A 50,330-nucleotide genomic window follows, 5' to 3' on the forward strand; every position below is an offset into this window, starting at 1 on the left:
AAGCCGCCTGATCATGCCCTCAGGCCATCAGGGAAATTACACCAGCTTGACGGACGCTATCCTGCTAAAATTGACAAATACCGGTCTGGTCATATCGCAGAACTTTCTCGGGAGTCTATCGTTCAGAGCGATGCAGAGCATCTCGGTTTTGAGGGTTACTTTTTGTTTGAAACCAATGAAGCAAGCGGCTTGCGGGGCATTCGCGTTCTCGCTAAAGTTGCATCCCTTGACGCTGCGTTCTCTATGCTGGACTTTTGGGCTCAACAAACCGCCTAAGATCAGTGGGTTTGTCAAATATACAATCGCCTAAAAAATGGTCGGTCCCATGGCGCCATGATCCTGCCCCAGCGTGAAAGTTTCGGCGGTGGGTTTGCAAAAATACTTTGATATGCTAAGTATTTCGTCATCAAGAGAACACTGAACCCATCGCGCCGCCGGCATCGACCTGTTGGCGGTCATCGCTTGCACGGACTTCCGCACGCCCCACCGGGATGGGTGGCGGCGACGACTTGGCCGTGGCACCAAAAACAAATCGAAAGGCCAAACATGAACGAGAAAAACCCGGACAAGGGCTATGTCGCGATTCTCGGATGGTCGCTGAACGCGATCGACGCCATCGACCGGTTCGACCGGCGCTACGTGATCGTCGCGCCAGCATGGGCCGAGGAGTACGCCAAGGTCAACGACATCCCCTTCATCGCGTGGGATTTCGACCGGCTGAATGAACGGTCGCACGAGATCGCCCAGATCCTCAAGGACGAGGGCTGCGACGTGGCGATCCCGCTTTACGAAGAGACTGTCGAATGGGCCGGGGCGATCAACTCCGTCCTGCTCGACAATCCGCGCCTGCTGGGCCAGTCGATGCTGTTCCGCGACAAGTCGCTGATGAAACGGCGCGCCCAGCTCGCCGGTATCCGCGTCGGCATTTTCGAGGAGGCTGACAACCGCGCCGACGTGGTCCGGTTTCTGAAGCGCGTGAACCAAACGCTGCTGAAGCTCGACGGCGACCCAAACGACCCGATCCATTTCAAGGCGTTCGACAAGGCCGGCTGTCTCGGCCATCGCACAATCCGGACGGTCGAGGATGTCGATTCCATCTCGGACGACGAGTTCCCCGCGCTGCTGGAGAGCCATCTCGACGGCTGGGAATTCGCTGTCGAGGCATGGATCAAGGACGGCAAGATCCAGTTCCTCAACATCTCGGAATACGTGACGCTCGGGTATTCGGTCTTCGTGCCCGCGACGCCGGAACTGGAATCGTGGCGTCCCCATATCGAGGCCCAGATCAACAAGCTGATCGAAGCCTTCGACATCGACTTCGGGTTCATTCATCCTGAATACTTCGTGACCAATGATGGCACGATGTATTTCGGCGAAGTCGCGTACCGGCCCCCGGGCTTCAATGCGCTGGAACTGATCGAGCGGGCCTATGGGTTCAACGGCTACCAGGGGATCGTGCTTGCCTTCGACCCGAAGACCACGCAGGAAGAACTCGATGCTTTCTTTCCAACGCCCGTCAAGGATGCCAAGGGCCATGCAGGCTGTTTCGGGGCCTATCCCCGCCGCCGCGTGGTGGAGCGCATGCAGATCCCGGAACAGACGGCCAAGGACCCGTATTTCGAGTTCCATGAACTTGCCCAGCCCTTCGAACAGAAGGTCACCAAGCGCACCGCCTTCGGGACGCATTGGGGACTTGTGTACTTCTTCGGCGAGGACCCCCACCGGTTGCGGGACCTGCTCAAGTCACAGGAAGAGCTTGATTTCTATGTGTAACCGTCACGGAGGCCGCCACCCATGACCGGCGCCGCGCAAGGCGATGAGGCTGATCGTCTCGTCGCCACCCTGGAGGGTCCGCTGGCGCGGCTCGAACAGGCGCGCCCGTTCGCCAAGCCGCGCCACCAGGCGCAGGTGATCGACATTGCGGGGCGGCTCCTGGCGGTGCCCGGCGGGATCGCCCGCATCCACGCGCTGGCGCCCCGAATGGATGCGGCGGGTCTGTTCGCCGGATCGGACTGGGACGCACCGGCCAACCTCTTGCCCGGTCTGGTGTCGGGCACGCTGGAAACCGGCGCCCCCGCCACGATCACGATCGAGGCGGTTAGCCTGCTGCGTCTGCTTGCCGTGGCCAAGGGCGAGGCGGAGCACCCGACGATCCACGCCGCCGCCGCGCGGCGTTTCCTGACGCAGGTGCTGGCGCTGAACCTGCGCCGCTTTTTCGGCGCGACCGACGAAGCCGCGCGGGCCGCCGGTGCGCAGAACGATACCATCGACGCCCTGTTTCGCTACCTGGCCGAGCATGTCGGCTATCAGGACGTTCTGGGCGAACTGGTGGACGAAATCTGGCGCATCCTGCGGCAACGCCCGATCCAGATGGCCCATGTGAAGGACATGATCGCCCAGATCGCGCTGACCGTCGTTCGGCATGGGGGTGACCTTGGCGACCGGCGGCTGGGCGCCGACCGGCTTGTGACCGCGCTGTTCGGGCCGACCTCTGCCTGCATGGACGATCCGGGCCTGGAGACGTATCGGGAGCGCCTTGCGGCGATGGACGAATCCGATCTGCGCCATGAAGCGCAAGGTCTGGCACGGGCCATGCACGATACCGGGCTCGTGTCCGACTACCACGCCGATTTCCTGCTCTGGGTTCTCGACTCCGAACATGACGGTATGGCGCCGGACGCGCTCGGTCTGGGCAGCACCGGCCGCGATTGCTGGCGGCGGCATCGCGGGCTCGCCATCGACCTGATCCGCCGGGCAGTGCGCCCGGCGACGGCGCAGGCGCTTTATGGGATGTCACTTCTGCTGGACCGCGGGATCCTGCACCATGCGCCGGTGGCGCCGTCGCTGCGCCGCCTGCTTGCACTGACACCGAATGCATCCGTGGCCGAACGGCTCGCGGTGGCCGGACTGCATGCAAGCATGCCGGCGGACCTGCTGATCGCGGGCTGCATCCAGGTCCTCGGCCAGCCCCTTGGCGTCGGCCAGGGGGCGAACCCCACGTGCCAATCGGCGCGGGCCATCGCGATGTGGGCGCAGAACGATCCGGATTACCTGCTGCACCTCGTCACGCAGGCCGCGCGTTTCGATACGGTGTCGATGCATTTCGAAGGGCATCTGATCCGGTCCGCCGACCTTCCGGCAGGGCTTGCCCGCAGCATGCCGCTCGATGCCGACCCGGTGTCGGTGGTTCTCGTGCCGCATCTCGACAAGGTGTACGCCGAGATGGGGCGGCTATGTGCGGACCGCGAAGACGACCCCCATATCTGGATCAATCCCGAATTCCACGGCTGGTGGGTCAAACGCGCCTGCGCGGTGGCTGTCGATGTCCCCACCGGGGCGCTTGCGGGGATTCATGACTTCATCGCGCGGTTCCATTGCGCGTACCACCCGGCCTATAACGGCGGCGAACCCGTCACCCACCCCCAGCCCGCAGGGATCGCGGCGACGGATGCATCGGCGCGGTTCATCGGGTGGCACGCGATCACCATCCTGCGTGTCGCGCCCGATCAGGATGACGAAATGCGGGTCTATTTCTATAATCCGAACAACGATTCCGGGCAGGACTGGGGCGACGGCGTCGTGGTTTCGACCCACGGGTCGGGGGAGCGTGCCGGTGAGGCATCACTGCCTTTCGAGCTTTTCGCCTCACGGCTGTACCTGTTCCACGAAGACCTGATGGCACCCGAAGGCACCTTGCGCCCGGCCCCCGAGGTTCTTGCGCGCACGGCTGCGCTGGCCCGCCGGACATGGGCCTCGGGACGGCAGGAAATCGAAGGCGATGCGATCTCGCGTCTGGCGAGCGCGGGGCAGGACTGAACGCGTGGCCCGGACTGCGCCGGGTGTGCCGAAGGCGCTGTAGCCCCTGCAAGACAGCGCACTCCGCGCAACCGGGAACGACAGGTTTCGCGCGCTGCAGGGGCCGTACCGCTTGATCCCGACAGTATGGCTTGGCACGCGCCGCGCTGGTAGGCGGTGCCGTCGATGGTGGCGAGGATCGTCTCCGCGCCGCGGACCCGGAATGCCGGTCGAACGGAACCGCGTTCAGGAAGCGGGCGGCCACGTCCTTGCAGACGCGGCCGCCCGCCGTTTCGTCAGGCCGTCACGTCATTGCCGCGACGACGCCCGACAAGGCGAAGCGCAATGATGCCCGCCCCCATCAGCGGCAGGGCCGCGGGCAGCGGCACGGGCGCGACCGGGGCCATCGTGAACGACGCATTGTCGATATAGCCATCGTTGTTTGTGCCGCCGCCGATCCGCGTCGACGTGATGACGAAGCTCAGCGACGCCGTTTCGAACGGAACAAGGCCGGACAGGCTCTGGAAGTATTTCCCGCCTGCCTCGATATCCGAATCCCAGTACCCGTCATAGGACGTGCTCGACAGCAGCGTGGCGCTGTCGATGCGTTCGTTGTCGGCATCGTTGAAGAACACCGACAGCGTGCCGCGGTCCTCCTGGTAGCGCCACCCGAACAGGTCCGCCGAGAGCGTGAAGCTCAGGCCGGTCGTTGCAAGGCTGTCCAGTTGCGGCGACGTCAGTGCATAATCCTGAAAGATCATGTGGAACGCGCCCGGTCCGGGGAAGAAATACGGACCGGTGTCGATGGTCGGATCGCCGTCGCGGGTCGTGTAGACGCCGGTCCATCCCGTGGTGTTGGTATCGAACGTCCCGTTGACGATCAGGTTCTCGGTGGCGGCTGTGGCGGAAACGGCGGCGGTAAGCAGTGTCACCGCGGCGAGTCCGCCCGAAAGGGCCATTTTCAGCATTTTGTCGGCTCCGATGGAGGTATGTCCGGTCTTCGGACAAGGGATGTCTTGGTTCGCGCCGCGTGATCGGGCGGCGCGCTTGTGGCGATATGCGGTCCGTCCGGGCGTCAGCCCCGTGCGGCCTTGGAACGGCGCAGCATGGCCAGTGCGCCGAACGCACCTGCGAGCAGCGGCAGGGCTGCGGGAACGGGCACCGGTGCGACCGACGTGTTGATGGCCGACACGGTCCCGGCTGCCGCGATCGAATCGATCACCGCGCGTGCAAGGTCGGGATTGTCGGTGATGAGGCCATCGAGACCCCAGGCGATGTGGTCGCTCATCTGCGCGAAAGCAGCGTCGAGGTCTGCCGGGCGATAGGTCCAGGCGAAGACGCTCAGGTCAAGATCATGTGCCGCTGCGATGAACTCTTCCGTCAGGGAGCCGGTGTTCACGGCCACGGTATCGACATATTTCGAGAGATTGGTCAGCGAGACAAGGTTGCTGACGCCCCACTCGTCGCCGATCATCGTGGCGCTGCCCAACTGGGCGACGCCCATGTCGACGTCGAATTCGTCCTGAAGCAACAGGAAGTCGAACACGTTGCCGAAATCGAAACCCTGCACGACCGACTTGTCCGAGGTCGTGAAGCCCTTGTCCGCCAGTGTCGCGATCACGGCGCGGTTCGTGTCCGCGTTGAAGCCGTACTTCGCTTCGGTCAGTATGCCGACATTCGTGCCATTGGCGCTGTTGTAGTCGTTCAGCGCGTCGAGCATGTCGGCGAAGGTCGGGATGCGGTAGGCATCCGGATCGGACGGCTCGAACCCCGGATAGGTCAGTTGCCCGCTGCCGGTCGGCTTCAAGGTCAATGACTGCAGTTCGTCGTAGTCGAAGTCAGAGACGCGGTAGTTGCCATTGCGCGGTGCGTAAACCTCGGCCACGTTCGTCGTGCGGGTCAGCGTCGTGTCATGCATCGCGATCAGCACGCCGTCGCGGGTCATCATGACATCCGTTTCGATCAGTTCGGCACCCATCTCGGCCGACAGTTCGTTGCCGCCGATCGAGTTCTCCGGGAGATAGGCCGGCGCGCCGCGGTGCGCGACAACGACCGGCGCCTTGCCGTTCAGCGTGCGGAAGCCGTCGAAGACGGCCGCATCGGCCGCCATGGGGCCGGTCGCAAGGATGGCGAACGCGAGTGCGTACAGGGCATGGTGTTTTCTCATGAATTCGGTCTTCCGTCATATCAGGGATGCGGCGTGTCCAGCGCAGCGCATGCTGCCCGGCCCGCGCCGTGCGTCCCGCGTAGGCTGTCCGGATGACGTGCCGATAACATCTTGGTAACGAAAAAGTTAAACCTTGGGTTGACCCAAGATCGTGGAGCGGGCGCAGGCTGCCGCGGCAAGGTGTTCATCGACACCCGCTGCGGGCTTTCATCGCGCGCCGCCAGAATGGCACAGGCCGCGTCGCCGATCAGGCGAGTAACTGCTAATGCCTGACCTTCGGCATCCATACCCGTCGGCGGTATGGCGGCGAAAGGGTCCCTGTGCGACCGTCGCGCGACCCAAGCAATGCGTCGCCAGCATCCGGCAACGCGGTGGCCCGTGTCGTCAGGCGGCGCCTGTTGCGCCGCCGTGGTCGAGGCCCAGGCGTGCCGCCAGCATCAGCGCGGTGTCCCCGTCGATGATCAGCCCCTTGGGAACACCGCTGCGCAGGAGTGCCTCTGTCGCTTCGACCTTTTCGGTTCCCGCCGCCAGAAGGACCGTGAAGGAGCGCCGGAGATCCTCGAACCCCACCGCGAGGGTCCGGCTGTTGAGATCGTGGGATACAGGATAGCCCGACGCATCGAAGAAGATGCCGTTCGTGTCGCCGACAGCACCGGCCGCGCGCAGTTCCGCCAGTTCGGTGGACGAGATCATGCCTTGCCGCCGCAGCAGCGAAGACTCGGTCAGTTCCCCCACGCTGATGAGCGCAAGATCGGCATAGCGTGCCAGCTCCAGCGGGCGCGTCACGGCCTGCTGGGAATAGAGTACGTCCCGGTCGGCCTCGCTGTCGGCGATGAAGGGAACGGGCAGGAAGAAGCCCTCTGCGCCCGACGCCTGTGCCAGCGCGTGGATCACTTCGAACGGGTTGAACGACGAGTTGGCGGTCAGCGACCCCATGAGACTGATGAAACGTGCCCTGGGCGCGCTGACCCCGGCCATGTGCTTGCTCATCTGCGCCAGTGTCCGGCCCCAGCCCGTGCCGACCACGAGATCGGGCTTCGCCGCGAGGGCATCGCGCAGATGCGCCGCTGCCGCTGATCCGACCGCACGCAGCGGGAATTCCGCCAGGATCGGGTTGTCGGCCTTGTCCGCGGGGGTCAGCGACAATGCGGGCGTGGCGATGCAGAACTGAAGCCCGAATTCCTGACGGATCGCGTTCTCCACGGGGAGCAGGCCGACATCGCGCCCGTCGATGGTGATCGACACCAGCCCGCTGTCGCGCGCCTGGGCCAGCAGCTTGTTCACCCGCGCGCGGGTCAGCCCCATGCGCCCTGCCGTCGCCTCCTGGTTCAGCCCGCCCACGTAGTAGAGCCAGGCGGCGCGCGTCATCAACTGGCTCTCGGACATCTGCATCATGGGCGGGACCATCTCCGATTTTCCGAAGGCCATCAAGCACAAGTAAGATACAAAAGTTTTTGACATTGACAAATGTAATGCCGCGGCGCAGTCTGCGCATGTTCACGCCGCATAAAGGTGTGACGACGGAACCAGGGGAGGAGAAACCAATGAACGTCATCTTCAAGGGCACGCTCGCGGGCGCCGTGGTCGTCACCCTTTCGGGCGGCGCGATGGCCATGGACATCGCGTGGGTCCATTCCAACGCGGCGGCGCAATCCGAACAGCGGGTGAAGGCCGGTTTCGAGGCGTGGCTTGCCGACAGCGGCAAGGACTGGAATGTCAGCTTCCTCGACAGCGGCGGGTCGGGCGAGGCGACGGCCTCGAACCTTCAGGACGCGGCGTCGCGGGGCGTGGATGCGATCATCATCACGATGTCCGACCTGCGCGCCAGCCGCGCCGCGATCACCGCGGCCGCCGATGCGGGCATCCCGATCTTCTCGGTGGACAGCGGGTATATCGACGGCGTTGTCGTGGATGTCACCACGAACAACTGGGCCATGTCGGCGGACGTATCGCCCTATCTGCTCGACCAGATGGGCGGCGAGGGCAACCTAATCTTCCTGCGCATGGCCGAACACCATGGCACCCGCAAGCGCGGCGACGTGATGGAGGACGTTCTTCAGGAATACCAGGGTGTCGAGGTCCTGGTCGAACACAACATCGACTACACGGCGTTCTTCGAGGACACGACCAGCCGCATGCAGGACTATGTCGCGCGCTTCGGCACCGATATCGATGCCGTCTGGGCGCCGTGGGACGAACCGGCGCAGGCGGCGATCAACGTGATGCAGGCGGCGGGGCTGACCGACGTCAAGGTGATCGGCATCGACGGCCATCCGCAGGCCGTGGCCGAGGTGTGCAAGCCTGACAGCATGATGATCGCCACCGTCAGCCAGCCGTTCGAAGGCATGGGTGCGCAGATCGGCGACTGGATCACCGCCATCGTCGAGAACGGCACCCCCGCCGAAGACGTGATCCCCGCGACGACCATCTACATGGATGCGCCGCTGGTCACCAAGCAGAACTGCCAGGACTTCATGTAACCTCCCGGTGGCCGCGGCGCGCCCTCGGGCCGCCGCGGCGCTGGTGGTGTCCATCGAACGAATGTCCCGAAATCCGCACCGCCCAGGCGGTGCGGCAGGGAAGGAGTGCGCCATGCGCGTGCAACTCGAAAACCTTGTCATGGATTTCCCCGGAAGCCGCGCGCTCGACCATGTGAGCGCCGATTTCGGCTTCGACGAGGTGCACGGCCTCATCGGCGAAAACGGCGCGGGCAAGTCCACGCTGGTCAACATCCTCGGCGGATCGCTCGCGCCGACTGCTGGCACGGTATCCATCGGCGGCAAGCCCGTGACCTGCCGCACACCGCGCGACGCGCTGGAGCAGGGCATCGCCCATGTCAGCCAGGAAGGCAGCCTTGTGCCCGGCCTGACGGGGGCCGAGAATATCCTGCTGGGTGAGGAGCCCAGGCGCGCCGGCGTGATCTCACGCCGGGACCTGATGGCGCGGGCGCAGGCGCTGCTGACAGAATGGTTCCCGCAGGTCCGTATCGCGCTCGACCGGCCGGTCGAGGACCTGGATATCGCGGATCGCAAGGTGATCGAGATCGTGCGCGGCCTGCGCGGCGACATCCGGCTGCTGATCCTGGACGAGCCGACCGCGACCCTGCAGAGCCGGGAAAAGGCACAACTGTGGGACATCATCCGCAGCCTGCCCGGACGCGGTGTGGGTGTCGTGCTCATCAGCCATTTCCTGTCGGAAATCCGCGCATTGTCTGACCGGATCACCGTGCTTCGCGACGGGGTGCATGTGGCGACCCTGCCAGCCGACAGCGCGACCGAGGGCGCGCTTGTGGACCTGATGCTGCGTCGCACGGGCAGCGGTGCCGGTCTCGGCATGCGCAGGGACATCCCGCACCCCGGTGCGCCGGTCCTGTCCGTGCGCGACTGGCAGGCAGGTGGCGTGCAGGTGCCGGACTTCACACTCCGCGCGGGCGAGATCGTCGGCCTGATCGGTCTGACCGGCGCGGGGCATTTCGGCTTTGCCCGGTCGCTCTACACGCAGGCGGGGCTGGTCGGCGGCAGGATGCAGGTGGGTGCAACCGATGTCACGGACCGTGGCCCACGGGCCATGCAGCGCCACGGGATCGGCTTCGTGCCCGACAACCGGATGACCTATGCGCTGTCCGGCGAAGGCAGCATCGTCGAGAACCTGTCGATGGTGCATCCCGAATGCGCGAAGATCCTGCCGGGCGGCATTCTCAGCCGGCGCCGTGAGACCCAAGAGGGCGCACGGATCTTCGATCTGCTCGGTATCCGCGCCAGCGGTCAGGGCCAGCAGGTCAAGACACTGTCGGGCGGCAACAAGCAGAAGGTCAGCCTTGGCAAATGGCTCTACGGGGCTGCGGGCCGATACCGCGCGATGATCTTCGTTGAGCCGACCGAGGGTGTCGATATCGGCGCAAAGCAGGAAATCTACGGCCACATCCGCAAGCTGGCGGCCGAGGGCGCGGGGATTATCGTCGCGTCGTCGGACCTGCTGGAAATCGAGCACCTGGCACACCGGGTCGTGCCCTTCGTGGCCGGGCAGGCCGGGAACGACATCGCCGCCGCCGAATTTTCCGAAGCCCGGTTCATCGCCGCCATGGCAGGAGAGACCACACAATGAGTTCGCCGACCTTGACCGCAACGCAGGCGCCGGCGCACGGCCAGCGCCGCCAGTGGGTGCAGAAATACTCGACGCTCGTCGTGCTGGTGCTGATGTTCCTCGGGTTCTCGCTGTTCGTGGACAGGTTCATGACCGTGTTCAACCTGACCAACATCCTGCAGCAGATCGCGATCCTGACCATCGTCGGCACCGGCCTGACCTTCGGCTTCGCCGCCCGCGAGATCGACCTGTCCGTGGGCTACACGGTCGGTCTGGCGGGCATTCTCGTGCCGCTCTTGCTGGTCGGGGGCACGCCACTGCCGCTTGCGCTGCTGGCGGGGCTTGCGGCGGGGCTGGTCGTGGGGTTGGTCAACGGGCTGCTTGTCACGCGGGTCGGCATCCCGTCGCTGATCGCCACGCTGGCCATGGGGTCGATCCTGTTCGGCGTGAACTTCCTCGCGACCGGCGGGCGGGCGATCTATGGCGGGCTGCCCGACAGCTACCTGTTTCTCGGACAGGGGCGGCTCTGGGGCATTCCGGTGCTTGCCTTCTTCATGGCGGCATCCGTGATCGTCGGCTGGTTCGTGATGGAGCGCACGATCTTCGGGCGCTACGTCTATGCCGTGGGCGGCAACCAGAAGGCGGCCGAACTGTCCGGTGTGCGGGTCACGTTCTACCGCACCGCCGCGCTGGTGATCGTATCGGTCTTCGCGGTCGTCGCCGGAACGCTTCTGGCCGCGCGACTGGGGTCGGGCCAGCCGAACGTGGGCGAACGCTACCTGCTCGACGGTCTGGCGACGGTCTTCATCGGGATGACCATGTTCCGCCCGGGCACGGCAACCGTTCTCGGCACATTCTGCGGCGCGCTGTTCATCGGCGTCATCAACAACGGCCTGAACCTGATCGGGATGGATACCTACATCCAGAACATCGTGAAGGGCGTCATCATCCTGATTGCGGTGGCCATCGTGTCGCGCACCACCAAACTCAAGCTTCTGTGAGGCAAGCCATGACCCCCCCCGAAACCGCTGCCGCGTCCCGGACGGCGCCGCAGTCCAACACCGATCTGCTGGGCCTTTACACCGACATGCGCCGCGTGCGCACCTTCGAGGAACGGGTGGGCGAACTGTTCGTCCGCGGGCAGAGCGCGGGGTCCATGCTGCACCTGTCCATCGGCGAGGAATCCGCCGCCGTGGGGGTGTGTTCCGCCATGCGCGACGGCGACACCTTCACGACCCACCATCGCGGGCACGGGATCTTCCTGGCGCGCGGGGCCGATCCGAACCGGATGATGGCCGAGATCGCGGGCAAGCAGGACGGGTATTGCCACGGCAAGGGCGGGTCCATGCACATCGCGGACATGGGGCTGGGCCATCTGGGCGCCAATGCCATCGTCGGCGGCGGCATCCCGGCGGTCGTGGGTGCGGGGCTGGTGGCCAAGCGCCGGGGTACCGGGGCGGTGTCCATCGCGTTCTTCGGCGACGGGGCCATGCAGCAGGGCATCCTGTACGAGTCGATGAACATGGCCGCGCTGTGGGACCTGCCAGTGATGTTCGTGTGCATCAACAACCAGTACGGGATGGGCACGCGGGTGGACCAGGCGACGCGCGCCACGAAATTCGAGGAACGCGCCATCGCCTTCGGGCTCGCGGGCCGCGCGGTGGACGGTCTTGACGTGCTGGAGGTCCGGGAGGCCGCGGCCGAACTGGTGGACGGCGCACGGACAGGCAAGCCTGCGTTCCTGTCGGTGGATTGCTACCGCTTCTTCGGCCACGCCCGCAAGGACAAGAGCCCCTATCGCACCGAGGCGGAGGAAACCGCCGGGCGCAAGCGCGACCCGGTCGCCCATGCCCGCGCCGCCCTGCTGGATGCCGGGACGGACGAAGCGCTTCTGGACCGGATCGACGGGGATGCCGCCACCGAGATGGACGCGACGATCGATTTCGCCGTCGCCTCGGCGGAGCCGCCACTGTCGAGCATGTTCCTTGACGTCTACGGCCCGGACGAGCCGATGCCGGAACCGCTGGCAACCCGTATCGACCGCGTTCTGGCAAGGGAGTGACCGACCATGGTTGAGATGACATATCGCGACGCACTGCGTCAGGCGCTGATCGATGCGATGACCGAGAACGACGATATCTTCGTGATCGGCGAAGAGGTCGGGCGCTATGGCGGGGCCTACGGCGTCACCAAGGGGCTGATCGACCAGTTCGGGCCGGAACGGCTGCTGGACACGCCGATTTCCGAACCGGCAATCGTGGGCACCGCCGTGGGCGCTGCCATGGCCGGGATGCGCCCCGTGGCCGAACTGATGTATGTCGATTTCATCGGCATGACGATGGACCAGTTGTGCAACCAGGCCGCCAAGATCCGCTACATGTTCGGCGGCCAGATCGGTGTGCCGATGGTGCTGCGCACGCAAGGGGGCACGGGCCGGTCGGCAGGCGCGCAGCATTCCCAAAGCCTTGAGGCCTATGTGATGCACACGCCGGGCCTGCGGCTGGCGATGCCGGGCACGGTGGCCGACGCCTATCACCTGCTGCGCATGGCGTTGACCCAGCCCGACCCGGTGGTGTTCATCGAACACAAGGCCCTTTACGCCATGAAGGAGGACGTGGACCTGACCGCGCATGTCCCGGACTGGGGCAAGGCGGCCGTGCGCCGGCGCGGCACGGACGTGGTGATCGTGACCTATTCGCGCCAGGTGCACTACGCGATGCAGGCGGCCGAGGCGCTGGCCGGGCAGGGGATCGAGGCGACGGTGATCGACCTGCGCACGCTCAATCCGCTGGATTTCGACACGATCCGGGCGGAGGTCGAACACGTCGGGCGCGCCATGGTGGTGTCCGAAGGGCCGCTGACCGCGGGCGTGGCGGCAGAGCTGGCCGCACGCATCTCCGAGGAATGTTTCGACTTCCTGCACGATCCGGTCATCCGCATCGCGGGCGAGGACATCCCGATTTCGGTGTCCGTCGCGCTGGAGGCGGGGTCCGTCCCCTCGGCGGAGATCGTCGAACAGACGGCGCGGAAGCTGGTGGCATGACGACAGGCACGCTGAAGATGCCCCGGCTGGGCGAGACCATGGACCAGGGGCAGATCGCAAGCTGGCTGGTTGCCGAGGGCGACAGCTTCGCCCGTGGCGACCCGCTGATCGAGGTGGAGACCGACAAGACCGTGGTGGAGTATCCCGCTCTCGGTCCGGGCGTGCTGACCGAGCGGCTTGTGGCCGAAGGCGACACCGTGCCGGTCGGGGCGCCCATCGCGCGGGTCGATACCGGCGACGGGCCGGACTGGACGGTGGAGGGTGACGACACGCCGTCCGCGGTCGCGCCTGAACCGGATGCGCCTGAACCGGTGACGCAGGTGACCGATCTGCTGATGCCCCGGCTTGGGGAGACGATGGAAACCGGGGACATCGCCGCGTGGTTGATCCAGCCCGGCGACAGCTTCGCCCGCGGCGATGCGATCCTGGAGGTTGAAACCGACAAGACCGTGGCCGAGGTGCCCGCGCTCGTGGCCGGGACGCTGGTGGAGATCCTTGCCGAAGCGGGCCAGACCGTGACCGTCGGTGCGCCCATCGCACGGATCGAAACCGGGGAGGCTGTGGACACCCCTGCGCCCGTGCCTGCGAAGTCGGACCCGGCTGTCGCAGCGCCGGCCAAGCCGATCCCCGCGCGTCCAGCCGCCGGGGCGGATGGTACGCCGCTGCGGGCCACCCCTGTCGCCCGCCGTCTGGCCCGGCGCGCGGGGGTTGCGCTGTCCGCGCTGACGGGTACCGGGCGCCGCGGACGGATCGAGGCGCGGGACGTGACCGCTGCTGCCGCCTCGCCCGCGGGCCTGCGGGTCACGCAAGGCATCGCTTGTGCCGAAACCGGCCCTGCGGACGGCACGCCGGTCCTGCTGCTGCACGGCTTTGCCGGGGACCACACCACCTTTGCCGGACTGTCCCACGCGTTAGGCCGGGCCGGGTGCCGTGTCGTCGCCGCCGACCTGCCCGGGCATGGTGCGACCGTGGCCGGGGCGGACGATCCAGACACGCTCGCCGCCGCCATGCTGCCCTTCGCCCGCACGCTGCCGCGGGGGGTGCATGTGGTGGCCCATTCGCTGGGGGCGCTGCCCGCCGTTCGGATGGCCGAGGCGGGCCTTGCGGCATCGCTGACGCTGATCGCGCCCGCAGGACTGGGCAGCCATATCGACGCCGGCTTCATCGACGGGCTGGCCGCCGCGCAAAGCCCCGGCAGCGTGGGCCACCTGCTGCGCCGCATGACCGACGGCCCGAACGGCCTGTCGGACGACGCGGTCGCGCAGATCCACGCGACGCTCGCGCAGGGCCGCCTGCGGGGGCTTGCCGCGGCGCTGCACGGGCCGGGCGGGCAGAGCGTGAACCTTGTGCCCGCGCTCGCGCGGCTGGCTGACCGCATGCCCGTGCGCATCGTCGTGGGCCATCGTGACCGCGTGGTGGACTGGCGCGATGCACTGGCCGTGTCGCCGATGGTCGCGGTGCATCATGTCCCGCAAGCCGGGCACATGCCGCATTGGGAAGCGCCGCTCGAGGTGCGCGCCCTGATCCTGAAAGCCGTGGGAGCAACGTGATGACGACCGATCCGAAACAGGCCCTCGACGCCGCGAAGACCCGCATGGCAGCTTTCGCCAAGGCCGCACCCGGCGCGATGCGCGGCTTTTCCGGCATCGCCGCCGCGGTCGGAAAGGACGGCGCGCTGAGTGCTGCGCAGAAGGAACTTGTGGCCACGGCCCTGGCGGTGGCCAAGGGCTGCGACGACTGCATCCTGTATCACGTCGCCGCGGCAAAGCAGCTAGGCGCGACCGAGGCGGCACTGGTCGAAACGCTCGAGGTCTGTGTTGAAATGGGGGGCGGACCGGCGATCATGTATGCCGGCAAGGCGCTGGAGGCCTATCGCGCCGACTAGCCGGGAAACGACGAGGGAGGAGTCTCATGGCCTATGTCCTGACCGCCGATGGCGGCACCGAAAGCCTGCGCGCGCGGGTCTACGACCTGAACGGCACCTGCCTGGGCAGCCATGCGGTGCCCTATCGGACCGAGTTTGCGGCTGGCGCACGCGCCGAGCAGGACCCAGCCGACTGGTGGGCGAATTTCGTGACCGCTTCGCGGGCGGCGATCGCCGCGGCGGCGGTCGATCCGGGGGCGATCGAGGCCATCGCCTATGCGACCACGAGTTGCAGCGTCGTCGCGCTGGACCGGAACGGGGACGCCCTGCGCCCCGCGCTGATCTGGATGGACGTGCGCGCCAATGCGGAAGCCGACGCGGTGCTGGCCACGGGCGATCCCGCGCTGGCCTTGAACGGTGCGGGTGGCGGGCCGGTGTCGGCCGAGTGGATGATCCCCAAGGCGCTCTGGCTGAAGCGCAACGACCCGCAGGTCTATGACCAAGCCTATCGCATCTGCGAATACCAGGACTACCTGACATACAAGCTGACGGGCGAATGGGCGGCATCCCTGAACAATGTCGGGCTGCGCTGGCACTACCGCAACGACGCCGGGGGCTGGGCCGCCAGTCTGGTCGACGCGCTGGGAATGGGCGATCTTGTCGGCAAATGGCCGTCCCGCGTTGTCGCGCCCGGCGAGGTCGTCGGCACCCTGACGGCGCATGCGGCTGCGGCGCTGGGGCTGAGGCAATCCGTCCGGGTCGTGCAGGGCGGCGCGGATGCGCTGATCGGCATGATCGGGCTTGGCGTGTCGCAGCCCGGCCAGCTTGCGATGATCACCGGGTCGTCGCATCTGCAATTCGGCGTGACCGACGCGGCGTTGAACGCGCCGGGGGTGTGGGGGTCCTACGCCGATATCGTGTATCCTGGCCGCCACATCGTCGAGGGCGGGCAGACCTCCACCGGGTCGATCATCAACTGGCTCGGGCGGCTGACCGGCGGTCTGGATTACGACACGCTCAACGCGAAGGCGGCGGCGCTGGAGCCGGGCTGCGACGGGCTGATCGTGCAGGACCATTTCCAGGGCAACCGGACACCGTTCACGGACCCGCTGTCGCGCGGCGCCATCGTCGGGCTGACGCTGGCCCATGAAACGCATCACATCTTCCGCGCCATCATGGAGGGGATCGGGTTCGGCACCCGTGCCATCCTCGATGCCTTCGCGCAGGCGGGCTATACCGGGTCCGAGATCACGGTGGGCGGCGGCGCCGCGGCGTCGGACCTGTGGCTGCAGATCCATGCCGACACGTCGGGCCTGCCGATCCGGCTGCCCGCGTCGCCCGACGCGCCCTCCACGGGGTCGGCGGTATTGGCGGCCCATGGCGCGGGGCATTTCGATAGCATCGACGACGGCATCGCCGCGATGGTGCATCCGGGCCGGACCATCGACCCGATCCCGGCCAATGTCGCGAAATACGACGTGATCTACCGGCGCTACCGCGCGCTTTATCCGGCAATGAAGGGCGTGGCCGATGCCTGAGGGGATCGAACGGTTCAGCGTCGCCGGCCGCCGCGCTCTGGTCACCGGCGGGGCGCGCGGCATCGGGCATGCCATTGCCAGCGGGCTTGCCGCGGCAGGTGCGCAGGTCATCGTCGCCGACCGCGACGGGGATGCAGCCAATCAGGCGGCGCGCGATCTGGACGGCACGGCGCTCACGCTCGATGTGACCGACCCTGCGGCGGTGGACGCCGCGGCGGCGCAGGTCGCCGACGACGCACCGCTGGATATTCTCGTGAACAACGCGGGCATCGTGCACAACGCCCCCGCGCTCGACGTCGATCCGCTGGACTGGCAGCGGGTCATCGATGTGAACCTCTCCGGCGTCTTCTACACCGCGCGCGGCTTCGGGCGGGCCATGACACGGGCCGGGCGCGGGTCCGTCATCTGCATCTCGTCGATGTGCGGCAGCGTGCCGGTCCACCCGCAGCCGCAGGCCGCCTACAATGCCGCGAAGGCCGGGGTGAACCTGCTGACCAAGTCGCTTGCGGTGGAATGGGCGCCCTTGGGGGTGCGCGTCAACGCCGTGGCGCCCGGCTATACCGCGACCGAACTGACACTGGCCGGTCGCGCCAATCCCGACTGGTTCGACACGTGGCTGCGCATGACGCCGCTGGGCCGGCTTGCGGATCCCGACGAGATCGCGAGCGCGGTGATGTTCCTTGCCTCCGATGCCGCCAGCTTCGTCACCGGGACCGTCCTGACGGTGGATGGCGGCTACACCGCCCTTTGAGAGAAAGGAAACCACATGTCCGAAGCACGCACGGCTCTTGTGACCGGCGCCAGCCGGGGGATCGGCGCCGCCATCGCGCTGGGGCTGGCCGAACGTGGCTATGACCTGGCACTGAACGACATCGACCGGCAGGCCGACGCGTTGGCCGACATCGCAACGCGGATCGACGCGATGGGCCGCACGGCGCTGACCGTCACCGCCGATGTCAGCGACAAGGCGCAGGTGGATGCCATGGCCCGGACGGTCCTGAACCGGTTCGGCCACCTGGATGCGCTGGTGAACAACGCGGGTATCCTGATCGCGGGCGAGGTCGATGGCCTGCCCGAAGCGCATTGGGACGCGGTCATGGACATCAACGCCAAGGGCAGCTTCATGGTGATCCAGGCGTTCCTGCCCGCCATGAAGGCGCGCAAATACGGGCGGATCGTGAACATCGCGTCGATCGGGGGCAAGCACGGCGCGCCGGAACAGGCGCATTATTCCGCATCGAAGGCCGCCGTGATGGGCTTCACCCGCGTTCTGGCGCAGGAGGTCGGTCCCCTTGGCATCACGGCGAACTGCGTCTGCCCCGGCATCATCCTGACCGACATGGGGCGGGTCAATCTGGACGATCCGGCGATCCGGGACGCCTGGAAGGACAAGACCGCCATGCGCCGGATCGGTGCGCCCGAAGACGTGGTCGGTCCGGTCGCGTTCCTCGCCTCTGACGACGCGGGTTTCGTGACCGGGCAAAGTCTCAACGTGGATGGCGGGATCGTGCTGAACTGACTGTTTCCGCGGGCGAGGGGACGGCGCAGCCGCCGCAGGTTCGCCGGGTCAGGCGCCGTGACGGCCATCATCATGGTGCCTATGCGGGGTCAAGGCGGACAACCGCCCGCGGTGGCCCGCCTGCGCCCGGATCGAACGCGGCCGGACGTGACGGGGCAACCCGGCGCACCGTCCCCGATAGACGTCCCGCACCGCGCGGGCGCTTGGCGTCGCCTCAGCCGTTGATCCGCGCGGCCGCTGCGACCTTCGGCAGATAGCTGGTGGCCCCGACATGGGCGGCGGCGATTTCCGCGAATGTCTCGGCCTCGACCGCGGCCACGACCCCGGCGAGTGCCGCGTCACGGGCGGCGTTCCCTGTCAAAACGGTGCCGGTATCATCGGCGATGAGCGTATCGCTCCCGACCGCGACGTATCCCGACCCCGTTACCCGGTCCACGAGATCGACGAGGGCGTCCCAACCCAGACGGTCGACGATGCCGGACACGCGGATCTTCGACCAGATGTCTGCCGCGTCCCATCGCGGCAGAAACGGCACCAGGTCCTTGGCCACCTGCACGCGGTGCGTCGCTGCACCGAGGCCGGCGGCGTGATAGGCCGCAGCGAAGGCCGCGTTCCCCGTCACCGGGGGCGCGAAGGCGTAGACCTGGATCGGCAGTGCCGCGGCGGACCAGCGCGCCCGCGCAAGGGCCGCGCCGAGAAAGGTCATCGCGCCCCCCTTGCTGTGCCCGGTGACGATCAGGCCCTTCGGGGCACGATCCAGCAAGGGTTCGAGCGTTGCCTCGACCCACGGCCAGAGGGCGACAACCGCCCGGCTGAACCCGGCTTCGGATTCCTGCCTGCCGTGCCCGTCGGGCGGCCAGGGCGTCTGCACGGCATCTGCGTCGTTGAGCCAGTCAGTGATCCATCCGACAAGGTCGTCACGGACGAAGTTGGGTGCGAGCGTGCCGCGGAAGGCAAGGATCGCGTAGCCATCGCCGGTCAGTCCGATCAGCGCGGCGTCGGTCAGGTCCGGCCCGGTCGCGTCGAAGGCGGGGGCGTAGCTGTCGCCCGGTCCGACAAATCCGACCGCATCCTGGAACGCGGGCGCGACATCGTAGAAGAACGCGCCATTGCCCCCCGGCACGCTGCGCAGGATGGGGGTCTGCGTCGATGGGCGCACACCTTCGGCGCGTATCTGGTAGGCGCAGAGCGCCGCGTTCATGGCGCGCATGGCGATGGGCCATGAAAACGCACCAGCGCTCATGGCCGCACCGTGGGCATGTCGCGCACGATCCGGCGCCAGGGCAACGGCGGTGTCAGGCCGCGGCACTGTGGTAGGGGGCGCCGATCTGCGACCGACGCCGGGATGCGGCGGATGTCATGGACGACCGGCACCTGTTTCGGCGCAAGCACGTCCGCACGAATGAATGGCAGCGCCCGTATCGCGGCTCCGACGGTCAGCGGGCTGTCGCGCCGCGGAGTCGGGGCCGTCGGTCGGTTTGCCTGGCGCAAGCGTGGCATCGGCGCACTCCACCGGCATGGCGCGAGATGCACGCCCCGGTTGACGGATCATGGCCGGAATGGCCCAGTCGATCAAGGTCTACATGGCGCGGATGGGGGAGAAATACCCCCTGCGATCGCGCTCCCTTTCCGGCGCGCCACCGGTCCGGCACCTCGGCACCGGCGGCGTACCGTCGCCGCCGGACATGCACGTCGGTCGGGCCGGGCGCGCCGACCTAGGCTCCGCGCAGATCCTGGGGCAGCAGTGCATCCGGCATGTTCTGGTAGCACACCGGCCGGAGGAACCGCCGGATGGCCAGCGTGCCGACGGAGGTCGCGCCGAAATTCGTCGAGGCAGGGTAGGGGCCGCCATGGACCATGGCATCCGCGACCTCGACCCCCGTCGGAAACCCGTTCACGAGGATCCGGCCGGCCTTGCGTTCGAGGATCGGCACAAGGGTCCCGGCGGCGTCGATATCCGCGTCGTCGAGGTGCAGGGTGCAAGTCAACTGGCCGTGCAATTGCCGTGCGACATCGCGCATCTCGTCCATGTCCGACGCCACGACGATCATGCCCAGCGGGCCGAACACCTCCTCCGCAAGGGTTTCGTTGGCCAGCCAGTCCAGCGCATCGACCCTGTAGACAGCCGGGCCGGCATTGCGCCGGTCGCCTGTCGCGGTCACCAGTGCCTGCATTCCCTTGGCAGTGCCGACCTTGGCCGCGCCCTTGCGATAGGCTTCGGCGATACCGTCGGTCAGCATCGCCGCCTCGCCCGCCTCGGACAGTGCCGCTGTGGTACCCGAAACGAAGTCATCAAGCGCAGGTCCGGCGGGGGCGACGACGATTCCGGGGTTTGTGCAGAATTGCCCGACGCCCATGGTCAGCGATGCGGCCCAGGCGGCACCCAGATCGGCCCCGCGCGCCGAAAGCGCCGCGGGCATGAGGAACACCGGGTTGATCGATCCAAGCTCGCCGAAGAACGGGATCGGTTCGGGCCGCGCGGCGCACAGGTCGAACAGCGCCCGACCCGCCCCCAGCGACCCGGTGAACCCGACCGCGCGGATCAACGGGTGGCGCACCAGCGCGCCGCCAAGCGCGTGGCTGACGCCCTGGATCATCGAGAAGACACCGGCGGGCATGCCCGTGCGGGCGATGGCCGCGGCGATGGCGTCGGCGACGATCTCGCCGGTGGCGGGATGGGCCGGGTGGCCCTTGACCACGACGGGGCATCCGGCCGCAAGCGCCGAGGCCGTGTCGCCCCCGGCGGTCGAGAACGCCAGCGGGAAGTTCGACGCGCCGAACACCGCCACCGGGCCGATGGGCCGCTGCACCATCTTCAGGTCCGGGCGCGGCGCGGGCGCGCGGTCCGGCAGCGCCGGGTCGTGGCGGCGGTCAAGGTAGTCGCCCTTCCGGATATGGTCCGCGAACAGGCGAAGCTGCCCCACGGTGCGACCGCGTTCGCCCTGAAGCCGCGCCTCGGGCAGGCCGGTTTCGGCACTGCCCAGCCGCGTGATGTCGTCGCCGCGCGCATCGATTTCCGCGGCGATGGCTTCCAAGAACGCGGCCCGGTCCGCGCGGCTGGTCCATCCATAGGTGATGAACGCCTCTTCGGCGGCTCGGGCGGCGCGGTCCACCTCGGCGGCGCCACCGTCCGAGAATGTGTGCGCATCGCCGGTCAAGGGCTGGGAGGCGAAGGTGTCGTCGGACCCGATCCAGTCGCCTCCGATCAGGTGCTTTCCGTGTGGCGTATAGGTCATGGCTTTCCTTTCACTTGCCCCAGCGCAGTGCGATGACATCGCGCTCGGCGGCAAGGTGCAGCAGCCGGTCGCGCGTGCGCTCGGACATGGGTTTCAGCGGATGGCGGACATGGTCGGACCGGATCACGCCGCCCTCCTTCATCACCACCTTGGCGGCGCGCAGGCCGCACTGGCGGTTTTCGTGGTTGATCAGCGGCAGGCAATCGCGCCAGCCTGCCAGCGCCGCGTCGATGTCGCCCGCGCGATAGCTGGTGACGATCGGGCGGATCAGTTCGGGCTGGAGCGCAGATGTCATGGTGCCCGTGCAGCCCGCATCCAGATCCGCCAGAAGGGTCACCGCCTCCTCGCCATCGAAGGGACCGACGATGTGCTCGCCCCCGGCCTCGATAAGCGCGGCCAGCTTGTCGGCGGCGAAGGGGGTTTCCATCTTGAAATAGCTGACATTCGCGATCTCCTGCGCCATCCGCACGAGCAGGGGTACCGGCAGCGATACGCCCGACAGCGGCGCGTCCTGTACCATGATCGGGATGGAGATCGCGTCGGACACCGCGGCGAAATGTTCGAAGATACCCGCCTCGGCCGGCACGAGCCCGACACCGTGATAGGGTGGCATCATCATCAGCATCGCGGCCCCCATGGCTTCCGCCGCGCGGGCGCGGTCGATCACGACCTGCGTGCTGAAATGGCTCACCGTCACGATCACGGGCACACGGCCCGCGACATGCTCCAGCGACACCCGTGCCAGCGTGCTGCGTTCGTCGTCGGACAACACGAACTGTTCGGAATAATTGGCAAGGATGCAGATCGCGTCCACGCCCTGGTCGATCATGCAGTCGAGGACGCGTTTCATGCCCTCGGTATCGACGGCACCATCGTCATGGAACGGGGTCGGTGCCACGGGAAGAACACCGGTCAGCGGTTTGGTCATGTCTTGTCCTGTCGTTCAGTGGTGGCGGGCGGCCCGCCCTATTCCACGAATGCGTCCGTGCGCATCCGTTCCCCAAGCGCCAGCGCATCGGTCACCAGCGTCATCGGGCGCAGGTCCATGTCCATGCCGCCACGCGACACGAGCTGCGCCATCTTCGCGTAAAGGCGCGGGTATTCCCCGGCCAGCGGCGCGGCTTCGCCCGATGTGGTGCCGTCGATCTGCATCAGCGCGCCGCCATCCCGCAGGGTCAGCGTGCCCGCGCCGGTCACCGCCTCGATTTCCCAGGTCTGGTCGCCTTCCTGCCGCCAGTCGAAGACGGCGGACACGTCGGCGCCAGACGGATGGTGAAACCGGATGCGCGCCGCGATGGGCGTCTGGCAGTTTTCGGGCACGTCCAGCGTAGCCTGCGTGACATGGATTTCGTCCGGCAGGATCTCGGTCACGATGGACAGCGCGTTGATGCCCGGATCGAACACGCCAAGCCCGCCCGGTTCCCAGATCCACGCCTGGCCGGGATGCCAGCGGCGCACGTCTTCCTTCCAGGTGACGGTCAGCTTGCGCAGGGTCTTGTCCGCAAGCCACGCTTTCGCGGCGGCGACCATGTCGGCCTCTCGCGAATGCCAGGTCGCATAGATCGACAGACCCGCCGCGCCGGCCGCGCGTTCAAGCGCATGGCACTCCGCCAGCGTCGCGCCGGGCGGCTTTTCCAGCATGACATGCCGTCCGGCTGCCAGCGCCTGCATCGCGTAGTCAAACCGCGGGACCGGCGGCAGGCACAGCGACACCACCCGGATGTCGGGCCGCCCCGCCAGCATCGCCCCGAGATCGGAAAAAGCCTCTACCCCGTCGACGGACCCGTGGCGGCTGACCGTGGCTGCCAGGTCCCAGTCGGGGCTGCCCGCGATGGCGGGAACGTGCTGATCGACGGCGATCTTGCCGATGCCCACAAGTGCGACTTTCATCAGTGACTGTCCCTTCCGACCGGCGCCCCGCGGCACCCCTTGAGAAAATCGAGATCCGCGCCGGTATCCGCGCCCTCGACATGGCTCTGGTGCAGCCATGCGTATCCGCTGTCGGGCCGGTCATGGGTCGGTACCCAGCGGGCCAGCCGCTCGGCCAGTTCCGCATCGGAGATATCCAGATGCAGCCTGCGGTTTTCCACGTCGACCTCGATCATGTCGCCGGTCTGCACGACCGCGAGCGGCCCGCCCGCCGCGGCCTCTGGCGCGGTGTGCAGGATCACGGTGCCATAGGCGGTGCCCGACATGCGCGCGTCCGAAATTCGGATCATGTCCTTGATGCCCTTCTTCAGCACCTTGGGCGGCAGGCCCATGTTGCCGACCTCGGCCATGCCGGGATAACCCTTGGGGCCGCAGTTCTTCAGCACCATGATGCAGGTTTCGTCGATATCGAGCGCGTCGTCCTCGATCCGGGCCTTGTAGTCGTCGATATCCTCGAACACGACGGCCCGGCCCCGGTGCTGCATCAGGTGCGGCGACGCGGCGGAGGGTTTCAGAATCGCGCCATTCGGTGCCAGGTTGCCCTTGAGCACGGCGATGCCGCCCGTCTGCGTCAGTGCCCGGTCGAGCGGCAGGATCACGTCCTCGTTCCAGTTCTTTGCGTCCTTGACCTCGTCCCAGATGGACCGGCCCGATACCGTCAGCGCGTCGCGGTGCAGCTTGCCGCCCTCTGCAAGCCGCTTCAGCACGACCGGAAGCCCGCCCGCGTAGAAGAACTCCTCCATCAGGTACTTGCCCGACGGCTGCAGGTTCACGATCGTCGCTATGTCGCGCCCGCAGCGGTCCCAGTCATCGAGCGTGATGTCCACCCCGACCCGGCCGGCGATGGCCAGCATGTGCACGACCGTGTTGGTCGATCCGCCGACCGCGCCGTTGGTGCGGATCGCGTTTTCGAACGCGTCGCGGGTCAGGATGTCGGACGGTTTCAGGTCGTCCTTGACCATCTGCACGATGCGACGGCCCGACAGCTGCGCCATGACGCCGCGGCGGCTGTCCACCGCCGGGATCGCCGCGTTGCCGGACAGCGCCATCCCCAGCGCCTCGGACATCGACGCCATGGACGACGCGGTGCCCATGGTGTTGCAGGTTCCCGACGACCGCGTCACCGCCGCCTCGGCATCGAGGAATTCGTCCTGCGTCATCTCCCCGGCCTTCACGGCCTCGGAAAAGCGCCACAGATGCGTGCCCGCACCGACGCGTTCGCCCTGGAACCAGCCGTTCAGCATCGGCCCGCCCGTGACGACGATGGACGGCAGGTCGCACGATGCCGCCGCCATCAGCAGCGAGGGCGTGGTCTTGTCGCAGCCCACCATCAGCACACAGCCGTCCATGGGCTGGCCGCGGATCTGTTCCTCGATGCTCAGGGCGGCGAGATTGCGGAACATCATGGCCGTGGGGCGAAACGTGTTCTCGGAGGCGGAGAAGACCGGCACCTCCATCGGGAACCCGCCGGCTTCCCAGATGCCCGCCTTCACCTTCTCGGCCAGTTCCCGCAGATGCCCGTTGCAGGGCGTCATGTCGGACCACGTGTTGAGGATGCCGATGACCGGGCGCCCGTCGAACATGTCGTCCGGGTAGCCCTGGTTCTTCATCCAGCCACGGTGATAGATCGTGTCCTTCGTGCTGCCGCCATACCATTCCTGCGATCGCAGCTTGCGGGGCCATGCGGCCGGTCGGAAAGCCATGCGTCAGCCCTTCTGCTTGTTGTAGACGTCGAAGATGACGGCGGCGAGCAGCACAAGCCCCTTGATCATCTGCTGGTAGTCGATGCCGATGCCCATGATCGACATGCCGTTGTTGAGAACCCCCATCAGGAACGCGCCAACGACCGCGCCGACGATCTTGCCGACCCCGCCCGACATGGACGCGCCGCCGATGAAGACCGCCGCGATCACGTCCAGTTCCAGCGCGAAGCCCGCCTTGGGCGTCGCCGTGTTCAGCCGTGCCGCGAAGACAAGGCCCGCGACCGCGGCCAGGATGCCCATGTTCACGAAGGCCAGAAAGGTGAGCCGCTCGGTCTTGATGCCCGACAGCTTCGCCGCCTTCTGGTTGCCGCCGAGCGCATAGATGCGGCGCCCCAGCACGGTGCGTTCAGTGATGAAGGCGTAGATCACGGTCAGCACGCCCATGGTCAGCAGCACGTTCGGCAGGCCGCGGAAAGTGGCTAGCTTGTACAGGATGAAGACCAGCGCGAAGGCCACGATCGCGGTGCGCACGACGAAGAACACCTGCGGTTCGTCCTCGATCCCGTAAGCGCGGTTGCGGGCGCGCTGGTGCAGCGCCGACCAGACCACCCACGCGGCGGCGATCAGCCCCGTGCAGAAGGCGAGGACGTTGAAGTTGCGCGCACCCACAAGTGCCCCCAGCGTGTCGCCGCCGGGCAGGATGTCGGGCACGAACCCGTTGGCGATCACCTGGAATTCCCGCGGGAACGGTCCGACGGACTGCCCCTCCAGCAGCCACAGCGACAGGCCGCGGAAAACGAGCATCCCGGCCAGCGTCACGATGAAGGACGGGATTTTCCAGTAGGCGACCCAATAGCCCTGCGCGCCGCCGATGATCCCGCCCACGACCACGCAGGTCAGCATCGTGATGCCGATGGACATTTCCCAGTTCACGATCATCACCGCCGCGAGCGCGCCGATGAACCCCATGACGGAGCCGACCGACAGGTCGATATGCCCCGCCACGATGACGATCAGCATCCCCAGCGCCATGATGACGATATAGCTGTTCTGGAGCAGCAGGTTGGTCAGGTTGATGGGCCGCAGCAGCGTGCCGCCCGTGACGATCTGGAAGAACGCCATGACGGCGATCAGCGCGAAGAGCAGCCCGTATTCGCGCAGATGCGCGGTCAGATAGGCGCCGATGCCGGCCGGGCGCGCTGCGCCGTCAGAGTTGGTTTCCGCAACAGACATGGCTCGTCTCCTATTCGTTCACGATGAGCGACATGATGCGCTCCTGGCTGGCCTCGGCAGCCGGCAGTTCGCCGACGATGGCGCCCTTGTTCATCACGTAGATCCGGTCGCACATGCCCAGCAGTTCGGGCATTTCCGACGAGATCATGACGACGCCCTTGCCCTCGGCAGCGAGGTCGTTGATCAACCCGTAGATTTCGTACTTCGCGCCGACATCGATGCCGCGTGTCGGCTCGTCGAGGATCAGCACCTCCGGCCCGGCGAACAGCCACTTGGACAGGACGACCTTCTGCTGGTTGCCGCCCGACAGGTTGACGACCTTCTGAAAGACACCCGGCGTGCGAATGCCCAGGTCCTTGCGATACTTCTCGGCCACCTCGGTTTCGAGATGGCTGTTCAGGACCGCGCCGCGCGCCACGCGTGGAAGGTTGGTGAGCGTGATGTTGCGTGTGATCGTCTCGTCCAGGATCAGGCCGAGGCTCTTGCGGTCCTCGGTCACATAAGCCAGCCCCGCCGCGATCGCGCGGCCGACATCCGACACATCCACCGGCGTGCCGTGCATCTCCACAGTGCCGGTGATCTTCTGCCCCCAGCTTCGCCCGAAGATCGACATGGCCAGCTCCGTCCGGCCCGCGCCCATCAGGCCCGCGATGCCCACCACCTCGCCCGCGCGCACGTCGAAACCGACATTGCGGATCACCTGCCGGTCGGCATGTTCGGGATGGTGCACCGACCAGTCGGCCACCCGCATGATCCGGTCTCCGATCCGCGGCGTGCGCTGCGGATAGCGTGCTTCCATCGACCGGCCGACCATGTCGCGCACGATCCGGTCCTCGGTGATCCCCTCCGCGGCGTCGAAGCTGCTGACCGACTGGCCGTCCCGGATGACGGTCACCGTGTCCGCAACGCGCCGCACCTCGTTCAGTTTGTGGCTGATGATGATCTGCGTGACGCCCTGTGCCTTGAGTTCGAGCATCAGGTCCAGAAGCGCCTGGCTGTCGTTTTCGGACAGGGCCGATGTCGGTTCGTCGAGGATCAGAAGGCGCACGTCCTTGGCCAGCGCCTTGGCGATCTCGACCAGTTGCTGCTTTCCGACGCCCAGTTTCTCGACGCGGGTCGTCGGGGCGTCGTGCAGGCCGACCTTGCGCAGCAGGTCCTCCGTCCGGCGGTTCGTCGCGCGCCAGTCGATCACGCCGCCGGTCGCGTTCTCGTTGCCGAGAAACAGGTTCTCGGCGATGGACAGCAGCGGCACCAGCGCGAGCTCCTGGTGGATGATGATGATGCCCCGCGCTTCGCTGTCCGTGATGTCGCGGAACGCGGCGAGCGCGCCGTCGTAATGTATCTCACCCTCGTAGCTGCCCGCCGGATAGACCCCCGACAGCACCTTCATGAGCGTGGACTTGCCTGCGCCGTTTTCGCCGCAGATGGCGTGAATCTCGCCCTTCCTCACCTTCAGCGACACGTCGTCGAGCGCCTTGACGCCGGGAAATGTCTTGGTGATGGAGCGCATCTCCAGAAGCGCGTCCTGCATTGCAGCATCCTCACGAATGTTGGGACTCGCCGCCGTGCCGGCGGGGCGGCGGACCGGCACTGCACGGGGCAGGCCGATCCGCCGGACCGGTGTCGGACCGGGTAGGGCGCCGAGATAGCCGGCGTTTACTGGATCTGGTCCAACGTGTAGTAGCCGGTTTCGATCAGCCGCTCTTCCCAGTTGTCCGCCGTCACCTTGAGCGGTTCCAGCAGGTAGGACGGCACGACCTTGACGCCGTTGTCATACGTCGTCGTGTCGTTGATCTCGGGTTCGCCGCCTTCCAGCAGCGCTTCGACCATGCCCACGGTCACGCGGGCCAGTTCGCGCGTGTCCTTGAAGATCGTCGAATACTGCTCGCCCGCAAGGATCGACTTGACCGAAGGCACTTCGGCGTCCTGCCCGGTGACGATCGGCATCGCCACGCCGCCGGACCCGTAGCCCACGCCCTTGAGCGAGGACAGGATGCCGATGGAAAGCCCGTCATAGGGCGAGAGGACACCATGCACCTGCGCGTCAGTGTAATGCGCCGACAGCAGGTTATCCATGCGGGCCTGCGCCACGGCGCCGTCCCAGCGCAGGGTGCCCACCGTGTCCATGCCCATCTGGCCCGACACGATGTTGACCTTGCCACTGTCGATGAGCGGCTGAAGCACGCTCATGCCACCGTCGTAGAAGAAGTACGCGTTGTTGTCGTCGGGCGAGCCGCCGAACAGTTCCACGTTCCAGGTCTCGGCGTCGGGGAAGCGCTCTTCCAGGCCGGATACCAGCGTTTCGGCCTGCTGCACGCCGACCTTGAAATTGTCGAAGGTCGCGTAGTAGCTCACATGTTCGCTGTCGCGGATCAGGCGGTCATAGGCGATGACCTCGATCCCCGCGAAATGGGCGTTCTCCAGCGCGTTCGACAGGGTGGTGCCGTCGATGGCCGCGATCACCAGCGCGTCCACGCCGTTGGTGATCATGTTCTCGATCTGCGCCAACTGGTTGGGAATGTCGTCCTCGGCGTATTGCAGGATCGTCTCGTAGCCCGCGGCTTCGAACTGCTGGACCATCGACTCGCCGTCCGAGATCCAGCGGGCGGACGACTTGGTGGGCATGGCGATCCCGACAAGGCCTTCGGCGAACGCGCCGGTTGCGAGTGTCGTGGCAAGCGCCGTGCCGACGAGAATGGATTTAAGGGTCATATCTTCCTCCTCCGAAGGCGCGCGCTCTCTTGATCCGGCGGCGCCCTGCGACAAGAGGTTAGAAAAAAACGTCATAACAAGCTAATGCAATCAATGGCAATCAGCATAGCATTTGCGGTATGATGATTGGCATGGTCCATTCGCTTGCCTACCGGCTCAAGCCCGCGCATCTGCGGTTGATCCGCGCCATACACGACAATGGAAAGCTGCAACTGGCGGCCGATGCGGTGGGCATGTCGCAACCGGCGGCCTCGCGCATGTTGTCGGAGATCGAATCCGATGCGGGCGGCGCGCTCTTCGAGCGGCTTCCCAAGGGGATGGCGGCCACGCCCATGGGCGTCGCCTTCGTGCGCCATGCACGGGTGATCCTTGCCGAGGTCGAAACGCTGGCGGGCGAGATCGCGCAATTGCGCGACGGGACCGCGGGGGCTGTCCGCGTGGGCGCGGTCACGGGCCCGGCGGTCGGCGTGCTGGTCCCCGCGCTGACATGGCTGCGCGCGCGGATGCCGGACATCCGCCCCACCATCGAGGTCGCGCCGTCGGCGACGCTGATCCGCGGGCTGGAGGAAGGGCGCTTCGATTTCGTTCTCGCACGGATCGGGTTCGAAACCGATACGCGCGCCTACCAAGCCTATCCCGGACGGCGCGAGAATGTCTGTCTTCTCGCGCGCGCGTCGCACCCGCTGGCGGGGCGCCGGGTGTCGCTGGCCGAAACGCTGCCGTTCGAGTTCGTCATACAGGAACCGGGGTCCCCGATCCGCAAGGCGCTTGAGAACGCCTTTCTGGGAAACCGCCTGCGCACGCCCGCCCGGATCACCAACAGTTCGTCGCTGCTCATCGCGCTCAGCCTCGTGACCGGGTCGGACGCGATCGCGCCCCAGACACGGGAAGTGGCCGAGATGCTGACGAAGCGGAAATCCGATCTCACGGTCATCGAGACGGACGAGGATATCGCGGTGTCGTCGTTCCTCGTTCTGCAGATCCGCCATCGCCAGTTGTCGCCGGTCGCCGAGAACCTTCTGGACGAGGTGTTGCGCCGGCTTTGAACGCCACGGCAGGCCGACGCGCCCGCGCGTGCCCCGGCGGCGGCTGTGCGCTTGCCTTCGCGGGCGCCTTGCATCACGCTTGCGGCGCCAACTGATCGTGACGCCGCCGTCTTTCCGGGCAAGCCCCGGGGAGCATCGGCAAGCCGGAGTGTCCCCTGCCCATGCCGCAACGCCTTGACCGTCCAGCGCCGTGAGTAAAGCCGTGTCGGGCGACGCTGCCGGAGGCGTGGGTCTTGAGTGACATCCTGATCGTCTTCGCGGTCATCGCCGGTGTCATTGTCCTGTTCGTCTGGGACCGATTCCCGGTCATCGCGGTCTGCGTCGCGGCGGCCCTGTCGCTCTGGGCGACGGGCGTTCTGACCCTCGACCAGAGCCTTGCAGGATTCGGCGACCCGGCGGTGATGTTCATCGCCTCGCTCTTCGTGGTGAGTGCCGCGCTGGAAATCTCGGGCGTGACGGCATGGGCCGGGCAGATCCTGATCCGTCATGCGGGCGACAGCCGGTCGCGCCTGATCGTGCTGATGATGGGATTCGTCGCATGCCTGACGGCGCTCATCAGCGTGAACGGTGCAGTGGCTGCGCTGCTGCCGGTCATTGTCGTCATGGCGATCCGCTTGGGGCGGTCGCCGGGGCAGTTGCTGATGCCGCTGGTGTTCGGGGCGCATGCGGGATCGAAACTGTTGCTGACAGGGTCGCCCGTGAACGTGCTGGTCATGGATGCCTCGGTCGATGCGGGTGCGGGCGGCTTCGGCTATTTCGAGTTCGCGCTTGTGGGTGTGCCGCTGGTGCTGGGCTGCATCGTCATCGCCGTGCTGTTCGGCGAACGGTTGCTGCCGAAACGCACCAGCAAGACGCTGCCCCCCGATCTCAGCCGGCACGCCACGACGCTGGTGGAACAGTACCGGCTCGTCAGTGACATCCACCACCTGCGGGTTCGTGCCGGGTCCGACCTGATCGGACGCGAGCGTGGCAGCATCGGGCGGTTCGACATCGACGGGCTGGCCCTTGTCACCGTGCAGGACGCGCAGGGCGACAAGAAACGCGGTGGGCGCATCGTCGAGGGCGATGTGATCATCCTGCGCGGTCCGGGCGAGGCCGTGGCAGCGGTCGCCGTGGATGCTGGGCTGGCCTTTCGGGACGAAACGGGCACGCGTGGCGGCGGCATGGCGGACATGCTGTTCAACCGCTCTTCCGGGCTGGCCGAGGTTCTGATCCCGCCCCGCTCCCCGCTGATCGGGGAGACGTTCTTTCCCGGCATGGTGACCGAAAGCGGCGATCTGATCGTGATCGCGATCCAGCGTCAGGGTGCGGATCTGGAAGCGGGCGAACCGCTGGCGGCGGGCGACACGATGCTGCTGCAGGGGACATGGGCGGCGCTGGACACGCGGCTGAACCAGGCCGAGGTTCTGGTCGTGAACGCACCAGACCTCGTGCGGCGGCAGGCCGTGCCCATGGGGAAGGGGGCGCATATCGTGATCGGCGCGCTGATCCTCATGGTGGTGCTGCTGGCGACCGGATTCGTGCCGCCCGCCGTTGCCGGGCTTGTGGCCGCGGGCATCATCCTGATCGGCGGCGTGCTGAGCGTCGATCAGGTCTATCGCGGGATCAACTGGACCACGGTGATCCTTGTGGGCGCGATGATGCCGTTGTCGACGGCGATGCAGCAGACCGGGGCCGCGCAATTGCTGGCCGACTGGCTCGTGTCCACGGTGGGGGAGGCGGGGCCCTATGCGCTCATGGCGGGGCTGTTCGTGCTGACGGCCGTTCTGGGACAGGTAATATCCAACACCGCGACATCGCTCATCGTCATCCCGATCTCGGTGGTCACGGCCCAGCAGATGGGGCTGTCGCCGCAGCCGATCCTGATGTGCGTCTGCGTCGCCGCCGCGGGTGCGTTCCTGACGCCCGTCGCCACGGCGACGAACCTGATGATCATGGAACCGGGCGCCTACAGGTTCGGAGATTACTGGAAGTTCGGCCTGCCGATGATGATCTGGTTCTTCATCCTCAGCGTTTTCCTGGTGCCGCTGATCTGGCCGTTCTGACGATGCGGCGCCGTCTCGGGGAATTACCCGAGCAGATCCCTGAACGTTCCCGTTCGGTCGATGACGCCCCTTTGAACCAGCGCGCCGACCAGCAGCGCCTTGCGCGCGTCACGCGGTGAACATCCGAAATGGCGCGAAAAGGTCCGGCTGAAGGCCGCGGCACTGTGAAACCCGCGGGATTCGGCTATGTTCGCGATGCTCCGGCTGGCCAGCGCCGGATCGCTCAGGTCGCGCATCACCGCGTCGAGCCGCCTTTCGAGAATGTAATTCGCCACGCCGCCATGGGATTCGAACAGCCGGTACAGCGCCGAGCGGGACAGCCCCGAAAGCTGGCAGATACGGTTCAGCGTCAGCCGCGGCGAGGCAAGATGCAGCTGGATAGTGCGGTAGACGCGGGCGCGGTCCATCTGTGCGATGTCATCCGCCGATACGGTGCCAGGTGCAACGGGACGCTGGAAACAGGCGCGGATCATGGCCGTAGTGGTATGCGCCAGACCTGCGCGCTCCTCGGTACTGGCGGTGCGCAGCGTGTCTACCAGTGCGAGGGCGAATTCCCCGAAGAGCTGCGCACAGGCGCCCTTCAGAGGCCCGCCGGCGCGATCGACGAATTCGAGATGTTCGAATCCCTCGCGGGGGAAGACGAACGCGACCCAGCTCGACTCCGTCCAGGTATCGTCGAACGTGTCGCGCATGGAATCGAGCACCACGTCCCTTGCCATCTGCCGGTAAGCGTACCCCCCGAGAGCGAAGTCAGCCTGCCCGTGCGCAGAACGCGCAGGATCCAGTGGTCGAGATCGTCGGCCGCGACTTGCCGCCGGTTGCGAAATAGTGTCACGAGCGGCGACGACCCATCCATCACGAGAACATCGCCAAGCTGCCACATCTCAAGCCGACCTGTCGCGGAAAGCCATGTGTCGCGCGGCAGGTCGACCTGCATGGTCGGTCCGAAGAATGCCTTCAACGCATCGACCCGATCCGGTGGGGTGATCGCGTCCAGAGAAAAGACGATAGAGGGCATCCGATCAGGCGATGCACCGGGCACTTTTCCGTTTCCGTCCATGCGGCCGCTCCTGTCGAATGCCGTCGATGGGCAACCCATCCGCCAGTGCGCGTGGCCTAAAGCCCGTATCTCAAGCACATAATACCATGGGAATTTGCCGAACGTCCCATTTCTTTGCAGCCCATCCGCGCAAGATTGCGCGGCCCGCGCATGCCCGCCTAGCGTTTCGTCATGGCTGGTCTTGCCCGCTTGCAGAACGCGCGCCTGACTAAATGCATGAATAGAATGTGTTTTCATCTTGGAGTGCGACGTGATGCATCAGGGAACACCGAAGGATGCAGGCGGGACAGGGCACAGGATTTCGCGTCGTGACGTTCTGAAAACCGCGACCGCGGCGACCGTGCTGGTGGGCGCTGGTGGGCGCTGGCGGGTTGGCGGGACGCGGGCACGCCCAGACCGATTTCGACATCGATGTGGCCTTCGCGCGGTTCATGGCCGATATCGGCGGCAGCGCCGAAGATGGCGGCGGCGCGGTGACATTCACGGGCAGCGACCCGATCCTGCGCAGCCATTTCCGCATCGGCGCGTCCATGGCGCTGCCGGCGATGGCTGCCGCGGTCGGGGCCGCCGCGATCTGGCGCGCGCGCACCGGCGAAAGTCAGGACGTGGCCATCGACCTGCGCGAGGCCGTCTACAACGTCAATCCGATCATCACGCCGATCATGCAGCACCGGCTGGCAGTGGGCGCGGTGCCGCCTGACGATCCCGTGGCGCGCGGCTTCACCTTCACGCCGACGATTAACGGGCGGTTCTACCAGGCGCCGCTGGGGCTTCCGTTCTCCTTCGTGCCGTTCCTGACGCGGGACGAGCGGCATATGAACATCACGGGGATCTACCCGCACCTGAACGCGCGTGCGCTCAACCTGCTGGAATGCAATCCGACGCGCGAGTCCATCGCGGCGGCGGTGGCGCGCTGGGATGCCGCAGATCTTGAGGCCGCGATGTTCGAGAACGGCGTGGTCGGGGTCATGCACCGCACCACGGCGGAATGGCTGGTCCACGCCGAGGGTGCGTTCCTCGCGCAGCGCCCGCTGATCGACATCCGCAAGGTGGGCGAGGCCGATCCGATCGCGTGGCCGGGCGATCCGACCCAGCCGCTGTCGGGGCTCAAGGCGCTGGCGATGACCCATGTGATCGCCGGATCCACCGCGGCCCGGACCCTGTCGGAATGCGGCGCCGAGTTTTTGCACATCATGCGCGACCAGTCCTTTGAGCACGAAGTGGTTTGGACCGACGTCAATATCGGCATGCGGTCGGCGCCGCTGGACCTGCGCACGGAGAACGACGCCGCGGCGCTGAACGCGCTGATCCCCGATGCCCATGTCGTGTTCGAAGGCTTCGCGGGACGGGGCATCGAAGAGCTTGGCTTCGGGCTGGACGAGGTCGTCGCGAAGCGCCCCGGCGTCGTATACGTCACCCTGCGCGGCTATAGCTGGGACGGGCCGTGGAAGGACGTGCGCACCTTCGACATGGAGGCCGTCAGCACGACCGGCTTCACCTATGCCGAAGGGTCCGGCGGCAATCCGTATTTCGGGCCGTCCTTCGCGGACTCTACTGCCGAGGCCCCGCGCCCGTTCTTCCCGCCGACCTTCGTGCTCAACGACCATATCGCCGGCTACCTCGCGGCGGCGGGCGCGCTGGCTGCACTTCGGCGGCAGGCGGCCGAAGGGGGCAGCTATCATGTGCATGTCAATTTCGCCCGCGCGGCGATGTGGTATGCCAGCCTCGGCACGTTCCTGACGACCGATTTCGTTCCGGGCGAAGAGAACCTGATGATCGAACCCGAGACGTTCACGTTCCAGTCCCCCTATGGCGAAATCAGGCGCCTTGCCCCGCTGGCGAAGCTGTCACGCACGCCGGGACGGTTGCAGGAGCCGTTCCTGACGGTGCGTGGCAGCGATCTGCCGCGGTGGCTGGGATGATGGGCGCACGCCTGCACGATGTCGCCCGCTGCCTCGCCGTCCTGACCCTTGCGGCAGGCCTTTCCGGTCGCGCCGACGCACAGGACAGCGTGCAGGCCAACAACCCCATCGGCAGCCTCACGTCCTTCAACCTGCAGAACCAGTTCATCGGCAACCTGTCCACCGTGGACGAACACGCGAACATCCTGAACTTCCGCCTGATCCAGCCCTTCACCATCGGCGAGTCCACCTCGATCTCGCGCACTACGGTGCCGCTGACCACGCAGCCGGTGGGGCCGGGGTTCGACCAGCGCACCGGGCTTGGCGATACGAACGTCTTCGCTGCGCGTCTGTTCGATACCGGCAATCCGAGGGTGACCTTCGGGATCGGGCCAAGCCTGACGATGCCCACGGCGACCGACACGCGGCTTGGCGGAGAAAAATGGAACCTCGGCATCGCCAACGTGCTGTTCAACGCCAACAGCCCGCGGGTCCAGTTCGGCTACCTGCTGGTCTACGAACAATCCATCGCGGGGGACGACGACAGGCCGGATGCGGAGCGCGCCTTCTTCCAGCCCTTCGGCATCTATCAACTCGGCGATGGATGGGTTCTGCGATCCACCGGCGTGTGGCAGTACGATTTCAAGACGGACAACTACGCGACACCGGTCGGATTGGGCGTGGGCAAGGTCGTCCCGTATGAACGAACTGTCGCGAACTTCTTCTTCGAGCCGCAATACTCGGTATGGCGCGACGGACCCGGCCAGCCGGAATGGGGGGTCTTCTTCGGGATCAATCTTCAACTTCTGAGATAGGCACAGGCGACGTCTAAATCATCGCTTTCTGACATTGTGAGGGAAACAGAATGACGAAGAAGGACTGGGGAACCGGCAGGGGCATAACGCGGCGCGGGGCGCTCGGCGCGGGCGTCGGGGCCATCGGGGCCGCACTCGGCGGCGGCATCGCATCCGACGCGCGGGCCGAGCCGTTCCGCGATCCCGAAGGCGCGGCGGGACCGTCGCCCTATGCAAGCCTGCGGGTCATCGAAATGAGCCAGACCCTGGCCGGGCGGCTGGCCGGGCAGCTTTTCGCGGACCAGGGCGCAGAGGTCTATCGCGCCGACGCGCCGCCGGTGGAGGGGCTTGACAACACCTATTTCAATCGCGGCAAGTTCATCGTGCCCGCAGACGCCGTGGACGACACGTCCTCGGCGGACGTGATCATCGTGGACGGCGAGGCGCCAGTGGACCGCCAGCCGCACCAAATCGTCATGCGCGTGGTTGCGGCCCTGCCCGGCGACGCGGTCTATGGCCACCTTCCCGCCGATTGCAGCGAGGACCTGGTGAACGCGCTGGTGGGATTCTTCACCGATATGGCCGTGACCGGGCCGATGCTGGGCCGCCCGGTGATCTATACGCCGCTGCCGCTCTGTTCCGTCTACGCCGCCACGAACGGCGCCATCGCCGTCGCTGCGGCCCTTGTGGACCGCACCCGCACGGGGCTGGGGCGGGGAGGTGCACGCCTCGCGCATCGCGGGCGGGCTGTCGGCCATCGGCGCGCTGACGATCACCGAGCACGGGCTGCCGCCGCATCTCAAGCCGATCCAGATCGGTGGCCTTCCGCCGGGCCTGAGCCCGGAGCAGTTCGTGGAGATCACCCAGAAGGCCGCGGCAGATCCCGCGTGGCAATTGTGGCTGGAGCAGCGGTTCGCCCCGCAGGCGGCGCCCTATCGCACGTCCGACGGGCAGCTTGTTCTGCCATTGGCGGGTGCCAACCGCCACCTGACGCGTCGGATGCTGGAAGCATTCGATCTTTACTATCGCGCACTCGACGGGGGCATGGTCGATGTGTCCCCCTTCGATCCGTTGAATATCGAATACGCGCGCAACAACCTGGCGGACTCGCTGGCGCTGCGGTTCGACCTGACCTCGAAACTCGCCGACTGGCTGGAGCCTGTCTTCGCCAGCCGCACCGCCGCCGAGATCGAGGCGTTTCTCGTGGCCAACGACGTGCCGATCACGCGGATCAACTCCTTCGCGGAATGGAAACAGGAACGGCAGGCGCGGGAGGCGCGCATCATCACCGATGTCATCGGGACCGGCAACCTGCAGATCGGCATAGGGCTGCGGGTCGGCCAGCCGGTCGATGCACTGCCGCCACGCGCCACCCCTGTGCCCGAACCGACCGGTGTGACCCCATCGGAAAAGCCGCTGACCGGGTTGAGCATGCTGGACCTGAGCAACGTGGTCGCAGGACCGAACAGCGGGTGCATGTTCGCGGAGCTTGGCGTGGGCGTGGCCCAGAGTGTTCCGCCCGAGCCAAACCATTCCGTGACCATCGTCGTCGCGTGGAACGGCGAACCGGGCGGCGGCAAGCGCAGCATAATCCTCAACATGCGCACCGAGGAGAGGATGAAGGTCCTTCGGGATCTCGCCGCCCGCAGCGATTTCGTGCTCAACAATGCCATGGACCAGCAGATGGCGCGGCTCCGGCTCGATCCGGCGTCGCTACACGCGCTCAACCCGCGGGCCATCGGCTTGCAGATCACCGCGCTGCGGGGTGAACGGTTCGGACCGCGGCACAACCACACGGGATACGACCCGGCGCAGCAGGGCACGACCGGCATCATGCACCGGTTCGGCGCGCCGGGGTCCCCAGCTATCACGGTGTGGCGTCGGCGGTGGATTACTTGTGCGGGTATCTTGGCACCTGGGCCGGTGTCACAGCGCTTTACGCCCGCGAGACGCGCAATGACGGGACCGGTGACTCGGCGGAAACCTCGCTTGCGGTAGCCGCGACGCTCACGCAGCTTACGCTGCAGAAAGGCGAGCCGCCCGCATCGGCGGTCGGTCCGTTCGCGACGGGCATGACCGAAGGGGCGCGGACCTATCAATTGTCGGACGGCTGGATCTTCGCGCAGGCGGATCGGGACATGAGCGCCGATCTCGACGGCATGACGCAGGCCGAGGCGCTGTCCGCGATGGCGGCGCAGGACATTCCGGCCGTACCGGTCCAGACCTGCCGGCAGGTTGCCGACCGCCATCGGGACGAGCCGACCATCACGGTCCATTTCGAGGCCCGCGAAAGCGACGGCTGGGTGAACGAATGCTTCGCGCCCACATAGTTCACCTATGACGGGCAGCCCTTCGCGCGACCGACGGCGGCGCCGCGTCTTGGCGCCACCGGACCCGAGATCCTTGCCGAGCTTGGCTATAGCGATGAACAGATCGCCCGGATGATCGCCATTGGCGCGGTCGGGCGCACGGAATAGGCGCGGGCTTGAGGACAGGCATGTATCGAACTTGGACGAGGAGTAATCCGCGGCGCAGACACGCGTGCGCCGCGGGACGGGCGTTGGCGGCCGGGGCCTTGTCCCTGGCCGCGCTGGTTTTCGGACAGGCATCCGCGCAGGGCACGCCATCGGCCGCGAACGGTGTCGTGGTGAACCCCGAGGGCGACCTGCTGATGCCGGGCTCCGTCCTGTCGGACCTGGAACCCCCGCCGCCCCCGCGCCGGACCGAGGTCGGGCCGATCTTTCCCAACTTCAAGTTTCCCGGTCGGTAGGGTGCCGAGGCGTGGCGGCAATCGCTGGACGACCGCGCCAACCTGCGGATCGGCCTGAGCTACCAGCAACTCTACCAGTATGCGACGGAAACCGTGCCCGGGTCCCCCTTCGACACCGCGAACGGGGGCTGGGCGGCGGCGGAGGCCATCTGGACACCCCTCAACAATGGCTCCGATACCGAAGGGCGGCTGGTCGTGCGGATCGGCTGGTCGTGCGGATCGGCTGGCGCGACAGCATCGGCACCAACGCCATTCCGGCCCAGTTCGGCGGGCTCAACCTCGGTGCCAACTGGTCGAACTATGAATTCACGACTTGGGACGGCCACACGCGGGTGGAAGACCTGTTCTGGGAACAGCAGCTTGGGCCGAATTTCAGCTTCCGCATCGGCAACATGATCCCGACCGCGGTCTACAACTTCTCGCGGTTCAAGGATGCGCGGGTGTCCTTCACCGCAAGTCCCTTCGCTTTCCATGACATGATCCCGCAGCCGACCTTCGGGCTGGGGGCGTCGTTCCGCTGGACGCCCGCACCGCGGACCGATCCCGGCGTCTACGTCGTCGGCACGATCAACGACATGAACGGCGAACCGGCGGCGAACGGGTTCGACTGGAGCACTGTCGAGGAAGGGCAATTCTTCTACGGGCTGGAGGTCGGCAAGCGCTGGCGCCGCGAGAACGGCGAATTCGACCACCTCCATGTCAACCTGTTCTACGCGGACGAACGCAGCACGCGGAACCCGGATGTCGCCCCGAACGCGGCGGGCTGGGGTTTCCGTGTCTACGGCGAAAAGCAGATGGGCCGCATCGTGGGCTTCGGCGGCTATACATACAACACTGCCGAAGGCGGCGGCATTTCAAGCACGTTGCATCAGCACGTTGCCACGGCGGGTGTGGCCTATCTCAATCCCTTGCAGATCCGGGGCGAGATCGCTGTCGGCGCCATGTACGCGCGCCCGATCAAGGACATCATCCCCGGCCTCGCGCAGCGGGACCAATACGGTTTCGAAACCTACTGGCGCCTGCAGGTCACGCCGAACCTGTCGGCAACCCCGGGCGTGCAGGTCGTCTACGACCCGTCGTTCAACCCGACCGTTGACACGATCATCATCCCGAGCTTCAAGTTCCGGGTCGTCTTCTGATGGTGTATCATGCAGGCGGGACGCAAGGCGCGCGCCATCGCCACTGACTTCATGCGCATGATCAAAAAGAAAAATTCCAACGAAGAGGACAGACAGTGCTACATATCGACCTGCCGACGCGCGCCGAAATCGACCTCTTGGCCGCGCATCGCGGCGCCCCGGCGATTTCCATCTACCTGCCGACGACCCCGGTGACCCAGGATACGCAGTCGGACCGCATCGCACTCAAGAACGCGCTGCGCGAAGCAATCGGCCAGCTGCAGGCGGTGGACACCGCCAAACGCACGATCCTGCCCATCGAGGACGCGGTCGAGGCTCTGGTGGAAGACGACGATTTCTGGGCCACGCAGGCCAACGGGCTTGCCGTGTTCGTCGCGCCGGATTTCCTGCGCACCTTCCGCCTGCCGAGCCGGCTCGAGACCATGGTTCAGGTGTCCGACCGGTTCCATCTCAAGCCCCTGCTGCGGTCGGTGACGTTCCCGCAGGATGCCTATGTGCTGGCGATCAGCGTGGGCGACGTGCGCCTGATCGAGGTGTCGGCGGACCTGCCGGCCGATACGGTCAAGGTGCCCGGGCTGCCGAGCGATTTCAACGATGCGCTCGGCAAGAAGACGCATCTCGAACAGGGCACCATGGGCAAGACTGGCAACATGAGCGAGAACGCCCTGATGAACCGATATTGCCGGGCGGTGGACAGCGCATTGCGCCCGCTGCTGGCCGGGCAGGAACGGCCGCTGATCGTCGCGGCGAGCGAACCGCTGGCGTCCATCTATCGCGCGGTGTCGAGCTATCCGCACACCACTGCGCAGGTCATCGCGGGCAGCGTCCAGCGGACGCCTGATCACGAACTTGCCACGGCGGCGCGCAAAATCCTCGATGAACGTCACGCGGATCGCATCGCGTCGCTCGCCGATCTTTACCGCACGCGCGAAAACCAGGGCCGGGCCACGGGCGACATCGCGCAGGCGGCGCGCGCGGCCACCTTTGGCGCGATCGACACGCTGGTGGTGGACATGAACGATGTCGTGCCCGGCACGGTGGACGAGGAAACCGGCGCCGTGACCTTCGCCGATGCGGCGGGGGCCGACAGCTACGGGATCATCGACGAGATCGTGTCGCGTGCCATGAAGTCGGGTGCGCGCATCTTCTCGGCCCGCAAGGCCGATATTCCGGGCGGGGGCAGCCTTGCGGCGATCCTGCGCTTCCCGGTCTGACGATCGGACGCAGGATGACGGATCGCGATGCGCGGTGTTGCCCGGTGCGGCGCGGTAGTGTGCACGGGAATGGGCGGTTCTGGTCCCGGACAGGGGCAACCCTGTGCAACTGCGTCCTGCGCGCGGATGCAAGGCGAGGCCGGAAATGACCGGTGTCGTGGAAGAAGCAGCGCGGCGGCTTGAAAACCGCTCCCTTGCCCTGTCCATGTGGGGCAATGTCTTCATGGGTCTGGCCGGGCTCGTGGCGGGCATGCTGGCCAATTCCAACGCCATCATGCTCGATGGGCTGTTCTCTCTCATCGGGTTCGCCGCCGCGCTTCTGGGTCGGCGCGTCAGCCGGCGGGTGGCGGACGGCCCCGACAAGCTGCGCCCGCTGGGATACGCGGCGGACGAGGCGATCTTTTCCACCTTCCGAGCGCTGTCGCTGCTGGGCGTTGTGCTGTTCGCCGCGTCGGTGGCGGTGAAGAACATCTACAACTATGCCATCGGGATCGCGCCCGCACCGCTGCATTTCGGGCCGATGATGGTCTATTTCGGCGTTGTCGGGGCGACCTGTTTCCTGCTGTGGGCGGCGCATCGCCATGCGTGGCGGAAAACCGGGCGCGTCAGCGAGATCCTCAAGCTCGAAGGCAAGGCGGCGCTGTTCGACGGGATCATCACCGCGGCGGCGGGCGTCGGGATGGCCGCGATCTTCGTTTGGCAGGACAGCGTGCTCGCGCCCATCGTGCCGATCGGGGATTCGATCATCCTGCTGCTGCTGTGCCTTGCGGCCACCGGCACCTACATGCAGGATTTCCGCGAGGGTCTCGGCCAGCTGGCCGGTGTGACCGCCAGCCCCGACAGCATCGCCGCCGCCCGCCGCGCCATTCGGCCCGCCCTCGCCGACGACGGGGGAAAGCTGACCGACGTGTCGGTACAAAAGACCGGACGCGCCTATCTCGTGACGGTCTATTACGATCCGTTGCGCGCCATCACGGCGGCCGAGATCGACCGGCTGAACCTGCGCCTGATCGCCGATGTGCGGCAGGTCCTGCCCGGCGCGGACGTGTTCGTGCTGGTCACGGAATTCACCCGGCGCTGGCCTGACGACCTCGATCCCGGCTGATGCCGCCGCGCGGTGCGCCGGTTCCGGGCGACCTGGCGCGGGCGGTGGGCAGGGTGGTCCGCACCAACGGGGGAACATGCCGCATGCGTATCAATTCGTCTTCACGATCCCCGAGAACCCGGCCACGGCCAGAAGCCCGAGCGCCACGCCCGCAGCTGTCTGGAAATACATGAACCACTTGCCTGCATTCCCGATTTCGCTCCGCGTGTCGGGCGACCAGTAATTCACTTGCCCGCCACCAAGGCCAGGTAGGAGCGCATCCGCCGACAGCATCGCCGCGTTGAATTTCGGGTAGGCCGATGCTTCGGGCTGGCGGCGATAGCAGGCGAGCTGCGTCTCGGCGGGCCGCGCCAGGCCTTCGCGGTTCTGCCCCACCGACGCGAGGGTCGTGCCTGTTCCGGCGGGCGTCGCGCACAGCACCCATTCGGGCGAGCGCAGGATCACGGGCGCGTTCGGGCGCAGCGCCCCCTCATCGTCGAGATGCGCATAGACACCTGTCCCCGTGACCCAGATCAGCAGGATCCAGAACATGGCCCGCAGGGGTTTGCGCCCATAGCCCACGGTCAGGCCCATCAACCCGTCGATCAGCGCCAGCCGCAGCCGGGTAAGGGGATTGCGGGCGCGGCGGCGGCGGGCGCGGCGGGCTAGCCGTTCCTTCGTGACCAGCACGCGGCGCTTGTCCTCGTCATGGCCCATCTGGCCGAGAACGGCAGCGAGTTGTTCATAGGGCTGCGGCCAGAAATCCTCGCCCCAGCGTTCCGGGGTCTGGCGTGCCAGCCAGTCGAGCCGCGTGCGCGCCTCGATCGCGCCGCCCAAGAGCGCCCCGTAAAGGCAGCGGTTGAGACGCAGGTCACCCTTGGCGGGCCAACATGCCGGATCGTCGAGGATCGCCCCGAGATTGGCGCCGTTGAGACTGAGCGTCCCGTTGATCCGGGCGCCCTTTCGCAGGAACAGCGCGCCCTTCACGACTGTGCGGTCCAGATGCGCCGCCATGTCGCCGGGGTGGGAGATCTGCGCGCCGGTGAGGTTCACATCCCCGCCGACCTGCGCGGTGACGAGCGAAACCCCGCCCGTGATCACGGCCACGCGCAGCACCACATCGCCTTCGACCTGCACGGAATCGGAATCGAGAACCATGCCATCGGCCCGGTGGAGCGTGGCCCCGGTCAGGTCCAGATCGCCGCCGATGCGCGCGCCGGGCAAGGCAAATCGGCCCGCGACCGTCGCCCCGCGCAGGAACACGCCGCCCCGCACCGCGCAGCGTTCCGCGACACAGGCCGACCCCTCTGCGTAGTCCAGCGTGCTGCCGTCCAACACGAGATCGCCGCCGATCCGGCTGCCCGTAAGGGAAACCGGCCCGCGCACGGTGGCCCCGCGGAACAGAAGGTCGCCGCGCGCCTCCAGCCGGTTGGCATCAAAGCCCGGCAGGTCCGAGCCGTCGAAGGCCAGCGTATCGATGATCGCGGAGCGCAGGACGGGTGTGCGCTCGAACCGGCAGTCGAGCAGTCCGATGTCGCGCGGCACGCGGCAGCCTTCGAGGTCCAGAACGCCCGTGATCCATGCCCCGCTCAGGCGCAGGCCCTTTTCGTGCATGCGCGGTGCGTCGGGGTGCCCGAGCAGCAGGAAGCGCACAAGGTCCGCGCGCACGCGACAGGTCTCGTCACCCGCGTCGGGCAGGCCCCCGGCACCGATCCGGTCGGACTTGCCCGTCCCGATACCGTCGACCATCACGATCTCGGCCGGACCGAGCGCCCCGAACCGTGCCAGTCCCGCCTTGTCGGTCATCGGTCAAAGGGCTGCGAGGATGCGCGCCCAGGACCGGATGCCCTTGTGGAAACTTGTCAGGCTGTATTTCTCGTTCGGGCTGTGGATGCGGTCGTCGCTCAGCCCGAAGCCGGCCATGACCGCGTCAAGGCCGAGCTTGTCCTTGATGAGGGTTGTGACCGGAATCGACCCGCCGCCGCCGACGAAGGCCGCGTCCTTGCCCCATTCGTCGCTCAGCGCCTGTTGGGTCTTCTGGAAGAACGGCGAGGACACGTCGAAGGTCACGGCCTGTCCCGATCCGAACTCGGTGAATTCCACCCGGCAATCGTTGGGGATTCGCTCCTGCACGAAGGCGCGGAAGGCGGCCCGGATCTTGTGCGGATCCTGATCGAAGACGAGACGAAAGCTTATCTTGGCCGAGGCGACAGCGGGGATAACCGTCTTGAACCCGTCGCCGGTGTAGCCGCCCGTCATGCCGTTCACTTCGCAGGTCGGGCGCGACCAGGTCTGTTCCAGCACCGAGCGGCCCTTTTCGCCCGCGGGCACGGAAAGGCCGACCTCGCCGAGGAAGGCCTCTTCGGAGAAACCGAGTTTCTCCCAGCCGGCAAGCAGGTCGGCCGAGGGTTCGGGCACGCCATCGTAGAAGCCGGGGATCGTGATGCGGCCGTCAGCGTCGCGCAGGTCGGCGATGATGCGGGCGAGGATGTGGTTCGGGTTTGCGGCGGCCGACCCGTAGAACCCGGAATGAAGATCGCGGTCTGATGCGTGGATGTGGATCTCCTCGGCGCAGAGGCCGCGCAGGCTGGTGGTGATCGCGGGGGTGTCCCTGTCCCACATGTTGGTGTCGCAGATCATGGCGACATCGGCCTGCAACTCGTCCTTTGCGGCATCGAGGAAACCGGGCAGGTTCACGCCGCCCGATTCTTCCTCCCCCTCCAGCAGGATCGTGATGGGGATGGGCAGCGTGCCTGTCACGGCCTTCCACGCCCGGCAGGCTTCCACGAAGGTCATCAACTGGCCCTTGTCGTCGGACGCGCCCCGGCCACGGATTTCCTTGCTGCCATCGGGCAGGGTGACGATCCTGGGATCGAAAGGTTCTCCCTCCCAAAGTTCCAGCGGGTCGGCGGGCTGCACGTCGTAATGGCCATAGAACAGCACCCGTGTGCCATCCGCGTCGTGGTTCTTCGCCAGAACGACCGGATGACCGGGCGTGTCGCGCAGTTCGGACCGGAAGCCGATGCTTTCAAGATCCGCGGAATGCCATTCGGCGCAAGCGCGCGTTTCGGCGGCATAGGCAGGGTCGGTCGAGATCGACTTCATACGCACCGTGTTGAACAGCCGGTCGAGCGCGTTGTCGAGATCGGCGTCGATATGCTCAAGGACTTTGTCGAGATCGGACATGGTGGCTACCTCCCGCTGCGTCGTGAATGAATGCCGGGCCGCGCGGAGACTGCGCCGCCTTGTTCCGGGTCTTGTCTAGAACGGCCAGATCAGCGGCACCAGCACCACGGCGATGACGTAGAACCAGATCAGCATGGGCAGGCCGAGCTTCCAGTAATCGCCGAACCTGTAGGCGCCCGGTTCCATCACCATCAGGTTGGTGGGCGTCGCCACGGGTGTCAGGAAGGCGCCGGCGCAGGCCACGCACACGCACATCAGCACGGGCTGTATAGAGATCCCCATCTGGTTTGCCGCGACGACCGAGATCGGGATGACGATCAATGATGTCGCGGTGTTCGAAATGACCTGCCCCATGACCGCCGACAGCAGGAAAAGCCCTGTCAGCAAGGCATACGGGCCCGCATCGCCCACAAGGTACACCAGCCTGTCGGCCAGCAGTTGCGCAGCCCCCGTCACCTGCATCGCGGTCGACAGCGGCGTCAGCGCAGCCACGAGGATCACGGTGGTCCAGCCGATGGACTTGTAGACCTGTTCGGTGCTCAGCACGCCGGATATCAGGATGATCCCCGCGGCGATCAGCCCCGCGACGGCGGGCGGCACAAGCCCGGTGGCCAGCAGGACCACCATGATCGCCAGCGCCACGAGCACGGTCTTTGCCCCCTGCCCCAGCGGCACCGCCTGCCGGCGCACGAGATCGGGGGAGTTCACGACCAGCACCTCGGGCTTGCTCAGCCGCTGGTTCAGCGCGTTCCATGTGCCCTGAAGCAGCAGCGTGTCGCCGACCGCCAGCGGCTCCCCCGGGTCGAGATCCGCTCCGGCGCGCTGGATCGCCAGCACGATCAGATCGCCGCTTTCGGTGACCATGCCGGGGAAGAACCGCTGCCCGACGAGCGGCGAGCGCGGCGGAATGACGACCTCCGCCAGACCGGAATCGCGGTTGAACAACTGGTCCGCCACGCCGCCTTCGGGCACGTTTTCACAGAAGGCGAGACCGTATTGCGTGGCCAGTTCCGCGCCCTGATCGGCCGGGCCTCGGACGATCAGCAGGTCGCCCTCGGATATCACGTCGGTGCGGATCGGCCTGCCGTCCGTGCCGGTGCGGGGATAAAAGGTGACATCGCGGCGGCCCGCAAGTTCGCTGTCCATAGGCGCGGTGCCGATGAGGGGCGAGTCGGCGCTGACCCGCAACTGGTTCGTCTCGCCCGACAGGCGGAACTGTTCAACGAGGGTGGTCGCATGCTGGCTGAGGTCGGGGGGAAGCGTCGCGCTGGTGCGGTTGGGCAGCAGCCGCGCGCCGAAGAACACCACGATGGCGATGCAGCCGATCATCGTCGGGATGCCGATCAGTGCGAACTCGAAGTAGCTGAAACCCGCGCCACCCGCATCCCGCGACGCTTCGAGCACGAGCACGTTCACCGGGCTGCCCGTCAGCAGCAGGAGCGACCCGGCATGGGCGCCGAACACCAGCGGCATCAGCATCTGCGACGGTGCGCGGCCAAGCCGCAGCGCCATCACGACGACGACCGGGATCAGCGCGGCCACCGCCCCGTTGACGCTGATGAGGCCCGCAAGGACCCCCACGAAACCCATCATCAGCAGGATCAGCCGCGGTCGGCTTTCCCCCGCCTGCCGGATCAGCAACTGACCCGCCCAGGCGGTGACGCCGGCGACCTCGAGCCCCGCGCTGACCACGAACAGCGCCGCGATGAAGATCACTGCCGGATCGCCGAACCCGGCAAGGCTTTGCTGCAACGTCAGTATTCCGGTCGCCCAAAGTGCGAGGGCCGCGCCCATGCAGACCGCGATCACCGGCAACCTGTCCCATGCGAACAACACGACGATGGCGGCGATGATCGCGAAAACGGTCCAGATCTCTGTCACGGAGCACCTATGTCGTGATGTGCCGAAAGCATGGCTGCAATCCACTTTTTTGCAACATGAATTTCGTCGGTCGGCCACGATTGCGCCGAGTCCCGACGCTGCGTGCTTTTTGCACATGGCGGATGTGATTTTTTGCTTCGGACACCATGAAAATCTGCGGTTCCATTTCCCAAAAGCGCGCGCTCCCTGAAGAAACACCGGACTTGGCTTTCACAAACTGCTTGATTGAAAATCAGATTCGCGCAGGATGGTGGAGGGGAGTGTTTGGTCGTGCAAGTCGTTCGACTTGTGGAGGTAAGTCGCCGTACTTGCTTATCGACTTTTTACCAATCCTGAGAACAAGACATGAATGGTGCCTTGTTTCGACAGAATTTCGGGGATCCGGCGCGGGCGCGCATGGGGAAGGAATGGGGTCGTGCGGCATCGCTGTCTCTGTTGTTTCGTTGCGGGGCTTTTTTTCGTAATTGCGACGGGCGTTTGCGCGCAAGGTGTTTCTGACGGGGATTTCGATTACGATTCCGCTGTCAACGACTTGCCGATCGACTCCGCCGCGACCGGATCGGCCTCGACATTCACCAATGACAGTGGCGGGGTCACGACCTTCTACGGGCAGGCGAACCTGACGTTCCAGAGCTTCGATGACGGTGTGGAAACCACGCAGGGCGTCGTGGACAACGGGAACTGGAACACGCGCCTTGGCGTTACCGTGACACAGCCCTTCGACGCCATGACCGTTCGCTTCCGCTTCGAGACCGGGCTGGGCCTGCGCAATTCCGCGTCGATCTCTCAGGATGGCGAGCCGCCATGGGTGGACTGGGACCGCCAGTCGCTGCGCTGGTTCGAGGTCGCCTTCGACACCGATTACGGCACGCTGTCGCTGGGGCAGGGCAGCACGGCGTCGGACGGAACCGCGGGGCTGGACGACAGTTTCACCTTCCATGCCGGGGCGACCGACAGCTCGGACGGCTTCGGATCGTTCCGCTTCCGCGATGGTACCGGCGCGCTGACGGACACATCCGTCGGGCGGGTCAACAACAGCTTCGACGGCGCGCGGCGGTTCCGGGCGCGCTATGACACGCCGGCCTTCCACGGGGTGGTGCTGTCCACGTCCTACGGCGAGAACGTCCTGAACGACGACGACGATACGGAATATTATGACGTGGCCATCCGCTGGACCGGCGATATCGGCGATATCGCGGTGCGTGCCGCGCTGGGATACCAGTGGCTCGATGATCCCAACGGTCCAGATACGGAGCGGTTGGCTGGATCGGCGACGCTGGTGCACACCCCGACGGGGTTGAACCTCGCCGTGTCTGCGGGCGAGCAGATTGACGGCGCCAGCTATGTCTGGACCCGCGCCGGTTGGCGGTCGGATTTCTTCGATCTCGGCACCACGTCGCTGTCGGTGGATTACTACCGCGGCGATGACTTCGTGTCGGACGGCGCCCGGACGGAAAACTGGGGGCTCTATGCCGTGCAGAGCTTCGATGCGCTATCGCTCGATCTCTACGCGGGATGGCGGCGTTTTACCTATGAAGACCGGCTTGGCGGGAGCTATCGGGACGCGGATGGCTTCCTGATCGGCGCGCGGGCGTTCTTCTGATGCGGCGAAAGGGCACTGCGGCGGCAAGCGCGGCGTATATCCGAAATTGCGTGGGGCGCCGGTCGGGCGGTCCCGCGTTCCAGACCCGATCACAGGATGCGAGGTTCCCATGACAGCCAAGCCTGACGACAAGAACGAACTGATCGCCGAGAAAGAGGCATCGACCGGGTTCCTTGCGACCGTGGAAAGGGTGGGCAACATGGTGCCGCACCCGGCCATCATCTTCTTTATGCTGATCGGGATCGTCATCGTCCTGTCGGCGATCTTCGGCCTGCTCGGCACGACCGTCACCTATGACGGGTATGACCCGGCCATCGGCGACATCGTGGAGCAGACGGCGTCGGTGCGGAGCCTGCTGGCACCCGACGGCATTCGGTTCATGCTCACATCGCCGGTTGCGAACTTCCTTGGCTTCACGGGGGTGGGCGTGATCCTCGTGGCGATGATCGGCGTGGGGCTGGCCGAGGAATCCGGCCTGATCGCCACGCTGGTGCGCAAGCTGGTGGCGGCGGCCCCTCGGTCGATCTTCACCTTCATGATCGTCATGGTCGGCGTGCTGTCCTCCATCGCCGCCGACGCGGGGTATCTCGTGCTCGTGCCGCTTGCCGCCGCCGCCTTCCATTCGATGGGGCGGCACCCGCTCGCCGGGCTAGCGGCCGGGTTCTCGGGCGTGGCGGCGGTCTTCCTCGTCAACGTGTTCGTCACGCCCACGGACGCGCTGCTGGTCGAGGTGACGAACGACGCGATCCGCGCCGTGGATCCAGCCGCGCAGATCAGCGTCGTCGGCAACCTGTTCTTCATGATCGCCTCGTCGATCCTGATGGGGATCATCTGCACGCTGCTGACCGAATACGTGATCGAACCGCGCCTTGGCGCCTATACCGGCGGCGTACCGGTCGAGGCGTCCGAGGGGTTGTCGGGCAGCGAACAGGCCGGGCTGAAGAACGCTGGTCGCGCCTTTCTCGGTTTCGTCGTGGTGATCGGGCTGCTGACTGCGCCGCCGCTGCCGTGGGGCATCCTGCGCAACCAGGAAACAGGCGGCATCATGGCGGGTTCGCCCTTCATGTCGGGGCTCATCATCCTCATCAGCTTGCTGTTCCTCGTCGTCGGCTACGCATACGGGCGCGGTGCGGGCACGATCGCCAATGTCACGGCCGCGATCGGGTTGGTCGTCAAGACATGGTCGAACCTCGCGGGCATGATCTTCCTGCTGTTCGTGATCGCCAACTTCATCGCCTTCTTCAACTATACCAACCTCGCCACCGTGCTGGCCGTGAACCTGGCGGATTTCCTGCAGACCGTGCCGATCGGGGCCGTGGGCTACATCATCCTGTTCGTCGTGGTCGTGGCGATCATCGACATCATCCTGACCGGCGCGCTGGCGAAATGGGCGATCCTCGCGCCCGTCTTCGTGCCGCTGTTCATGCGGCTCGGGGGCGATCCGGATCTCGTGCTCGCGGCCTACCGGGTCGGCGACAGTCCCATGAACGTCATCACGCCGCTGAACGTCTATCTGGCCGTGATGGTGGGTTTCGCCAACAAGTACGAAAAGAACGCCGGGATCGGGACCATGGTCGCGCTGATGCTGCCCTATACGGTCGTGCTGCTGGTCCTGTGGACCCTGATGCTGATCGCCTGGTACGTCTTCGGCCTGCCGCTCGGGCCGGCGTGACCGCGGGCCACGGCGACGTCACGGGCGGACCCCGCCCGTGTGCCACGACCGGCTAGAGCGTGTCGCGTTTAATCGGTTCCGTATCCGGCGGCCTTGAAGAAGTTGTAGCACTC

40 protein-coding genes and 1 pseudogene are annotated in these 50,330 nt (G+C 66.5%); 26 read left to right on the top strand and 15 right to left on the bottom strand.

What is annotated here, in order from left to right:
• The 3 genes from DDE13_RS23200 to DDE13_RS10380 form a co-directional block, all read left to right on the top strand.
• A partial coding sequence (locus tag DDE13_RS23200; protein ID WP_222626075.1) for a hypothetical protein occupies positions 1–276 on the top strand: 276 nt, incomplete at its 5' end.
• 270 nt (positions 277–546) lie between these two features.
• Entirely contained in the window at positions 547–1,773 is a 1,227-nt protein-coding gene (locus DDE13_RS10375) for an ATP-grasp domain-containing protein (protein ID WP_111404015.1), read from the top strand.
• 21 nt (positions 1,774–1,794) lie between these two features.
• Entirely contained in the window at positions 1,795–3,816 is a 2,022-nt protein-coding gene (locus tag DDE13_RS10380) for a hypothetical protein (protein ID WP_111404016.1), read from the top strand.
• 275 nt (positions 3,817–4,091) lie between these two features.
• On the opposite strand, the gene DDE13_RS10385 is transcribed toward DDE13_RS10380, so the two are convergent.
• The 3 genes from DDE13_RS10385 to DDE13_RS10395 all read right to left on the bottom strand — a co-directional run bounded on the left by DDE13_RS10385 (position 4,092) and on the right by DDE13_RS10395 (position 7,369).
• Positions 4,092–4,763, bottom strand: a complete 672-nt coding sequence (locus DDE13_RS10385; protein WP_111404017.1) for a VPLPA-CTERM sorting domain-containing protein — start codon at positions 4,761–4,763, stop codon at positions 4,092–4,094.
• A gap of 107 nt (positions 4,764–4,870) precedes the next feature.
• Complete coding sequence (locus DDE13_RS10390; RefSeq protein WP_111404018.1) at positions 4,871–5,962, bottom strand: glycerophosphodiester phosphodiesterase family protein; 1,092 nt, start codon at positions 5,960–5,962, stop codon at positions 4,871–4,873.
• Between the two features lie 384 nt (positions 5,963–6,346).
• Positions 6,347–7,369, bottom strand: a complete 1,023-nt coding sequence (locus DDE13_RS10395; protein WP_235868665.1) for a sugar-binding transcriptional regulator — start codon at positions 7,367–7,369, stop codon at positions 6,347–6,349.
• Positions 7,370–7,506: 137 nt separating this feature from the next.
• Here DDE13_RS10395 and DDE13_RS10400 point away from each other — a divergent pair, with 137 nt between their 5' ends.
• From DDE13_RS10400 to DDE13_RS10445, 10 genes are all read left to right on the top strand, one after another.
• Positions 7,507–8,442: a sugar ABC transporter substrate-binding protein gene (locus tag DDE13_RS10400; protein WP_111404019.1), complete on the top strand. Its 936-nt coding sequence runs from the start codon at positions 7,507–7,509 to the stop codon at positions 8,440–8,442.
• 112 nt (positions 8,443–8,554) lie between these two features.
• Positions 8,555–10,066 carry a sugar ABC transporter ATP-binding protein gene (locus tag DDE13_RS10405; protein WP_111404020.1) on the top strand — a complete coding sequence of 504 codons (1,512 nt, stop codon included), beginning with the start codon at positions 8,555–8,557 and terminating at the stop codon, positions 10,064–10,066.
• The gene (locus DDE13_RS10410) at positions 10,063–11,046 is read left to right on the top strand and encodes an ABC transporter permease (RefSeq protein ID WP_111404021.1); all 984 of its coding nucleotides are present in this window, start codon (positions 10,063–10,065) and stop codon (positions 11,044–11,046) included. Before DDE13_RS10405 ends, DDE13_RS10410 begins: the two co-directional genes overlap by 4 nt.
• A gap of 8 nt (positions 11,047–11,054) precedes the next feature.
• Complete coding sequence (locus DDE13_RS10415) at positions 11,055–12,107, top strand: thiamine pyrophosphate-dependent dehydrogenase E1 component subunit alpha (RefSeq protein WP_222626076.1); 1,053 nt, start codon at positions 11,055–11,057, stop codon at positions 12,105–12,107.
• A gap of 6 nt (positions 12,108–12,113) precedes the next feature.
• Positions 12,114–13,088 carry an alpha-ketoacid dehydrogenase subunit beta gene (locus tag DDE13_RS10420; RefSeq protein WP_111404022.1) on the top strand — a complete coding sequence of 325 codons (975 nt, stop codon included), beginning with the start codon at positions 12,114–12,116 and terminating at the stop codon, positions 13,086–13,088.
• Positions 13,085–14,638, top strand: coding sequence for an acetoin dehydrogenase dihydrolipoyllysine-residue acetyltransferase subunit (locus tag DDE13_RS10425; RefSeq protein ID WP_111404023.1), 1,554 nt, complete (start codon positions 13,085–13,087; stop codon positions 14,636–14,638). The genes DDE13_RS10420 and DDE13_RS10425 overlap by 4 nt, the downstream gene beginning before the upstream one ends.
• Positions 14,638–14,973 carry a carboxymuconolactone decarboxylase family protein gene (locus tag DDE13_RS10430; protein WP_111404024.1) on the top strand — a complete coding sequence of 112 codons (336 nt, stop codon included), beginning with the start codon at positions 14,638–14,640 and terminating at the stop codon, positions 14,971–14,973. The genes DDE13_RS10425 and DDE13_RS10430 overlap by 1 nt, the downstream gene beginning before the upstream one ends.
• A gap of 26 nt (positions 14,974–14,999) precedes the next feature.
• Positions 15,000–16,490, top strand: a complete 1,491-nt coding sequence (locus DDE13_RS10435; RefSeq protein ID WP_111404025.1) for an FGGY-family carbohydrate kinase — start codon at positions 15,000–15,002, stop codon at positions 16,488–16,490.
• Entirely contained in the window at positions 16,483–17,241 is a 759-nt protein-coding gene (locus DDE13_RS10440) for an SDR family NAD(P)-dependent oxidoreductase (RefSeq protein WP_111404026.1), read from the top strand. Before DDE13_RS10435 ends, DDE13_RS10440 begins: the two co-directional genes overlap by 8 nt.
• 15 nt (positions 17,242–17,256) lie before the next feature.
• Complete coding sequence (locus DDE13_RS10445; RefSeq protein ID WP_111404027.1) at positions 17,257–18,009, top strand: SDR family NAD(P)-dependent oxidoreductase; 753 nt, start codon at positions 17,257–17,259, stop codon at positions 18,007–18,009.
• 214 nt (positions 18,010–18,223) lie between these two features.
• Here DDE13_RS10445 and DDE13_RS10450 read toward each other — a convergent pair whose 3' ends face one another.
• The 8 genes from DDE13_RS10450 to chvE form a co-directional block, all read right to left on the bottom strand.
• Entirely contained in the window at positions 18,224–19,252 is a 1,029-nt protein-coding gene (locus tag DDE13_RS10450) for a lipase family protein (protein ID WP_111404028.1), read from the bottom strand.
• A gap of 472 nt (positions 19,253–19,724) precedes the next feature.
• The gene (locus DDE13_RS10455) at positions 19,725–21,245 is read right to left on the bottom strand and encodes an aldehyde dehydrogenase (NADP(+)) (protein WP_111404029.1); all 1,521 of its coding nucleotides are present in this window, start codon (positions 21,243–21,245) and stop codon (positions 19,725–19,727) included.
• A gap of 10 nt (positions 21,246–21,255) precedes the next feature.
• Positions 21,256–22,173, bottom strand: a complete 918-nt coding sequence (locus DDE13_RS10460) for a dihydrodipicolinate synthase family protein (RefSeq protein ID WP_111404030.1) — start codon at positions 22,171–22,173, stop codon at positions 21,256–21,258.
• Between the two features lie 38 nt (positions 22,174–22,211).
• Positions 22,212–23,135 (bottom strand): Gfo/Idh/MocA family protein, encoded by a 924-nt coding sequence (locus tag DDE13_RS10465; protein ID WP_111404031.1) that lies wholly within the window; start codon positions 23,133–23,135, stop codon positions 22,212–22,214.
• Entirely contained in the window at positions 23,135–24,877 is a 1,743-nt protein-coding gene (gene araD, locus DDE13_RS10470) for an L-arabinonate dehydratase (protein ID WP_111404032.1), read from the bottom strand. Before araD ends, DDE13_RS10465 begins: the two co-directional genes overlap by 1 nt.
• A gap of 3 nt (positions 24,878–24,880) precedes the next feature.
• A complete protein-coding gene (mmsB, locus tag DDE13_RS10475) occupies positions 24,881–26,110 on the bottom strand; it encodes a multiple monosaccharide ABC transporter permease (protein WP_111404033.1) in 1,230 nt (409 codons plus the stop codon).
• A 10-nt stretch (positions 26,111–26,120) separates the two neighbouring features.
• Positions 26,121–27,641 (bottom strand): multiple monosaccharide ABC transporter ATP-binding protein, encoded by a 1,521-nt coding sequence (gene mmsA / locus DDE13_RS10480; RefSeq protein WP_111404034.1) that lies wholly within the window; start codon positions 27,639–27,641, stop codon positions 26,121–26,123.
• Positions 27,642–27,766: 125 nt separating this feature from the next.
• On the bottom strand, positions 27,767–28,822 hold the full coding sequence (chvE, locus tag DDE13_RS10485; protein ID WP_111404035.1) for a multiple monosaccharide ABC transporter substrate-binding protein: 1,056 nt from the start codon (positions 28,820–28,822) through the stop codon (positions 27,767–27,769).
• Between the two features lie 131 nt (positions 28,823–28,953).
• Here chvE and DDE13_RS10490 point away from each other — a divergent pair, with 131 nt between their 5' ends.
• Both DDE13_RS10490 and DDE13_RS10495 read left to right on the top strand, forming a co-directional pair.
• Complete coding sequence (locus DDE13_RS10490) at positions 28,954–29,868, top strand: LysR family transcriptional regulator (protein WP_111404053.1); 915 nt, start codon at positions 28,954–28,956, stop codon at positions 29,866–29,868.
• 233 nt (positions 29,869–30,101) lie between these two features.
• Positions 30,102–31,913 carry an SLC13 family permease gene (locus tag DDE13_RS10495; RefSeq protein ID WP_111404036.1) on the top strand — a complete coding sequence of 604 codons (1,812 nt, stop codon included), beginning with the start codon at positions 30,102–30,104 and terminating at the stop codon, positions 31,911–31,913.
• Positions 31,914–31,936: 23 nt separating this feature from the next.
• Here DDE13_RS10495 and DDE13_RS10500 read toward each other — a convergent pair whose 3' ends face one another.
• Positions 31,937–32,632, bottom strand: a complete 696-nt coding sequence (locus DDE13_RS10500; RefSeq protein ID WP_111404037.1) for a helix-turn-helix transcriptional regulator — start codon at positions 32,630–32,632, stop codon at positions 31,937–31,939.
• 594 nt (positions 32,633–33,226) lie between these two features.
• Between DDE13_RS10500 and DDE13_RS23725 the strand changes: the two are divergent.
• From DDE13_RS23725 to DDE13_RS10540, 9 genes and pseudogenes are all read left to right on the top strand, one after another.
• Positions 33,227–33,331, top strand: a pseudogene (locus DDE13_RS23725) (twin-arginine translocation signal domain-containing protein); the annotation flags it as partial.
• Positions 33,332–33,344: 13 nt separating this feature from the next.
• On the top strand, positions 33,345–34,895 hold the full coding sequence (locus tag DDE13_RS10505; protein WP_235868666.1) for a CoA transferase: 1,551 nt from the start codon (positions 33,345–33,347) through the stop codon (positions 34,893–34,895).
• Positions 34,892–35,689 carry a hypothetical protein gene (locus DDE13_RS10510; RefSeq protein ID WP_222626077.1) on the top strand — a complete coding sequence of 266 codons (798 nt, stop codon included), beginning with the start codon at positions 34,892–34,894 and terminating at the stop codon, positions 35,687–35,689. The genes DDE13_RS10505 and DDE13_RS10510 overlap by 4 nt, the downstream gene beginning before the upstream one ends.
• Before the next feature lie 663 nt (positions 35,690–36,352).
• Entirely contained in the window at positions 36,353–37,666 is a 1,314-nt protein-coding gene (locus DDE13_RS10515) for a CoA transferase (RefSeq protein ID WP_162630945.1), read from the top strand.
• Between the two features lie 74 nt (positions 37,667–37,740).
• Complete coding sequence (locus DDE13_RS10520; RefSeq protein ID WP_111404040.1) at positions 37,741–37,998, top strand: hypothetical protein; 258 nt, start codon at positions 37,741–37,743, stop codon at positions 37,996–37,998.
• 245 nt (positions 37,999–38,243) lie between these two features.
• Positions 38,244–38,438, top strand: a complete 195-nt coding sequence (locus tag DDE13_RS10525; RefSeq protein ID WP_162630946.1) for a hypothetical protein — start codon at positions 38,244–38,246, stop codon at positions 38,436–38,438.
• A gap of 212 nt (positions 38,439–38,650) precedes the next feature.
• Positions 38,651–39,577, top strand: coding sequence for a carbohydrate porin (locus DDE13_RS10530; protein ID WP_111404042.1), 927 nt, complete (start codon positions 38,651–38,653; stop codon positions 39,575–39,577).
• Positions 39,578–39,672: 95 nt separating this feature from the next.
• Positions 39,673–40,791 carry a baeRF11 domain-containing protein gene (locus DDE13_RS10535; protein WP_111404043.1) on the top strand — a complete coding sequence of 373 codons (1,119 nt, stop codon included), beginning with the start codon at positions 39,673–39,675 and terminating at the stop codon, positions 40,789–40,791.
• A gap of 145 nt (positions 40,792–40,936) precedes the next feature.
• Positions 40,937–41,896 (top strand): cation transporter, encoded by a 960-nt coding sequence (locus DDE13_RS10540; RefSeq protein ID WP_111404044.1) that lies wholly within the window; start codon positions 40,937–40,939, stop codon positions 41,894–41,896.
• 90 nt (positions 41,897–41,986) lie between these two features.
• Here DDE13_RS10540 and DDE13_RS10545 read toward each other — a convergent pair whose 3' ends face one another.
• The 3 genes from DDE13_RS10545 to DDE13_RS10555 all read right to left on the bottom strand — a co-directional run bounded on the left by DDE13_RS10545 (position 41,987) and on the right by DDE13_RS10555 (position 46,942).
• On the bottom strand, positions 41,987–43,681 hold the full coding sequence (locus tag DDE13_RS10545; protein ID WP_111404045.1) for a hypothetical protein: 1,695 nt from the start codon (positions 43,679–43,681) through the stop codon (positions 41,987–41,989).
• Positions 43,682–43,684: 3 nt separating this feature from the next.
• Positions 43,685–45,061, bottom strand: coding sequence for a M20/M25/M40 family metallo-hydrolase (locus tag DDE13_RS10550; protein ID WP_111404046.1), 1,377 nt, complete (start codon positions 45,059–45,061; stop codon positions 43,685–43,687).
• Positions 45,062–45,136: 75 nt separating this feature from the next.
• Positions 45,137–46,942: an SLC13 family permease gene (locus DDE13_RS10555; RefSeq protein WP_111404047.1), complete on the bottom strand. Its 1,806-nt coding sequence runs from the start codon at positions 46,940–46,942 to the stop codon at positions 45,137–45,139.
• A gap of 532 nt (positions 46,943–47,474) precedes the next feature.
• Here DDE13_RS10555 and DDE13_RS10560 point away from each other — a divergent pair.
• Both DDE13_RS10560 and DDE13_RS10565 read left to right on the top strand, forming a co-directional pair.
• Complete coding sequence (locus DDE13_RS10560) at positions 47,475–48,545, top strand: porin (protein WP_162630948.1); 1,071 nt, start codon at positions 47,475–47,477, stop codon at positions 48,543–48,545.
• Between the two features lie 109 nt (positions 48,546–48,654).
• Positions 48,655–50,217, top strand: coding sequence for an AbgT family transporter (locus tag DDE13_RS10565; protein ID WP_111404049.1), 1,563 nt, complete (start codon positions 48,655–48,657; stop codon positions 50,215–50,217).
• Positions 50,218–50,330 lie beyond the last annotated feature (113 nt).

The sequence above is a fragment of the Meridianimarinicoccus zhengii genome (assembly GCF_003254465.1).
Taxonomy (GTDB): domain Bacteria; phylum Pseudomonadota; class Alphaproteobacteria; order Rhodobacterales; family Rhodobacteraceae; genus Meridianimarinicoccus; species Meridianimarinicoccus zhengii.

Bases quoted from the DNA above. Each gene is read 5' to 3' on its own strand.
- DDE13_RS10540 (WP_111404044.1), top strand. From the start codon at position 40,937: ATGACCGGTGTCGTGGAAGAAGCAGCGCGGCGGCTTGAAAACCGCTCC.
- DDE13_RS10380 (WP_111404016.1), top strand. From the start codon at position 1,795: ATGACCGGCGCCGCGCAAGGCGATGAGGCTGATCGTCTCGTCGCCACC.
- DDE13_RS10405 (WP_111404020.1), top strand. From the start codon at position 8,555: ATGCGCGTGCAACTCGAAAACCTTGTCATGGATTTCCCCGGAAGCCGC.
- DDE13_RS10410 (WP_111404021.1), top strand. From the start codon at position 10,063: ATGAGTTCGCCGACCTTGACCGCAACGCAGGCGCCGGCGCACGGCCAG.
- DDE13_RS10440 (WP_111404026.1), top strand. From the start codon at position 16,483: ATGCCTGAGGGGATCGAACGGTTCAGCGTCGCCGGCCGCCGCGCTCTG.
- chvE (WP_111404035.1), bottom strand. From the start codon at position 28,822: ATGACCCTTAAATCCATTCTCGTCGGCACGGCGCTTGCCACGACACTC.
- DDE13_RS10510 (WP_222626077.1), top strand. From the start codon at position 34,892: ATGATGGGCGCACGCCTGCACGATGTCGCCCGCTGCCTCGCCGTCCTG.
- DDE13_RS10395 (WP_235868665.1), bottom strand. From the start codon at position 7,369: ATGGTCCCGCCCATGATGCAGATGTCCGAGAGCCAGTTGATGACGCGC.
- DDE13_RS10425 (WP_111404023.1), top strand. From the start codon at position 13,085: ATGACGACAGGCACGCTGAAGATGCCCCGGCTGGGCGAGACCATGGAC.
- DDE13_RS10450 (WP_111404028.1), bottom strand. From the start codon at position 19,252: ATGAGCGCTGGTGCGTTTTCATGGCCCATCGCCATGCGCGCCATGAAC.
- araD (WP_111404032.1), bottom strand. From the start codon at position 24,877: ATGGCTTTCCGACCGGCCGCATGGCCCCGCAAGCTGCGATCGCAGGAA.
- DDE13_RS10455 (WP_111404029.1), bottom strand. From the start codon at position 21,245: ATGACCTATACGCCACACGGAAAGCACCTGATCGGAGGCGACTGGATC.
- DDE13_RS10465 (WP_111404031.1), bottom strand. From the start codon at position 23,135: ATGAAAGTCGCACTTGTGGGCATCGGCAAGATCGCCGTCGATCAGCAC.
- DDE13_RS10400 (WP_111404019.1), top strand. From the start codon at position 7,507: ATGAACGTCATCTTCAAGGGCACGCTCGCGGGCGCCGTGGTCGTCACC.
- DDE13_RS10375 (WP_111404015.1), top strand. From the start codon at position 547: ATGAACGAGAAAAACCCGGACAAGGGCTATGTCGCGATTCTCGGATGG.
- DDE13_RS10460 (WP_111404030.1), bottom strand. From the start codon at position 22,173: ATGACCAAACCGCTGACCGGTGTTCTTCCCGTGGCACCGACCCCGTTC.
- DDE13_RS10420 (WP_111404022.1), top strand. From the start codon at position 12,114: ATGGTTGAGATGACATATCGCGACGCACTGCGTCAGGCGCTGATCGAT.
- DDE13_RS10545 (WP_111404045.1), bottom strand. From the start codon at position 43,681: ATGACCGACAAGGCGGGACTGGCACGGTTCGGGGCGCTCGGTCCGGCC.
- DDE13_RS10445 (WP_111404027.1), top strand. From the start codon at position 17,257: ATGTCCGAAGCACGCACGGCTCTTGTGACCGGCGCCAGCCGGGGGATC.
- DDE13_RS10390 (WP_111404018.1), bottom strand. From the start codon at position 5,962: ATGAGAAAACACCATGCCCTGTACGCACTCGCGTTCGCCATCCTTGCG.
- mmsA (WP_111404034.1), bottom strand. From the start codon at position 27,641: ATGCAGGACGCGCTTCTGGAGATGCGCTCCATCACCAAGACATTTCCC.
- DDE13_RS10415 (WP_222626076.1), top strand. From the start codon at position 11,055: ATGACCCCCCCCGAAACCGCTGCCGCGTCCCGGACGGCGCCGCAGTCC.
- DDE13_RS10565 (WP_111404049.1), top strand. From the start codon at position 48,655: ATGACAGCCAAGCCTGACGACAAGAACGAACTGATCGCCGAGAAAGAG.
- DDE13_RS10490 (WP_111404053.1), top strand. From the start codon at position 28,954: ATGGTCCATTCGCTTGCCTACCGGCTCAAGCCCGCGCATCTGCGGTTG.
- DDE13_RS10385 (WP_111404017.1), bottom strand. From the start codon at position 4,763: ATGCTGAAAATGGCCCTTTCGGGCGGACTCGCCGCGGTGACACTGCTT.
- mmsB (WP_111404033.1), bottom strand. From the start codon at position 26,110: ATGTCTGTTGCGGAAACCAACTCTGACGGCGCAGCGCGCCCGGCCGGC.
- DDE13_RS10500 (WP_111404037.1), bottom strand. From the start codon at position 32,632: ATGGCAAGGGACGTGGTGCTCGATTCCATGCGCGACACGTTCGACGAT.
- DDE13_RS10520 (WP_111404040.1), top strand. From the start codon at position 37,741: ATGACCGAAGGGGCGCGGACCTATCAATTGTCGGACGGCTGGATCTTC.
- DDE13_RS10550 (WP_111404046.1), bottom strand. From the start codon at position 45,061: ATGTCCGATCTCGACAAAGTCCTTGAGCATATCGACGCCGATCTCGAC.
- DDE13_RS10430 (WP_111404024.1), top strand. From the start codon at position 14,638: ATGACGACCGATCCGAAACAGGCCCTCGACGCCGCGAAGACCCGCATG.
- DDE13_RS10435 (WP_111404025.1), top strand. From the start codon at position 15,000: ATGGCCTATGTCCTGACCGCCGATGGCGGCACCGAAAGCCTGCGCGCG.